Source organism: Streptomyces sp. NBC_00154, assembly GCF_026342835.1.
Classification (GTDB): domain Bacteria; phylum Actinomycetota; class Actinomycetes; order Streptomycetales; family Streptomycetaceae; genus Streptomyces.
Window position 1 is genome coordinate 1,293,959 of record NZ_JAPEMI010000001.1, and the last position, 57,671, is coordinate 1,351,629.

The 57,671-nt window shown below is 69.7% G+C and carries 51 protein-coding genes and 5 tRNA genes (2 of these 56 running past the window's edge); 20 read left to right on the forward strand and 36 right to left on the reverse strand.

All coding sequences use genetic code 11. The features are described from left to right. Together OHA03_RS05685 and OHA03_RS05690 are read right to left on the reverse strand one after the other, a co-directional pair. Window positions 1–713, reverse strand: the 5' portion of a protein-coding gene (locus OHA03_RS05685; RefSeq protein WP_267001380.1) for an ammonium transporter. 640 nt of this gene lie to the left of the window's left edge; the window shows 713 of its 1,353 coding nt (coding positions 1–713); it begins with the start codon at window positions 711–713; the stop codon falls past the left edge of the window. 369 nt (window positions 714–1,082) lie between these two features. Then, entirely contained in the window at window positions 1,083–2,558 is a 1,476-nt protein-coding gene (locus OHA03_RS05690) for a hypothetical protein (RefSeq protein WP_093778632.1), read from the reverse strand. 424 nt (window positions 2,559–2,982) lie between these two features. On the opposite strand from OHA03_RS05690, the gene OHA03_RS05695 reads away from it, so the two are divergent. Continuing rightward, window positions 2,983–3,684 (forward strand): bifunctional DNA primase/polymerase, encoded by a 702-nt coding sequence (locus tag OHA03_RS05695; protein WP_267001383.1) that lies wholly within the window; start codon window positions 2,983–2,985, stop codon window positions 3,682–3,684. Between the two features lie 36 nt (window positions 3,685–3,720). Here the strand turns inward: OHA03_RS05695 and ftsY are convergent, their stop codons facing one another. Beyond that, on the reverse strand, window positions 3,721–4,935 hold the full coding sequence (gene ftsY, locus OHA03_RS05700) for a signal recognition particle-docking protein FtsY (RefSeq protein WP_267001385.1): 1,215 nt from the start codon (window positions 4,933–4,935) through the stop codon (window positions 3,721–3,723). 109 nt (window positions 4,936–5,044) lie between these two features. Here ftsY and OHA03_RS05705 point away from each other — a divergent pair, with 109 nt between their 5' ends. Continuing rightward, on the forward strand, window positions 5,045–6,415 hold the full coding sequence (locus OHA03_RS05705) for a cytosine permease (RefSeq protein WP_267001387.1): 1,371 nt from the start codon (window positions 5,045–5,047) through the stop codon (window positions 6,413–6,415). Between the two features lie 82 nt (window positions 6,416–6,497). Further along, the gene (locus OHA03_RS05710) at window positions 6,498–7,457 is read left to right on the forward strand and encodes an LLM class flavin-dependent oxidoreductase (RefSeq protein ID WP_267001389.1); all 960 of its coding nucleotides are present in this window, start codon (window positions 6,498–6,500) and stop codon (window positions 7,455–7,457) included. A gap of 76 nt (window positions 7,458–7,533) precedes the next feature. On the opposite strand, the gene OHA03_RS05715 is transcribed toward OHA03_RS05710, so the two are convergent. The 4 genes from OHA03_RS05715 to OHA03_RS05730 form a co-directional block, all read right to left on the reverse strand. Beyond that, window positions 7,534–8,952 carry a sugar porter family MFS transporter gene (locus OHA03_RS05715; protein WP_267001390.1) on the reverse strand — a complete coding sequence of 473 codons (1,419 nt, stop codon included), beginning with the start codon at window positions 8,950–8,952 and terminating at the stop codon, window positions 7,534–7,536. A gap of 229 nt (window positions 8,953–9,181) precedes the next feature. Next, on the reverse strand, window positions 9,182–12,802 hold the full coding sequence (gene smc, locus OHA03_RS05720) for a chromosome segregation protein SMC (protein ID WP_267001392.1): 3,621 nt from the start codon (window positions 12,800–12,802) through the stop codon (window positions 9,182–9,184). Window positions 12,803–13,098: 296 nt separating this feature from the next. Further along, the gene (locus OHA03_RS05725; protein WP_018551753.1) at window positions 13,099–13,311 is read right to left on the reverse strand and encodes a hypothetical protein; all 213 of its coding nucleotides are present in this window, start codon (window positions 13,309–13,311) and stop codon (window positions 13,099–13,101) included. A gap of 439 nt (window positions 13,312–13,750) precedes the next feature. Continuing rightward, entirely contained in the window at window positions 13,751–14,032 is a 282-nt protein-coding gene (locus tag OHA03_RS05730) for an acylphosphatase (RefSeq protein ID WP_267001394.1), read from the reverse strand. Between the two features lie 145 nt (window positions 14,033–14,177). Here OHA03_RS05730 and OHA03_RS05735 point away from each other — a divergent pair, with 145 nt between their 5' ends. Next, complete coding sequence (locus OHA03_RS05735) at window positions 14,178–15,134, forward strand: CAP domain-containing protein (RefSeq protein WP_267001396.1); 957 nt, start codon at window positions 14,178–14,180, stop codon at window positions 15,132–15,134. Between the two features lie 1,014 nt (window positions 15,135–16,148). On the opposite strand, the gene OHA03_RS05740 is transcribed toward OHA03_RS05735, so the two are convergent. Beyond that, on the reverse strand, window positions 16,149–16,349 hold the full coding sequence (locus OHA03_RS05740; protein WP_267001398.1) for a hypothetical protein: 201 nt from the start codon (window positions 16,347–16,349) through the stop codon (window positions 16,149–16,151). Between the two features lie 119 nt (window positions 16,350–16,468). Here OHA03_RS05740 and OHA03_RS05745 point away from each other — a divergent pair, with 119 nt between their 5' ends. Continuing rightward, window positions 16,469–16,867: a helix-turn-helix domain-containing protein gene (locus tag OHA03_RS05745; RefSeq protein ID WP_267001400.1), complete on the forward strand. Its 399-nt coding sequence runs from the start codon at window positions 16,469–16,471 to the stop codon at window positions 16,865–16,867. Window positions 16,868–16,898: 31 nt separating this feature from the next. Here OHA03_RS05745 and mutM read toward each other — a convergent pair whose 3' ends face one another. The 8 genes from mutM to recG form a co-directional block, all read right to left on the reverse strand. Further along, window positions 16,899–17,753: a bifunctional DNA-formamidopyrimidine glycosylase/DNA-(apurinic or apyrimidinic site) lyase gene (gene mutM / locus OHA03_RS05750; RefSeq protein ID WP_267001402.1), complete on the reverse strand. Its 855-nt coding sequence runs from the start codon at window positions 17,751–17,753 to the stop codon at window positions 16,899–16,901. 101 nt (window positions 17,754–17,854) lie between these two features. After that, window positions 17,855–18,679: a ribonuclease III gene (gene rnc, locus OHA03_RS05755; RefSeq protein WP_030928644.1), complete on the reverse strand. Its 825-nt coding sequence runs from the start codon at window positions 18,677–18,679 to the stop codon at window positions 17,855–17,857. Between the two features lie 19 nt (window positions 18,680–18,698). Then, a complete protein-coding gene (gene rpmF, locus OHA03_RS05760) occupies window positions 18,699–18,872 on the reverse strand; it encodes a 50S ribosomal protein L32 (protein WP_003965982.1) in 174 nt (57 codons plus the stop codon). Between the two features lie 2 nt (window positions 18,873–18,874). Further along, window positions 18,875–19,543: a DUF177 domain-containing protein gene (locus OHA03_RS05765; RefSeq protein WP_030978751.1), complete on the reverse strand. Its 669-nt coding sequence runs from the start codon at window positions 19,541–19,543 to the stop codon at window positions 18,875–18,877. A gap of 154 nt (window positions 19,544–19,697) precedes the next feature. Further along, on the reverse strand, window positions 19,698–20,816 hold the full coding sequence (locus OHA03_RS05770; protein ID WP_267001407.1) for an ATP synthase F0 subunit B: 1,119 nt from the start codon (window positions 20,814–20,816) through the stop codon (window positions 19,698–19,700). Between the two features lie 98 nt (window positions 20,817–20,914). Further along, complete coding sequence (gene coaD, locus OHA03_RS05775) at window positions 20,915–21,394, reverse strand: pantetheine-phosphate adenylyltransferase (protein WP_267007937.1); 480 nt, start codon at window positions 21,392–21,394, stop codon at window positions 20,915–20,917. 26 nt (window positions 21,395–21,420) lie between these two features. Next, window positions 21,421–22,005, reverse strand: coding sequence for a 16S rRNA (guanine(966)-N(2))-methyltransferase RsmD (gene rsmD, locus OHA03_RS05780; protein WP_267001409.1), 585 nt, complete (start codon window positions 22,003–22,005; stop codon window positions 21,421–21,423). Between the two features lie 189 nt (window positions 22,006–22,194). Next, entirely contained in the window at window positions 22,195–24,405 is a 2,211-nt protein-coding gene (gene recG / locus OHA03_RS05785; protein ID WP_267001411.1) for an ATP-dependent DNA helicase RecG, read from the reverse strand. Window positions 24,406–24,566: 161 nt separating this feature from the next. Between recG and OHA03_RS05790 the strand changes: the two genes are divergently transcribed. After that, a complete protein-coding gene (locus OHA03_RS05790) occupies window positions 24,567–26,474 on the forward strand; it encodes an HSP90 family protein (protein ID WP_267001413.1) in 1,908 nt (635 codons plus the stop codon). Continuing rightward, window positions 26,471–29,419 carry a tetratricopeptide repeat protein gene (locus tag OHA03_RS05795; protein WP_267001415.1) on the forward strand — a complete coding sequence of 983 codons (2,949 nt, stop codon included), beginning with the start codon at window positions 26,471–26,473 and terminating at the stop codon, window positions 29,417–29,419. The genes OHA03_RS05790 and OHA03_RS05795 overlap by 4 nt, the downstream gene beginning before the upstream one ends. A gap of 139 nt (window positions 29,420–29,558) precedes the next feature. Here OHA03_RS05795 and OHA03_RS05800 read toward each other — a convergent pair whose 3' ends face one another. Next, window positions 29,559–31,196 (reverse strand): DAK2 domain-containing protein, encoded by a 1,638-nt coding sequence (locus OHA03_RS05800; RefSeq protein WP_267001417.1) that lies wholly within the window; start codon window positions 31,194–31,196, stop codon window positions 29,559–29,561. A gap of 259 nt (window positions 31,197–31,455) precedes the next feature. On the opposite strand from OHA03_RS05800, the gene rpmB reads away from it, so the two are divergent. Further along, on the forward strand, window positions 31,456–31,641 hold the full coding sequence (gene rpmB, locus OHA03_RS05805) for a 50S ribosomal protein L28 (RefSeq protein ID WP_030928661.1): 186 nt from the start codon (window positions 31,456–31,458) through the stop codon (window positions 31,639–31,641). 83 nt (window positions 31,642–31,724) lie between these two features. Here the strand turns inward: rpmB and thiD are convergent, their stop codons facing one another. Both thiD and OHA03_RS05815 read right to left on the reverse strand, forming a co-directional pair. Further along, window positions 31,725–32,537 (reverse strand): bifunctional hydroxymethylpyrimidine kinase/phosphomethylpyrimidine kinase, encoded by an 813-nt coding sequence (gene thiD / locus OHA03_RS05810; RefSeq protein ID WP_267001420.1) that lies wholly within the window; start codon window positions 32,535–32,537, stop codon window positions 31,725–31,727. Between the two features lie 42 nt (window positions 32,538–32,579). After that, entirely contained in the window at window positions 32,580–33,551 is a 972-nt protein-coding gene (locus tag OHA03_RS05815; RefSeq protein WP_093778662.1) for a thiamine-phosphate kinase, read from the reverse strand. A 318-nt stretch (window positions 33,552–33,869) separates the two neighbouring features. On the opposite strand from OHA03_RS05815, the gene OHA03_RS05820 reads away from it, so the two are divergent. Further along, window positions 33,870–34,103 (forward strand): Lrp/AsnC family transcriptional regulator, encoded by a 234-nt coding sequence (locus tag OHA03_RS05820; protein WP_030928667.1) that lies wholly within the window; start codon window positions 33,870–33,872, stop codon window positions 34,101–34,103. 20 nt (window positions 34,104–34,123) lie between these two features. Then, window positions 34,124–34,612 carry a DUF3515 domain-containing protein gene (locus OHA03_RS05825; protein WP_267001424.1) on the forward strand — a complete coding sequence of 163 codons (489 nt, stop codon included), beginning with the start codon at window positions 34,124–34,126 and terminating at the stop codon, window positions 34,610–34,612. Window positions 34,613–34,667: 55 nt separating this feature from the next. On the opposite strand, the gene OHA03_RS05830 is transcribed toward OHA03_RS05825, so the two are convergent. The 3 genes from OHA03_RS05830 to OHA03_RS05840 form a co-directional block, all read right to left on the reverse strand. Then, complete coding sequence (locus OHA03_RS05830) at window positions 34,668–35,825, reverse strand: D-alanine--D-alanine ligase family protein (RefSeq protein ID WP_267001426.1); 1,158 nt, start codon at window positions 35,823–35,825, stop codon at window positions 34,668–34,670. A 73-nt stretch (window positions 35,826–35,898) separates the two neighbouring features. Further along, window positions 35,899–36,909 carry an NAD(P)H-dependent glycerol-3-phosphate dehydrogenase gene (locus OHA03_RS05835; protein WP_267001428.1) on the reverse strand — a complete coding sequence of 337 codons (1,011 nt, stop codon included), beginning with the start codon at window positions 36,907–36,909 and terminating at the stop codon, window positions 35,899–35,901. Continuing rightward, window positions 36,906–37,658, reverse strand: coding sequence for a 1-acyl-sn-glycerol-3-phosphate acyltransferase (locus OHA03_RS05840; protein ID WP_267001430.1), 753 nt, complete (start codon window positions 37,656–37,658; stop codon window positions 36,906–36,908). The genes OHA03_RS05835 and OHA03_RS05840 overlap by 4 nt, the downstream gene beginning before the upstream one ends. 151 nt (window positions 37,659–37,809) lie before the next feature. Between OHA03_RS05840 and cofC the strand changes: the two genes are divergently transcribed. Next, complete coding sequence (cofC, locus tag OHA03_RS05845; RefSeq protein WP_267001432.1) at window positions 37,810–38,493, forward strand: 2-phospho-L-lactate guanylyltransferase; 684 nt, start codon at window positions 37,810–37,812, stop codon at window positions 38,491–38,493. A gap of 10 nt (window positions 38,494–38,503) precedes the next feature. Beyond that, a complete protein-coding gene (locus tag OHA03_RS05850; RefSeq protein WP_267001434.1) occupies window positions 38,504–38,707 on the forward strand; it encodes a hypothetical protein in 204 nt (67 codons plus the stop codon). 121 nt (window positions 38,708–38,828) lie between these two features. On the opposite strand, the gene OHA03_RS05855 is transcribed toward OHA03_RS05850, so the two are convergent. From OHA03_RS05855 to leuC, 4 genes are all read right to left on the reverse strand, one after another. After that, window positions 38,829–39,476, reverse strand: a complete 648-nt coding sequence (locus OHA03_RS05855; protein ID WP_267001436.1) for an HU family DNA-binding protein — start codon at window positions 39,474–39,476, stop codon at window positions 38,829–38,831. A gap of 143 nt (window positions 39,477–39,619) precedes the next feature. Further along, entirely contained in the window at window positions 39,620–39,847 is a 228-nt protein-coding gene (locus tag OHA03_RS05860; RefSeq protein WP_030978727.1) for a hypothetical protein, read from the reverse strand. Between the two features lie 104 nt (window positions 39,848–39,951). Further along, window positions 39,952–40,545 carry a 3-isopropylmalate dehydratase small subunit gene (gene leuD, locus OHA03_RS05865; RefSeq protein WP_267001439.1) on the reverse strand — a complete coding sequence of 198 codons (594 nt, stop codon included), beginning with the start codon at window positions 40,543–40,545 and terminating at the stop codon, window positions 39,952–39,954. 5 nt (window positions 40,546–40,550) lie between these two features. Next, on the reverse strand, window positions 40,551–41,975 hold the full coding sequence (leuC, locus tag OHA03_RS05870) for a 3-isopropylmalate dehydratase large subunit (protein ID WP_267001441.1): 1,425 nt from the start codon (window positions 41,973–41,975) through the stop codon (window positions 40,551–40,553). Window positions 41,976–42,149: 174 nt separating this feature from the next. Between leuC and ndgR the strand changes: the two genes are divergently transcribed. After that, complete coding sequence (gene ndgR, locus OHA03_RS05875; protein ID WP_030928691.1) at window positions 42,150–42,866, forward strand: IclR family transcriptional regulator NdgR; 717 nt, start codon at window positions 42,150–42,152, stop codon at window positions 42,864–42,866. 55 nt (window positions 42,867–42,921) lie between these two features. On the opposite strand, the gene OHA03_RS05880 is transcribed toward ndgR, so the two are convergent. Next, window positions 42,922–43,428, reverse strand: a complete 507-nt coding sequence (locus tag OHA03_RS05880; protein ID WP_267001444.1) for a DUF4188 domain-containing protein — start codon at window positions 43,426–43,428, stop codon at window positions 42,922–42,924. Between the two features lie 100 nt (window positions 43,429–43,528). Between OHA03_RS05880 and OHA03_RS05885 the strand changes: the two genes are divergently transcribed. Next, window positions 43,529–44,170 (forward strand): MerR family transcriptional regulator, encoded by a 642-nt coding sequence (locus tag OHA03_RS05885; protein WP_267001446.1) that lies wholly within the window; start codon window positions 43,529–43,531, stop codon window positions 44,168–44,170. A gap of 91 nt (window positions 44,171–44,261) precedes the next feature. Here the strand turns inward: OHA03_RS05885 and OHA03_RS05890 are convergent. From OHA03_RS05890 to OHA03_RS05930, 9 genes are all read right to left on the reverse strand, one after another. Continuing rightward, window positions 44,262–44,334, reverse strand: a tRNA-Glu gene (locus tag OHA03_RS05890). 18 nt (window positions 44,335–44,352) lie between these two features. Continuing rightward, window positions 44,353–44,424 (reverse strand) — tRNA-Gln (locus tag OHA03_RS05895). 12 nt (window positions 44,425–44,436) lie between these two features. Further along, window positions 44,437–44,509, reverse strand: a tRNA-Glu gene (locus OHA03_RS05900). A gap of 60 nt (window positions 44,510–44,569) precedes the next feature. Continuing rightward, window positions 44,570–44,642 (reverse strand) — tRNA-Glu (locus OHA03_RS05905). A gap of 24 nt (window positions 44,643–44,666) precedes the next feature. Beyond that, a tRNA-Gln gene (locus OHA03_RS05910) sits at window positions 44,667–44,738 on the reverse strand. A gap of 87 nt (window positions 44,739–44,825) precedes the next feature. After that, window positions 44,826–45,545, reverse strand: coding sequence for an HAD family hydrolase (locus OHA03_RS05915; RefSeq protein ID WP_267001448.1), 720 nt, complete (start codon window positions 45,543–45,545; stop codon window positions 44,826–44,828). A gap of 97 nt (window positions 45,546–45,642) precedes the next feature. Continuing rightward, window positions 45,643–47,154: a glutamate--tRNA ligase gene (gene gltX, locus OHA03_RS05920; protein WP_267001450.1), complete on the reverse strand. Its 1,512-nt coding sequence runs from the start codon at window positions 47,152–47,154 to the stop codon at window positions 45,643–45,645. Beyond that, window positions 47,147–47,932: a fumarylacetoacetate hydrolase family protein gene (locus OHA03_RS05925; RefSeq protein WP_030978713.1), complete on the reverse strand. Its 786-nt coding sequence runs from the start codon at window positions 47,930–47,932 to the stop codon at window positions 47,147–47,149. Before OHA03_RS05925 ends, gltX begins: the two co-directional genes overlap by 8 nt. Window positions 47,933–48,014: 82 nt before the next feature. Continuing rightward, window positions 48,015–48,203: a hypothetical protein gene (locus tag OHA03_RS05930; protein WP_267001453.1), complete on the reverse strand. Its 189-nt coding sequence runs from the start codon at window positions 48,201–48,203 to the stop codon at window positions 48,015–48,017. Between the two features lie 578 nt (window positions 48,204–48,781). On the opposite strand from OHA03_RS05930, the gene OHA03_RS05935 reads away from it, so the two are divergent. The 6 genes from OHA03_RS05935 to OHA03_RS05960 form a co-directional block, all read left to right on the forward strand. Next, a complete protein-coding gene (locus OHA03_RS05935; RefSeq protein ID WP_267001455.1) occupies window positions 48,782–52,495 on the forward strand; it encodes a nitrate- and nitrite sensing domain-containing protein in 3,714 nt (1,237 codons plus the stop codon). A 9-nt stretch (window positions 52,496–52,504) separates the two neighbouring features. Beyond that, window positions 52,505–52,918, forward strand: a complete 414-nt coding sequence (locus OHA03_RS05940; protein WP_024495006.1) for a roadblock/LC7 domain-containing protein — start codon at window positions 52,505–52,507, stop codon at window positions 52,916–52,918. A gap of 136 nt (window positions 52,919–53,054) precedes the next feature. Continuing rightward, window positions 53,055–53,462: a DUF742 domain-containing protein gene (locus tag OHA03_RS05945; RefSeq protein ID WP_030978706.1), complete on the forward strand. Its 408-nt coding sequence runs from the start codon at window positions 53,055–53,057 to the stop codon at window positions 53,460–53,462. Then, the gene (locus OHA03_RS05950; RefSeq protein ID WP_267001457.1) at window positions 53,443–54,024 is read left to right on the forward strand and encodes an ATP/GTP-binding protein; all 582 of its coding nucleotides are present in this window, start codon (window positions 53,443–53,445) and stop codon (window positions 54,022–54,024) included. Before OHA03_RS05945 ends, OHA03_RS05950 begins: the two co-directional genes overlap by 20 nt. 359 nt (window positions 54,025–54,383) lie before the next feature. Further along, complete coding sequence (locus tag OHA03_RS05955) at window positions 54,384–57,566, forward strand: nitrate- and nitrite sensing domain-containing protein (RefSeq protein ID WP_267001459.1); 3,183 nt, start codon at window positions 54,384–54,386, stop codon at window positions 57,564–57,566. Between the two features lie 10 nt (window positions 57,567–57,576). Further along, window positions 57,577–57,671, forward strand: partial view of a roadblock/LC7 domain-containing protein gene (locus OHA03_RS05960; RefSeq protein WP_267007938.1) — the 5' end (the start) only. The gene runs 319 nt beyond the window's last position; 95 of the gene's 414 nt are visible here — the first part of the coding sequence; it begins with the start codon at window positions 57,577–57,579; the stop codon falls past the right edge of the window.

Genomic DNA, 57,671 nt, shown 5'->3' on the forward strand with positions numbered 1-57,671 from the left:
TCGTTGCCGAGCCACGAGCCGGCGTTGAAGCCGAACCAGCCGAACCACAGGAGACCGGCGCCGAGCATGACGAGCGGCAGGCTGTGCGGCCGCATCGGGTCCCTCTTGAAGCCGACCCGCTTGCCGATGACGAGGATCACGCCGAGGGCTGCCGCGCCGGCGTTGATGTGGACGGCCGTACCACCGGCGAAGTCGATGACGCCGAGCTCGAAGAGCCAGCCGCCGGCGCCCCAGACCCAGTGCGCGACCGGGAAGTAGACGACGGTCACCCACAGGGTGACGAACAGCGCCCAGGAGGTGAACTTGACCCGGTCGGCGAGGGCACCGCTGATCAGGGCCGGAGTGATGATCGCGAACATCAGCTGGAAGACGGCGAAGACATAGACCGGGATCGTGTAGCCGTCCCAGAGCTGGGTGATACCGATCCCGCTGAGGCCTGCGAAGTCCGAGCTCCAGCCGATGAACGAGCCGATGTCGGTGCCGAAGGCGAGACTGAATCCGTACAGCACCCACAGGATCGTGACGATCCCGAGGCTGATGAAGCTCATCATCAGCATGTTGAGGGTGCTCTTGACGCGGACCATGCCTCCGTAGAAGAAGGCCAGACCCGGAGTCATGATCATCACCAGGGCCGAGCAGATGAGCATGAACCCGGTGTTGGCGGCAGACAGCGTCGGGGCGTCTGCGGCTAGCGTCGTGATGCCTGGGGGCATCGGCGTCTCCTCGTCGTCGGTGCGGCCGCGTGCGGGCAAAACCTGCGGGACCACTTGCGGGACCACTGTGGAAAAGGTGCGGGCCGGTTATGCGCCATGAGGTTCGCCCAGCGCGGTTTCCGCCGATGCCGCACGATGTTTCGCCGCAGTGACGAAGAGGTGTGTCGTGTTACGTCCCCATGAATCGTGAGTGGCGTATCCGGGGCCGGGCCTACCCTGCGGCCGGGGCCGCATACGGTGCGGTTACGACTCTGGAGTACGGGAACGGGAACGCGAACCGGCCACGCCGATCACCCACTGACCTGGCAAGGGGGAGCCGAAATCGGTCTGTGCGGGGTGCTCGTCGTGGCCGGAGTGCTGGGTGCCCGGTCAGATCGCCTCAGCGGTCTCGGGCAGCTGCTCGGTGAGCAGATCGGTGAGCCTGGCGACCTCGGGGATGTCTCCGAAGTCCCTGGCAGCGGTGTCGACGGTCTTGCGCAGCCGGGTGTTGACGCGCTCGGAGCGGACCTTCTTGGCGACCCGCAGGGCCTTTTCGGCCAGCAGGGTGGACTGTTCGGGTTCGCGCTTGAGGAGGTGCACCGTGGCGAGGCCGACCAGGTTCAGTGCGTACGACCGCTGGTGCTCGTCGTCCTCGCCGAAGAGCTCGACGGCCTTCTCCATGATCGGCTCGGCGAGCGAGGCGTACGTGGGGCTGCGGCCGGCGACATAGGCCAGGTCACGGTACGAGTGGGAATTCTCGCCGTTGAGTTCGGCCTCGGAGAAGAAGCGGATCCAGTCGGGCTCGGGCTCGCCGTCGATCCCGGCGTCGAGGAAGGTGTCCTCGGCCATCCGGACGGCTCGCTTGCACTTGCTGGGCTGGCCCATGTTGGCGTAGGCGCGGGCCTCCATCGCATACAGCATGGCCTGGGTGCGCGGGGTGGCGCAGTCCCGGCTGCCGTACTGGGCCAGATGGATGAGTTCGAGGGCGTCGTCGGGCCGTCCCAGGTGGATCATCTGGCGACTCATGCTGGACAGGACGTAACTGCCCAGCGGTTTGTCGCCGGCCTCCTTGGCGGCGTGCAGCGCGAGGACGAAGTACTTCTGGGCGGTGGGCTGGAGACCGACGTCATAGCTCATCCAGCCCGCCAGTTCGGCCAGTTCGGCCGCGCACCGGAAGAGCCGCTTGGCGGTGGCCGCGGGCTGTGGTTCCTGCAACAGGTCGGTGACCTCGTGGAGCTGGCCCACGACGGCCTTGCGTCGCAGGCCCCCGCCGCACTGGGCGTCCCACTGGCGGAACATCACAGTGGTGGACTCCAGCAGGTCGAGTTCGGGGCTCGAGAGGCGGGAGGGGCGCCGATCCGCCGCGGACGGCTCCGGATCCGCCGGGGCCGCGGCGGCGACCGGCACCAGCCACCGCTGCATGGGCTCGATGAGAGCCGGGCCCGCGGCGAGGGCGAGCGAGGTGCCGAGGAAGCCGCGGCGGGCGAGCATCAGGTCGCTGCGGGAGAACTCGCTGAGCAGCGCGACGGTCTGCGGGCCCGCCCAGGGCAGGTCGACACCGGCCACCGACGGTGACTGATGGGCGGAGCGCAGCCCGAGGTCCTCGACGGCGACGACGGTGCCGAAGCGCTCCGAGAACAGCTCGGAGAGGATGCGCGGAATCGGCTCACGCGGCTGTTCACCGTCGAGCCAGCGCCGGACCCGGGAGGTGTCCGTGCTGATGTGGTGGGCGCCCATCTGGCGCGCCCTGCGGTTCACCTGCCGTGCCAGCTCGCCCTTCGACCAGCCGCTGCGCACGAACCATGATCCCAATTGCCCGTTGGGGCGCTTACCGGCATTCGAATCGCCTGCGCCGCTGCCACTCACTGGAACGCCCCCATCCCGCTGAATACGTGTCGCGCGAACCACTATCAGAATGCCGTGGGCCGAAGCCGTCCGTACGGCGGTTTCGCACCATCGAACAGGAAATCGATTTGCCTCCGGCATACCCATCGGCGCACATACTTCCATGGTTCGTGTACCGACGGTAATCCTACGATCACCCGCTCGGCGACCGTGATTACAGAAACGCCACCATTCGCCACCCCATCGAATGAACGCGTTCACCGTCGGGCGCGATTCACTTGACAGACGGCGATCAGTAGCAGACGCAGTGACGCACACAGGGGCGCGCGGACCGTGTCGCACCACCTGGGGTTCGTGCGTGCGCCGCTCGGTCGACGGGGCGACGGAATGTAACGACCTCACTCCGCGTCGTAACCACCGGCGAGCCGGACCCGTTGGAGGGGGCATGGGCTTCACGATCGGCGGCATCCGTGAGATGCGATCCGGCTCACGGCGGCGAGGCCGTACGGCCGAGTGCACCGCGGTGGCCGAATACACAGGGCTGTGGGGCTGGGCCGTCGCGCCGGGAGCCCGGGCCGCGGCCGGCCGCTGCTCGTGCGGCGACAACAGCTGCGCCTCCCCCGGCGCGCATCCGCTGGACTTCGCCGACGAGGTGCCGGCCGGCGCCACGCTGGACATGGCGGCGAGCACGTGGGCGGAGGTGCCGGGCGCTTCGATGCTGCTGCCGGTGGGGCGCACGTTCGACGTCCTCGATGTCGCCGAACCGGCCGGGCGCCGGGCGCTGGTGCGGCTGGAGCGGATGGGGCTGCCGCTCGGCCCGGTGGCGGTGACACCGTCCGGACGGGCCCAGTTCTTCGTCGCGCCGGGCGCCGCCACCGAACTTCCGCAGCTGCTGTACCGGATGGGCTGGGACGACGCGGATCTGGATCTGCGGGCGCTGGGTCCCGGCTGCCACATCACCGCTCCGCCGTCCGACGAGGGCGGCCTCGGCCCGGTCCGCTGGCTGCGTCCGCCGGTGCTGGACACGTCGGGAAGGCCGCCGCAGGCGCGGCTGCTACTGGGCACGCTGGCGTACATCTGCCATCGCTCCAGGGGCGTGAAACCCAGTTGCCGGACGGGCTCGAAAGCGAGCCCGTCCGGCAACTGAGGACGAAACGGCGACCGGGCGGACCCGGCGGCGGCGTCAGTCGCCGATCAGCGCGTCGACGAACGCCTCCGGCTCGAACGGAGCCAGATCGTCCGGACCCTCGCCCAGCCCCACCAGCTTCACCGGTACGCCCAGCTCGCGCTGGACGGCGATGACGATGCCGCCCTTGGCGGTGCCGTCCAACTTGGTGAGGACGATGCCGGTGATGTCGACGACCTCGGCGAACACCCGGGCCTGAACCAGGCCGTTCTGCCCGGTCGTGGCGTCGAGGACGAGCAGGATCTCGTCGAGCGGGCCGTGCTTCTCGACGACACGCTTGACCTTGCCGAGCTCGTCCATGAGCCCGGTCTTGGTGTGCAGCCGGCCGGCGGTGTCGATGAGCACGACGTCGGCACCCTCGGCAATGCCTTCCTTCACCGCGTCGAAGGCGATCGACGCCGGGTCACCGCCCTCGGGTCCGCGGACGGTGCGGGCACCGACGCGCTCGCCCCAGGTCTGCAGCTGGTCGGCGGCGGCGGCACGGAACGTGTCGGCGGCGCCGAGCACGACACTGCGGCCGTCGGCGACGAGGACCCGGGCCAGCTTGCCCGTGGTGGTGGTCTTGCCGGTGCCGTTGACACCGACGACCATCACGACGCCGGGGGTGTCGACACCGCTCTCCGTCTTGACCGCACGGTCGAAGTCGGTGCCGAGCAGGGCGAGGAGCTCCTCGCGCAGCAGCGTGCGCAGCCCCTCGGGGGTACGGGTGCCGAGGACGCGGACGCGCTCGCGCAGCCGCTCCACCAGCTCCTGAGTGGGTGCGACGCCGACATCGGCGGTCAGCAGGGTGTCCTCGATCTCCTCCCAGGTGTCCTCGTCCAGATTGTCGCGGGACAGGAGCGTGAGGAGCCCCTTGCCAAGGGTGCTCTGTGAACGGGCGAGCCGGGCACGCAGCCGTACGAGACGGCCCGCGGTGGGCTCGGGGATCTCGAGCGCGGGGGCAGCGGGTGCCTCCGGCTCGGCGACTGCCGGGGCTTCCGCGACGGGAGCCTGGGCGTCGGGGGGACCGGCCTCCTCGATGGTGCGGCGCGGTTCCTCGCGCGGTGTCTCGGCTTCCTCGCCGACATGGGGTTCGGCGGGAGGAATGAGGGTCGGCGTGCTCGACGGTGCCGGGGGCAGCTGCTTCTTCTTACGGCCGCTGACCACGAGCCCGCTGACCAGGCCGGCCACGACCAGGGCGGCGATGACTACAGCAAGGATGACGAATTCCATAACCCACCCAGTATCAGTCACGTCCGCGTCCGCGGGCGGCACCGGAGGATCACCCCGGAATCCAACAGGGCGTTATGCACCCTTTGGCGGTAAAGGTACGATCCCGTTCGTGGAGACCCGCGGCCTGGAACCCGTCCCCGACAGCGAGCGCACCGGTCGGGTCCGCACCCTCTTCCCCACCTGGGCCGCCGCCAATATGACCGTCCTGCTGCTCACCGTGGGTGCGGGGCTCGTCGTCTTCAGCGGCCTGAACTTCTGGCAGGTGCTGGTCGTCGCCGCCACGGCACCCGTCGTCAGTTACGGACTGGTCGGCCTGGTCTCGGTCGCCGGGCAGCGGGGCGGCGCGCCAGGCATGGCCCTCTCCCGGGCCGTCTTCGGGCAGCGCGGCAATCTGCTGCCCGGTGCGCTGATCTGGATCGCCCGCTGGGGCTGGGAGACCGTGAACGCGGTCACCGGTGCGTACGCCCTGCTGGCCGTGCTCGATCTGCTGTTCTCCGTCCGCTCCACCACAGGCCTGGTCATGGCGGTGCTGGTGGCCTTCGTGGCGAGCAGCTTTCTGGTGTCCGGGCTCGGGGCGGGTGCACTGCGGGCGTGCTGCACCTGGTCGGCGTATCTCTTCGGCGGGTTCAGCGTCCTCGTGCTGATCCATCTGGGGGTCGGGACCGACTGGCGGGCCGTTCTGGACAGACCGGCCGGACCGACGGCGCTGATGATCGCCGGGATCGGCACCCTGGCGGCCGGTGGCATCAGCTGGGTGCCGTCCGGCCCGGACTTCACCCGCTATCTGCCGCGCACCACTCCCGGTAGGGCGGTGGTCGTGGCGACCGTGGGCGGTGCGGTGCTCGTCTCGCTGCCCTTGGTGCTGATGGGCGCGGTGATGGCGGTGGCCACTCCGGGCCTGGCCACCAGCAGCGATCCGGTCTCTTTCATCGGCACGCTGCTGCCGGACTGGATCTCGGTGCCGTATCTGCTGATTGCCGTGGTGGGAATGGTGCTGATCAACGCGATGTCGATGTATTCGGCCGGTTTCACCGCACAGACGCTGGGATTCATGATCCCGCGCACCTGGGCGGTCGGGGTGAATGCCACCATCAGTCTCCTACTCGGCGGATTGCTGATAATGGCGACGAGTGGCTTTATCGATCCGTTCGTCTCCTTTCTGACGTTGCTCGCGGTGACGTTCTCCGCCTGGATCGGCGTCTTCGGCGTGGATCTGCTGCGGGGGCGCACGTACGATGCGGCGGCGCTGCTGGACACCACTTCCGCCGGCGCCTACTGGTACACGGGCGGCTTCTCCGTGCCCGCCGTGGCCGCGTGGGGTTCGGGGCTGGTGGTCGGGCTGCTGCTGACCGCCGTGGAGTGGTTCACCGGCCCGCTCGCCACCACCTGGATCGGGCGCCACGGTCTGGGCTGGGCGGCCACCATCGCCGTCTCCGGCGCCCTGTACGCCCTGCTGCCGCGCCCGGCCGGGGCGCGGTGACGGCACACCTCTACACTTCTGACGCCATGTCAGCTACTCTCCCGGCGCGCCAAGCCCGCCCGGCGAAGAGGGGACACCCGTCATGGCCTTCACAGTGGTCCGGTTCAATCTCGTCGATCCCGCCGCCACCCCCGAGTCCCTCTCGGCCCGCTACCGAGCGGCGCTGGAGATGGCCGCGTACGCCGACGGGCACGGCGTCGACACCGTGCAGACCGAGGAACACCACGGAGCCGCCGACTCCTGGCTGCCCTCCCCCTTCGTCTTCGCAGGATCGGTCTTCGGCGCCACGAACCGGATCGCGGTCACGGTCTCGGCGATCATCGGCCCGCTGCACGACCCGCTGCGGCTCGCGGAGGACATCGCGGTCCTCGATCTGCTGAGCGGGGGCCGGCTGGTGACGGTCGCAGGCATCGGATACCGGCCCGAGGAGTACGAACAGGCGGGCGTCGAGTGGGGCAGGCGCGGCCGGCTCCAGGACGAGCTGCTGGAGACCCTGTTGCAGGCGTGGACCGGCGAACCGTTCCCGTATCGCGGCCGCACGGTCCAGGTCACTCCGCGCCCCTGTACCCAGCCGCATCCGCTGCTGCTGGTGGGGGGCAGCTCGCGGGCGGCGGCGCGGCGGGCGGCCCGGCTGGGGCTGCCGTTCTTCCCGAGCGCGCATCTGCCCGAACTGGAGGCGTACTACCACGAGCAGCGCGCGGTCCACGGCACGGAGGGGTTCTGCATGATGCCGGCGGCCGAGACGCCGTTGCTTCATGTCTCGGAGGATCCCGACCGGACCTGGGCCGAATACGGTCAGCACTTCCTGCACGAGGCACGGACGTACGCCTCCTGGCAGTCGAAGGACATCCGCTCGGCCGTACGCTCGGCGGCCACGACGGTGGCGCAGCTGCGGGACGAAGGGGTCTACCGGATCGTCACCCCGCAGCAGCTGGCCACACTGGAGGCGGACAGCCTGGTGCTGCATCCGCTGTGCGGTGGGATGCCGGTCGAGGAGGGATGGCGCAGCCTGCGGTTGTTCTGCGACGCACTCGCACGATGACGTAGGCGGGATGCGCGCGTCCCCGGCTCGCGGGCGCGGGCCGGGGACGCGTGGTCGAGGAGAGGGGCAGCGGGGATTAGCCCATCTCCTCCAACGCCTTGCCCTTGGTCTCCTTCACGAACTTGAGCACGAAGGGGATCGAGAGCACGGCGAAGCATGTGTAGATGATGTAGGTGCCCGACAGGTTCCAGTCGGCCAGGCTCGGGAAGCTCGCGGTGATCGCCCAGTTGGCGATCCACTGGGCGGAGGCGGCGACACCGAGTGCGGCGGCGCGGATCCTGTTCGGGAACATCTCGCCGAGGAAGACCCAGACCACGACACCCCACGACAGGGCGAAGAAGAGCACGAAGACATGGGCCGCGATGAGGGCGACGACGCCCTGGGCGGTCGGGAGTTTGCCGTTGACCAGATCGGCGGAGAAGGCCCAGGCCTCGAAGGCCAGCGCGATCGCCATACCGGCGGAGCCGGCCAGCGCGAGCGGTCTGCGGCCGATACGGTCGACCAGGACCATCGCGATCACCGTACCGATGATGTTGACGATCGATGTGGTGAACGACCAGAAGAACGAGTCGGTCGGGTCGATACCGACGGACTGCCACAGCGTCGCCGAGTAGTAGAACGCCACGTTGATGCCGACGAGCTGCTGGAAGACCGAGAGGCCGATACCGACCCAGACGATCGGCAGGAAGCCGAAGCGGCTGCCGAGCAGGTCCTTGAAGGTGGACTTGTGCTCGCGGTGCATGGCTGTCTCGATCTCCAGGACGCGGGCGTCCAGGTCGACGGTCTTGCCCTCGACCTCACGGAGGATCTCCCGGGCCCGCTCCTTCTTGCCGACCGAGATCAGGAAGCGCGGCGACTCGGGGATCGCGAAGGACAGCAGCCCGTACAGCAGCGCGGGAACGACCATCACACCGAGCATCCACTGCCAGGCTTCCAGGCCGCCGATCGTGCCGCGCTGCTTGCCGTCGGCCATCTGCAGGATGCCGAAGTTCACCAGCTGCGAGATGGCGATGCCGATGACGATCGCAGCCTGCTGGAAGGAGCCGAGCCTGCCACGGTAGGCGGCCGGCGAGACCTCGGCGATGTAGGCCGGGCCGATGACCGAGGCCATACCGATGGCGAAGCCGCCGATGATCCGCCAGAAGGCAAGATCCCAGAGGGCGAACGGGAGCGCCGAGCCGACTGCGCTGATGGTGAACAGCACCGAGGCGATCCGCATGCATCGGATGCGGCCGATCCGGTCGGCGATACGGCCCGCCGTGGCGGCGCCGATGGCGCAGCCGATCAGAGCGATGGCGATGACCTGGGCAAGCGTTCCGGAGCCGATGTCGTAGCGGTCCCGGATCGCCTCGACGGCGCCGTTGATCACGGCGCTGTCGTAGCCGAAGAGGAAGCCACCCATCGCAGCGGCTGCCGTGATGAAGATGACGTGGCCGAGGTGTTCCGGATGGGCTGCTCGGGCTCCGGATCCCGGTGTCTGCGATGTGCTGGTCACATGAACTCCTGGTGCCTGGCCGCGTCGTCAGGCGTGGGGGGCGAGTCGTCAGGCGTGGGGGCGAACTCTTCTCAAGTGGCACACAACTTTTCGTCCGCCACCACTTGAAGTTAAAAACGACGCTTCAGAGAGTATGTGTTCAAGTTTCGAAGTCAAAAATCCGCCATGGCCCACTTCTACCCAGGACCACTCAAAAGGTGCGTTGAAGACTTGAAGAATATGTAAAGCTTCAGCGCAGTCGCTGGCTGATGACCTTGGAGACCCCGTCACCCTGCATCGACACGCCGTACAGCGCGTCGGCGACCTCCATCGTCCGCTTCTGATGCGTGATCACGATGAGCTGCGAGCTCTCCTGGAGCTCCTCCATGATCCGGATCAGTCGCTGCAGATTGGTGTCGTCGAGCGCGGCCTCGACCTCGTCCATCACATAGAACGGGCTCGGCCTCGCCTTGAAGATCGAGACCAGCAACGCGACGGCCGTCAGCGACCGCTCACCGCCCGACAGCAGGGAGAGCCGCTTGACCTTCTTGCCCGGCGGGCGGGCCTCGACGTCGACACCGGTCGCCAGCATGTTGTCCGGATCAGTCAGGACGAGCCGGCCCTCGCCGCCCGGGAAGAGCCGTGAGAAGACGCCCTCGAACTCGCGGGCCGTGTCCCGGTATGCCTCCGTGAACACCTGCTCGACCCGCTCGTCGACCTCCTTGATCACCTGCATCAGATCGGCCCGGGTCTTCTTCAGGTCTTCGAGCTGCTCGGAGAGGAACTTGTGCCGCTCCTCCAACGCCGAGAACTCCTCGAGGGCGAGCGGATTCACCTTCCCGAGTTGCTGATACGCCCGTTCGGCGGACTTCAGCCGCTTCTCCTGCTCAGCCCTGACGAACGGCTTCGGCTGGTTGCGCGGGTGCTCCGGGTCCTCCGGCAACTCCTCGCCCTCCGCGGCCGGCGACGGCGGCACCAGCTGGTCGGGGCCGTACTCGCCGACCAGTCCGGCCGGCTCCACGCCCAGCTCCTCGAGGGCCTTCGCCTCCAGCTGCTCTATCCGCAGCCGCTTCTCGGCGCCCAGCACCTCGCCGCGGTGGACGGAGTCGGTCAGCTTGTCCAGCTCGCCCTTGAGCTCACGGCCGTGGCCGCGCTCGGCGGTCAGCTCCCGCTCGCGCTCCGCCTTCGCCGCCTCGGCCGCGACCCGCTCCTCCTCGGCCCGTACGACGGACACCTCGACGTGGGCGAGGAGCTGACGGGCGCCGGACGCGACGGCTGAGGCGACCGCGGCCTCGTGGCGCAACCGGGTGCGGCGCTGCTCGGCACGGGCGCGGGCCTCGCGTTCGGCACGGGCGCCACGGTCGAGGGAGTCGGCGCGGCCGGCGAGCCCCTTGACGCGTTCCTCGTGGGTACGCACCTGGAGGCGGGCCTCCATCTCGGTCTGGCGGGCATTGGCCCCGTCGGCGGCGAGCCGGTCGCGCACGGAATGGTCGGGCTCCTCCTCGACCGGCATCTCCTCGGCCACGAGCAGCCGCTCGGCCAGCTCCTCGGCCTCCTCGGTCGCCCGCTCCAGGGCGTCCTGGGCGCGGGCGGCGGAGGCGGCCGACCGCTCGGCCTCACCCGCGGCGCCGCGCGCCTGCCCCGCGAGCCGCCCGAGCTGCTGGGCCACCCCGGACTTCTCCCGCTCGGCGGCCCTGCGCCGCTCCGCCAGCTCCTCCACAAGTTCGGCGCAGGCGCTGCGCCGCTCCCCCGCGAGTCGCTGGGCCTCGGCCAACTCGGCACACCGAACGGCAAGTTCCGCCAGCTCGGCGGCGGCCTCGTCGACGGACGCCTGCACCTCGAGAAGACTGGGCGCGCCGGCGGACCCGCCGTGCGCGAAGTGGGCCCCCAGGACATCTCCTTCGCCGGTCACGGCGGTCAGCTCGGGATGCGCGGCAACGAGATCCTCGGCGTCCTCCAGCGTGGGGACGACCACCATGCCCCGCACGAGCCCGCGCACGGCGCCCATCAGCTCGGCGGGCCCCTGAACAAGATCGGCCACGGCCGGCGGGGCGTCCGGGCCCGCCGCACGAGGCACCGGGCCGGACGCCCCGGCGAGCCCGGCGACACCGTGGGCCGGGGCGCCCTGACCCGGTACGTGCCCCGCACCCGCCGCGCCACCCAGCAGCAACGCCGCCCGCCCCGCGTCCTGCTTGCGCAACAGGCGGATCGCGTTCGCTGCCGTGGCCGGATCCGTCACGGCCACCGCATCCGCCGCAGCGCCCAGTGCCGCCGCCACCGCCACCTCGTGGCCCGGGGCCACCGTCAGGAGTTCCGCGGCGGGGCCGAGCAGACCCGACAGGCTGTCCTTCGAGGCGAGCAGCACCCCCGTGCCGTCCTTGCGGCGCAGGCCCAGGGCCAGTGCCTCGTGCCGGGCCGCTACCGCCGCCCGCTTGCGCTCCGCACCGGTGGCGGCCTCCCGGGCGGCCGAGAGGGCCGCCTCCGCCTCCGCCAGCTCCCGTCTGGCGGCATCGTGGCGCTCGCCCAGCTCCTCGTCGCCCGCGTCCAGGCCCTCCACCTCGGCCTTGAGCTGCTCGTACTCCTCCTGCGCTGCGGCCGCCCGCTCCTGCGCCTCGTCGCGCGAGGCGGCCAGCCGGTCGATCTCCGCCTGCGCCGAACCGGCCCGGCTTCGGGCCGCATTGACCTGTCCGGTCAGCCGCGCCAGCCCTTCGCGACGGTCCGCGATGGCTCGGGCCGCGTCCTTGAGCCTGCGTTCTTCGGCAGCCAACTCCCTTTCCAGTTCGGCCCGGTGGGCGGCGGTGTCCTCCAGCGCGTGTTCCGCCGCCTCCAGCGCGGCCTCCAGCTCCGCCTCCTGCTCACGGATCCGGGCGGCCTCGCGCTCCATGTCCTCCGGGTCGCGACCGCGCCGCTCCTCCTCCGGTGCGGTGGTGGCGCTCTTCACCCGGGCGTCGGCGAGCGAGATCGTGCCGCGTACCCGTTCGGCCAGCTGCGAGAGCTCGTACCAGGTCTGCTGGGCGCGCTGCAGCCGCGGCGCCAGCCGCCGTACCTCGTCCTCCAGCTCCGCCTCACGTGCCAGAGCCGCCTTGAGCTCTGCCTCAGCCGCTTCCCGGCGCTGCTTCAGCGCAGCTTCGTCGGCGATCTCGCTGCGCAGCGCGTTGCGCAGCCGCATCAGGTCGTCGGCGAGCAGCCGCAGGCGGGCGTCGCGCAGATCGGCCTGGATGACGGCGGCCCGCCGGGCCACGGCCGCCTGCCGGCCCAACGGTTTCAGCTGCCGCCGCAGTTCGTCCGTCAGATCCTGGACGCGGGCCAGGTTGGCCCCCATCGCGTCCAGTTTCCGCAGCGCCTTCTCCTTCCGCTTGCGGTGCTTCAGCACGCCTGCGGCTTCCTCGATGAACGCGCGCCGCCCCATCGGATCGGCATGGAGTACGGAGTCCAGCTGGCCCTGCCCCACGATGACGTGCATCTCCCGGCCGATACCGGAGTCCGAGAGCAGTTCCTGGATGTCGAGGAGCCGGCAGGTGTCGCCGTTGATCTGGTACTCGCTGCCGCCGTTGCGGAACATGATCCGAGTGATCGTCACTTCGGCGTATTCGATGGGCAGCGCACCATCCGCATTGTCGATGGTCAGCGATACTTCGGCGCGTCCGAGCGGCGGCCGACCGGTGGTGCCGGCGAAGATCACGTCTTCCATCTTGCCGCCGCGCAGGGATTTGGCTCCCTGCTCACCCATGACCCAGGAGAGCGCATCCACCACATTGGACTTGCCGGAACCGTTGGGACCGACGACACAGGTGATCCCCGGTTCGAACCGCAGGGTCGTGGCGGAGGCGAACGATTTGAAACCACGCAGGGTCAGGGCCTTGAGATGCACGCCGCCGGACTCTACCTTTCGCTCTCGGTTTCGCTGATGAAGGTGCAGGGCACATCAGACGGTAAGGGAAGGGGTGTACGTCCGGGGGCGGTCCGGCGCAGGTCCGCGAGATAAAGAAAGAAGGGACGCCGAGGCGCCCCTTTAAATCTTGCTGCTGTGCTGCGTGACGGATCAAGAACGCGGCGGATCAATAACGCGACAGATCAGATCGATGATCTTCAGTGACCCGGTGACGATCCGGTGATGAACTCAGACGGCTGACGCAAGCAGCCCGACCGGCCCCTGTGGGCCTTCGGTCAGGTCAGCGCCGGCTCCGCCTGGGGTACGTCAATGTCGATGCTGTCGAGCAGCGACTCTTGGTGCTGGGCGGCGGCGTTGAGCGCGTCGTTCTCGTCCTGAATCCGTACGAGCTCGGATTCAAGATCCTGGACGCGCTGCTGGAGCCGTCGCATCTCGGCGAGGAGTCGCGGGTCGGAACCGCCGACGTAACCGAGAAGCGCCTTTGCCATGATGGATGGTCCTCCACACTGAGTGACCGACCGATGCGGTGTGGGTCGTGAGGGAATCGCACCCGCGGTGCTCGGCAGCGCTCTGTCATCACTGCGGTTCTGCTGCCAACCAGCTCTGCCAAACAGCTAAGGTGCGCGGGGTTTTCAGCGTCTCACCAAAAAGTTTGACGGTCAACACGATCACACCCAGTAAAGGCGGGCGTCCCCGGGGCGCGCGGCTTGACGATCACGCGGCGCGACTCTCCTGCGGGGTCCTGAAGGGCGTGGAGATCATCCCTACTGCCGCAGCCTGGCATGCCGACCGATTCTTGGCAACCACCCGGTCCTTTCGCAGGTCATTTCATGTGTACGCGGATCAGCGGCGTACACCGTCACGCCGCGCCGCCCGTCGAACACGGTCCGAACACGGCCCCGAATTCGATCGGCATTCGGATCACGGTCAGCGGACGGCGAACCCCTCGTAACCACCGCGCGGGGTGTCCCAGATCTCAGTGACTCCGTCCACGCGGCCGGGTGTGTCGTCGGACCGCAGCCACTCCAGCAGACGGTGGCAATTCTCACGTTGCCCTTCGGCGACAACCTGCACCCGACCGTCGTCGAGATTGAGGGCGAATCCGGTGAGCCCTCCGATCTCCAAAGCATTTGCCCTGGTGAACCAGCGGAACCCTACTTGCTGTACTCGGCCGCGCACCCAAGCAGTGAGCCGCACATCTTCGTCCATGCCAGAACGCTAACCGGCCAATTGCTCAACGAGCACTTCGGCCCCATAGGCCATGGCGTACAGTCCGGTCGCAATAGCCTCACCTGATCGGGTGAGGCATGTTGACGCCGGGAATGGCGTCCAGATCGCCAGAAGGGGACAGCAGATGGGCCGCCATCGACGCTCCGCCGCAGGTCCCGAAGCAGGTCCGGCCGGCGATGCGTACCCGACCGCGAACACCCGCCGCCACCGGGGCGCACGCCGCAGGAAGCGGTCCGCCATGCAACTGCGCACCGGACTGGTCGGCGTCTCCGCGGCCATGGCCGTCGGAGCCGTGGCCGTGGCCTCCGGACTGCTGCCGGGCGGCGCCGGCTACCACGTGAGCGGCGGCACGGCCGCCGACCAGGTCCGCGCGAAGGGGGTGCCGGACCTGCTGACGCAGGGCGGTTCCACCACGGCGCCGGCCGACCGCGGCATGTCGTCGGCCTCGGCCAGCCGCGGTACGGGGCGTTCCCAGGGGCCCGAGGGGTCGCGCTCCCCCAGTTCCTCCGCAACGCCGTCCGCCTCGCCTTCGAAGAAGACCGAGCAGACGAAGCAGGCGGAGAGGACGGAAGAGAGCGCTGCGCCCTCGGCGGCCGACAGGACCGGCGCCGCCCCGGCGACGGCGACCCCGACGGCCAAGGCCTCGGCGCCCCCGAAGACGTCGGCCGCCGCTCCGACCCGCCAGGCCTCGCCCTCGGCTGCCGACACCTCCGCACAGGCGGCCGTGCTCGCGCTGGTCAACGAGGAGCGCGCGAAGGTCGGCTGCAGCCCGGTGACGGCCAGCGCCTCGCTCGCCTCGCTGGCCCAGGACTTCAGTGACGACATGGCGGCCCGCGGCTTCTTCAGCCACACCGACCCGGACGGCCAGACCCCCTGGGACCGTGCCACCAAGGCCGGCGTGAAGGGGCTCGGCGGCGAGAACATCGCCCGCGGCCAGGCCGACGCACAGGCCGTGATGGCCTCCTGGATGAACAGCGAAGGCCACCGAGCAAACATTCTCAACTGCGACTACAAGACGCTCGGTGTCGGAGTGCACTACGGCTCCGGCGGCCCCTGGTGGACGCAGGACTTCGGCTTCTGAGATTTTCGCAGGTCGGCGACCTGCCAGCTTTCCTGGGCCGTCTCGGGGCCGTTATCGGCAACCGAGGCGGCCCGAACTGTGTCTCGGCCGCCCGCGTACTCCGCCCTCTCTGCTCATGGTCAGCCGTGAGCTTGCGGCCATCATCAATCCCGGCTGCGCCACGGAGACGGCAGGCCGCGAGTACCTGGATCACCTGAACACACTCACTCGCGCCGAGGGGCGTGTCGCCGTGAGGCTCCGTCCGGGCGGGCGGGGAGCGGCCCCGTAGGCTCCCCGCCGTAGACTTGACAGGGAGCTTGAGCCTTGTCAGACGTCCAGTTCAGGCGGGTTCCACCCGGCAAGGGCAGCGGGATTGGAGTTTCCCACGGCTCCGGCCACCGCGGGCTCTCTCCAATGAGCGGAAGCCTCTGCCTCGCTTTGTGAGCGGTGGAATCCCCTCAGGAAGGACGTGGGGCAGATGAGCCACCATGTGAGCCAGGTGCCCATCCGTGACATCACAGTGGCCGCTTCGACTGTGCGCTGGATTTTCCCCCATGTGGCCGCGTCGGCTGTGCGCTGGATTTTCCCCGTCGTCATAGCAGTGGTCGTGGTCGCTGTTCTGATTGGCCTCGTCCGGCGGGACTCGCGCCGTCGGTCTCGAGCACGACATCAGGGACCACGGGCCGAGCGTTCCTCCCGAAGCCGGCGGCTGAGGGATGCAGACGATCTCGGGGAAGGTCTCAGCCCATATGAGCTCAACCGGCCGTCTTCGCCAAGGGACACACACAAGGATGACAACGGTGGGGCTTTTGGCAGTGGCGGACCCAGCGGCTGAGGGCTCGGCGACGTGGCGGCACGTGTCGAGATCGTCGCGCCTCGCCTGCCCAGAGACGTAACAAAGCCCTGCTGGAGCTTGTCACGACCTTCCCCCCGGACAGAGCCGAACAGTCGCGGCCCAGGGCGTCAAGGTCGTTCGTTCAGTGGTGGGTTGAGGACAGTACGTAAGCAGCGCTCGGAGCTGGTTGGGCACGGATATCAGGATTGGCAGCAGTCGAGGACCGGTCCCGGTCCTGCTCGTGAGTTCGCCATGTCCGACAGTGGAATGCTCTCGACGGCGTTGTTGTGCCGGGCTCGTTCGGCGGCCAGTACGGTCAGGTGGCTGGTGAGGGATTCGTGCGGGCCGGACATCACCAGGCCGGGGTCTCCGGTGGCAATGGCGGCGACGAAGGCATCCATCAGTCCGGCGTCGCCGCCTCCGTGGCCGCCGGCGGCATGTGAATTCGGTCCCGGCCTCACCGCTTACGCCCGCACAGCGCACTCCAGAAGTGAGCACTGTGCGGGCGTAAGCTGTTTTCGTGGACGAGAGCACCTGGCGGGACGGCGCCGACAGCCTGCCCTTCGACGTGTTCTCCCGGCAGTGCCCCTCGCGCGGCACGCTGGAACATGTCACCGGACGCTGGGGCAGCCTGACGCTGACCGCGCTCCACGATTCCGGTGCCCGCTTCAACGAGCTCCGGCGCAGGGTCGACGGGGTGAGCGAGAAGATGCTCTCCCAGACGCTTCACGCACTGGAGCGGGACGGCCTCGTCCACCGGGAGGCGCAGCCCACCAACCCGCCGCGTGTCGACTACGAGCTGACCCCGCTGGGACGCGAGGTCGCCGGCCGGCTGCGGGGGCTGATCCAGCTCGTCGAGGGCCGGATGCCCGAGGTGCTGGAAGCCCAGAACCGTTACGACGAGGCCCGCGAGAGCTGAGCGCTCTTCGGCCTGATCGGCAGGACGTCGCTCAGGGCCGCGGCGGCCGCTGACAGCGCGGGCAGAAGTAGCTGGAGCGGTTCATCCACGGGCGGCGGCGCATCGGCGTACCGCAGCGGTGGCAGGGCTCGCCCTCGCGCCCGTAGGCGTCGAGCGACCGGTCGAAGTAGCCCGACTCACCGTTCACATTGACGTAGAGGCTGTCGAAGCTGGTGCCGCCCTGGTCGAGCGCCGCGTTCATCACGTCGCGGACATGACCGAGCAGCTCGGCCGACCTGGGCCGGGTCAGCGTCGCCGTGGGCCGGTCGTAGTGCAGCTTCGTGCGCCAGAGCGCCTCGTCCGCGTAGATGTTGCCGACGCCGCTGATGAGCGACTGGTCGAGCAGGGCGCGCTTGACCGTCGTACGGCGCAGCCGCAGCGCGGTGTGGAACGCGGCGTCGTCGAACGCCGGGTCCAGGGGGTCGCGGGCGATGTGCGCGATGGTGTCGGGCAGTCCGTCGGGTGTGTTCTCGTGGAGCGAGAGCCCGCCGAAGGTCCGCTGATCGACGAAGCGCAGCTCGGTGCCGAGGGTGTCGTCGAAGCGGATCCGGATCCGCAGGTGCTTCTCGTCGGGAGCCTCCTGCGGCTGCACGAGCAGCTGGCCGCTCATGCCGAGGTGACCGAGGAGCGAGGAGGACACCTCGTCCAGCGGTACCCAGAGGTACTTGCCGCGGCGCATGGCCCTGCCGAAGCGGCTGCCGCTGAGCCGGGCCGCGAAGTCCGTGGAGCCCGCGATATGGCGGCGGACCGCGCGCGGGTGCAGGACCTCGACGTCGGCGACCGTGCGGCCGGTGATCCAGCGGTCGAGACCTCGCCGTACGACTTCGACCTCGGGCAACTCGGGCACGGTGCAGCTCCTTCAGTTCCTTCGGAACAAGGTTACGTACCTGTCTTTGATTCCGGACACGGCAAACCCCCCGGTGCACAAGGCACCGAGGGGTCGACGCGTCAGGCCGGAGCGACGTCCGTGGACGGCGACGGGTCGGCAGGGGTGTCGGCGGCCCCTCCGTCGGCGGCGGCCTTGGCCGCAGCTTCCCGTTCCTCCGCGGCGGCGCTTATCTCGCGCCAGGCGGACTCGGCCGCCTGCTGCTCCGCTTCCTTCTTGCTACGGCCGGTGCCGGTGCCGTACGAGACACCACCGACGCGAGCAGCAGCAGTAAAGGTCTTCTCGTGGTCCGGGCCGGTCTCCGTGACGAGGTACTCGGGGACTCCGAGGCTCTCGCTCGCGGTGAGTTCCTGGAGGCTGGTCTTCCAGTCCAGGCCGGCGCCGAGGTTGGAGGACCTGTCGATCAGCGGGTCGAAGAGCCGGTGGACCAGCTCCGAGGCCGCACTGAGGCCCTGGTCGAGATAGACCGCGCCGATCACCGCTTCAAGGGTGTCGGCGAGGATGGACGCCTTGTCCCTGCCGCCCGTGCCCTCTTCGCCCCGGCCGAGCCGGATGAAGGAGCCGAGTTCGAGGCCGCGGCCCACTTCAGCAAGTGCACGCGAGTTGACCACCGCGGCCCGCAACTTGGCCAGCTGGCCTTCGGGCAGGTCGGGGTGGGTGCGGTACAGCGTGTCCGTGACCACCAGACCGAGCACCGAATCCCCGAGGAATTCGAGCCGCTCGTTGGTGGGCAGACCGCCGTTCTCGTATGCGTACGAGCGGTGGGTCAGCGCACGTACCAGAAGGGCGGACTCGAGGTGATACCCGAGCCGCCCTTCCAGAAGCGTGTGGGACGAGGCTGTGTTGACGTTGTCTGCCTGCTTCTTGGCGTGGGACAACTCAGACATCGGGCCTCTCACCAGCCGCTCAGACCTCGAGGACCTGGCGCTTGTTGTACGTGCCGCAGCTCGGGCACGCGATGTGCTGCAGCTTCGGCTCCTGGCAACGCTCGCACGAAACCAGAGTGGGGACCGCAGCCTTCCACTGCGACCGGCGGTGGCGCGTGTTGCTGCGCGACATCTTCCGCTTCGGAACAGCCACGGCTACTTCTCCTGCTTCTCGTCGACGCCCGCTTCGGCGCCGCCCATGTTGTCCTTCTCGCCGTCCGAAACGGTCTCGGCGAGTCCTTGCAATGCCGCCCAACGAATGTCGACGGCATCGTGGTGGTGACCGGGGTTCTCGTCCAGCCTGATTCCGCATTCGGAACACAGACCGGCACAGGACTCCCGGCACACCGGCTGCATCGGCAGTGCGAGCACCACCGCATCGCGCAGCACTGGCTCGAGGTCGAACAGGCCGTCCTCGATGAAGAGCCTGTCCTCGTCGTCCTCGGCGTCGTCGGCCGGTTCCGCTTTGATGCGGCCCCGGTCATCGGCGTCAGGGTACGAGAACATCTCCTGGAAGTCCGCCGCAACCTCTTGGCGCAGCGGCTCCAGACACCTTACGCACTCCCCCTCGGCCGACGCACGGGCGGTGCCTGTGACAAGCACCCCTTCCATGACCGATTCGAGGCGGAGGTCCAGCTCCACGGGTGCACCTTCCGGCACACCGATGACCCCGTCGATACCGAGGTCCTTGGGGGCGTCCACCGAGCGGGTCAGCCGCAGGAGGGCACCGGGACGCCGACCCAACTCGTGCGTATCGAACACGAGAGGGTTTCGGTGGTCGAGGTGGCCGTTCAGGGCTTTTCCTGCTTTCGAAATCGTATGCATGGCGCATCGCGCACCGTGGGAGGGGCCGACCGGTTCGGAGTCGAAGCGGGCAGCCGGGATCGCAGTCCTACTCGCGACCGAACAGCCAGGATACTGGACGCGTCACCCTGCTCCCAACCGGGTCCGATTCCGGACCCGAACCGACCGGAATCGGTCAGCGCTCCTGCTCGTACCGGCGGAGCTGATCGACGTCGATCATGCTGGTGTCGAACAGGCTGGTCTCGTCGAGGGCGCTCTCGCCCTGCTGGTGGAGACCCTGCTGCGGGAGGGGCTGGTGCTGCCAGCTGTCGTACCCCTGCGCCTGGCCCTGGTCGTAGCCCTGCAGCTGCACCTGGCCCTGGTCGTAGCCCTGCTGCTGCACCTGGCCCTGGTCGTAGCCCTGCTGCTGATAAGCGGCGTACGGGTCGGGCTGCTGCTGGTAGCCGTACATGTCCTGCTGGGGCTGCTCCTGGTACGCGTACGTCTCCGCGTAGCTCGGCTGGGCCTGTGCCGGGAAGTGCGGCTGGACCTGTTGGGGCACCGGTTGCGGCTCCGGGGTGGCGAGCTCGGCGAGACCGGCCCAGTGGTCCTCGTCGCTGGTGTGTCCCTGGCTGCCCGCGGCGTCCTGGGCGGCCATGTGCGCGCCGAGTTCGTCGGTGGCGACCCGGCCGTGCAGCTTCTGCCGGCCGCGGCCGACCGCCTCCAGGGTCTTGGCCAGCACAGCCTCGAAGGCGCCGAGCTTGGTGTCGACGTATTCGTCGGCGCGGCGCTGCAGCGTGGCGGGGTCGGTGCTGCGCTCCGGGGCCTCCGCGAAGTCCGGGTCCTCGTACCCCTGCTCGTCGAAGGCCTGGCCGCGGCCGAGCAGCTTCTCGCGGCCCCGGTCGACGGAGCCGATGGTCTTGGTGAGGACGACCTCGAAGTTGGCGAGCTTGCTGTCGACGTACTCGTCGGCCTCGGCGCGGACCTCGTCGGCCTCCCGGCGGGCCTCGTCGAGGATGCGGTCGGCCTCGGACTGGGACTGCCGGGCGATCTCGGTGTCGGAGACCAGTGAGCCACGCTGGGCGTGGGCGGACTCGATGATCCGCTCGGCCTCCTGGCGGGCCTGCTCGACCATCTGCTCCCGGCCGCCGAGGAGCTCCTGGGCGTGGGCGAGCGAGCCGGGGAGGGCCTCACGTACCTCTTCGAGCATCGCGAGCAGCTCGGCGCGGTTGACCACGCACGACGCCGACATGGGCATGGACCGGGCGTTCCCGACCGCTTCGACGATCTCGTCGAGCTTCTTCTGCACGTCCACCGTGTGCTCGCCACTCTCTACTGCTGATTGGAGACGGACGGGACGACTGTACGGCCAGTCGGCGCCCGTCCGACACCTGGTGACGGGCTGTCAGTGGGTCACTGCTGGGCGAGCCGGTCCACGAGGGCCCGGTGGACCAGCGGCGGCAGCAGGTGCGAGACATCGCCGCCCCAGGTCGCGACCTCCTTGACCAGGGAGGACGACAGGAAGCTGTACGTGGGGTTGGTCGGCACGAAGAGCGTTTCGACGCCGGAGAGGCCGTTGTTCATCTGGGCCATCTGCAGCTCGTAGTCGAAGTCACTGACGGCCCGCAGGCCCTTCACGATGGCCGGGATGTCGCGCTGCTTGCAGAAGTCGACCAGGAGGCCGTGGAAGGACTCGACCTGGACGTTGCCGAAGTCGGCGGTGACCTGGCGGATCAGTTCGATCCGCTCTTCGACCGTGAACAGGCCCTTCTTGGACTGATTGATCATCACCGCGACATGTACGACGTCGTACAGCTTCGAGGCGCGGCCAATGATGTCGAGGTGTCCATTGGTGATGGGGTCGAACGACCCCGGACAGACGGCGCGGCGCAACTTGAGTCCCTCGCTCTCCGGTGCGGTCATCGTGCGTCTTCGCACGTAGAGGCGGCGCGACCGTACCAAAGCGTTCCCTCGCCGTAGCGACGGGCCCGCAGTGGCTCGAATCCCTTGGGCCAGTTGAATTCTCCGCCTCTGGTGCTCCGTTCCACCGTGACGAGCGCATCGTCCGTGAGCCAGCCCTGGGCACGGAGTGTGAGCAGTATCTCGCCAAGATCGTCGTCGGTGACGGCGTACGGCGGGTCCAGGAAGACCACGTCGTACGGGTCCGCGGGCGCCGGTCCTGTCACGATCTGTTCCGCTTTGCCGGTACGGACTTCGGCGCCGGGCAGGCCGAGCGTACGGACGTTGTCCCGGACCGTGCGGACGGCCCTGGTGTCTGCCTCGACGAGGAGGGCGTGGACGGCGCCGCGGGAGAGTGCTTCGAGTCCGACAGCGCCGGAACCCGCGTACAGATCCGCGATACGGATGCCCTCCAGGGTGCCGAGGAGCGCCTCCCAGGTGGAGAAGAGGCCCTCGCGTGCGCGGTCGGAGGTGGGGCGGGTGCCGGTGCCGGGCGGGACGGCCAGGCGGCGTCCGCCGGCCGAGCCGGCGATCACGCGGGTCATGGGTGTCTGATCCTCGGGTCGGTGTGGCCCGCCGGGGTGGGGCGGGCGCCGTGCGTCCCACGATATGGCTTCGGACCCGTTCGGGCCCGGGGGCCCCGGCGGTCACGTGGGTCTCGCCTCCCCCCGCCCTCAGCCGTTGTCGTCCGTCCTGTGCCCGGCTGTCGTCTCCCCCGGTGTTCAGCCCTTGTGCTAGCCCTTGTCGAGGTACTCCTCGCGCTCCTTGTCGAGCAGTGCGTCCAGGGCGGTGCGCAGCTCGGGCAGGTGTGTCAGCTCCGGGTCGGCGACGACGACGGCGACGGCCTCCTCGCGGGCGGCGGCGATGACCTCCTCGTCATCGATGACGGTGAGCATCCGCAGGGAGGAGCGGACACCGGACTGGGCCTGGCCGAGGACATCGCCCTCACGGCGCTGTTCGAGGTCGATCCGGGACAGTTCGAAGCCGTCGAGGGTGGCGGCGACGGCGGACAGCCGGGCCCGGGCGGGGCTCGCCTCGTGCGCCTCGCTGACCAGCAGGCAGAGGCCGGCGGCGGAGCCACGGCCGACGCGGCCGCGCAGCTGGTGGAGCTGGGAGACGCCGAACCGGTCGGCGTCCATGATCACCATCGCGGTGGCGTTGGGGACGTTCACCCCGACCTCGATGACGGTCGTCGCGACGAGGACGTCGACCTGGCCCGCGGCGAAGCGGCGCATCACGTCGTCCTTGTCGTCGGGGTTCATCCTGCCGTGCAGCACCGCGATCCGCAGACCGGCGAGGGCGCCCTTGGTGAGCTGCTCGGCGATCTCCAGCACGGCGAGCGGCGGGCGCTTGTCGCCGTCGTCCTCGGGCGGCTGCTTCTTGCCCTTCTTCTTCTCGGTCTCGTCGTCGGCGTCGTCACCGATCCGGGGACATACGACATACGCCTGATGGCCGTTCTCGACCTCCTCGCGGACCCGCTCCCAGGCGCGGGTGAGGAAGTGCGGCTTGTCCTTGGCGGGGACGACATGGCTGGCGATCGGCGAGCGGCCGGCCGGCAGCTGGTCCAGGACGGACGTCTCCAGGTCACCGAAGACGGTCATGGCGACGGTACGGGGAATGGGTGTGGCGGTCATGACCAGCAGGTGCGGCGGCTGCTTGCCCTTGGACCGCAGGGCGTCGCGCTGCTCGACACCGAAGCGGTGCTGCTCGTCGACGACGACCAGCCCCAGGTCGTGGAACTGCACCTTGTCCTCGATCAGCGCATGCGTGCCGATCACGATCCCGGCCTCGCCGGTGACCAGGTCCAGCAGCGCCTGACGGCGGGTCGCCATCCCCATGGAGCCGGTGAGCAGCACCACCTTCGTACCGAGGTCGGAGCCGCCCAGCATCCCTCCCTCGGCCAGCTCGCCCATCATTTCCGTGATGGACCGGTGATGCTGCTGGGCCAGCACCTCGGTGGGGGCGAGCATCGCGGCCTGTCCGCCCGCGTCGACGACGGCGAGCATGGCGCGCAGCGCGACCAGCGTCTTCCCGGAACCGACCTCGCCCTGCAGCAGCCGGTGCATCGGGTGCTGGGTCGCCAGGTCGTCGAAGATCTCCTTGGAGACCTTCTCCTGGCCCTCGGTGAGGGTGAACGGCAGCTTGGCGTCGAACGTGTCGAGCAGTCCGCCGTGGGCAGGGATCCGCGCCACCGCCGGAAGCTGGGTGTCCGCGTACCGTCGGCGGGCGAGCGCGACCTGGAGGACGAACGCCTCGTCCCATTTCAGCCGGTCCCTGGCGTCGGCGATGTCCGCCTTGGTCTGCGGGCGGTGGATCTTCAGCAGCGCCTCGGGCAGCGGGGTGAAGCCACGCCCCTCGCGCAGCGACGGCGGCAGCGGGTCGACGGCCTCCCGGGCGCTGGGCAGCACGGTGTCGACGGCCTTGGCGATCCGCCAGGAGTCGAGCTGCTTGCAGGCCGGATAGATGGGCAGCAGCCGCCCGGCGAAGGCGTCCACCGCCTCCGTGGCCTCGTCGGCGTCCGTGGCGTCGAGCAGCTGGTACGTGGGGTGGGCGAGCTGCATCTTCCGGTTGAAGACGGAGACCTTGCCCGCGAACATCGCCCGGCGTCCGGGCAGCAGTTCCTTGTGCGGCTTGTGCACGCCGTGGCCGAAGAAGACCAGCTGGAGCCGGCCGCTGCCGTCGGTGAGGGTCACCTCCAGGCGTTTGCCCCTGCCGTTGTTGAACATCATGATCCGGGCGTCGGCGACCTGGGCGACGACGGTCACATGCTCGTCCAGCGGGAGGTCGGCCAGCGCGGTCAGCTTGCCGCGCTCCTCGTACCGCCGCGGGTAGTGGTGCAGCAGATCACCGACCGTGTGCAGGTCGAGATGTTCGGCCATCACCTTCGCGGTGGCACCGCCGAGCAGCTTCTTGAGAGGTTCGTCGAACGCAGACACGCGATCCATTGCACACCACACCACTGACAGAAGTCGCCCGCACCACCGGAAACCCCTGGTCACAAACGTCTTCGCGCCCCTAGGATCGGTCCCCCGCTCCTTGCTCGCGATCACCGCCACGGGATCGCCCGACCCGCGCCGTCGCCCGTCCCCCCACCGGCGCTGCGACGATGACATCTGAGAACTCAGCGAACTCCGCGTCCCCCGATCCGTCCTCCGGATCCTCCTCCGAGTCCTCCTCGGACCGGTCGCCGCACACCTTCCAGGTGGATCTGCGCGGACTGGTCGATCTCCTCTCCCATCACCTCTACTCCTCGCCCCGTGTCTATCTCCGCGAGTTGCTGCAGAACGCCGTCGACGCGATCACGGCCCGGCGCGCCGAGCAGCCGGACGCGCCCGCCCTGGTGAGGCTGTACGCCTCCGGAGGGCGACTGCGGATCGAGGACAGCGGGATCGGTCTGACCGAGGCCGATGTGCACAGTCTGCTCGCGACGATCGGCCGCAGTTCCAAACGCGACGGTGCCCAGGGGCTGGCCTCGGCGCGCGCCGAGTTCCTCGGCCAGTTCGGCATCGGGCTGCTGGCGTGTTTCGTCGTCGCGGCCGAGATCAGGGTCGTGAGCCGGTCGGCCCGCACGCCCGGGGCGCCACCCGTCGAGTGGTGCGCCCGCGACGACGGTTCGTACACCGTCCGCACGCTCCCGGACAGCGCCCGCGCCGAGCCGGGCACCACCGTGCATCTGGTCGCCCGTCCCGGCAGCGCGGACTGGCTCGACGAGGAGCGGGTCCTCGCGCTCGCCCGCGACTTCGGTTCACTCCTGCCGTACGACGTGCGGGTCGGTGACGCCGCGGTCACCGCGCTTCCGGCGCCGTGGGACCGTCCGTATCCGAGCCCGGCGGGGCGGCGGGTGGCGCTCGCCCGTCACTGCCATGAGCAGTTCGGGTTCTCGCCGCTCGACGCGATCGATCTGGATCTGCCGCTCGCCGGGATCCGCGGTGTCGCGTACGTCCTGCCGTCGGCCGTGAGTCCGGCGCAGCGTGCGGGCCACCGCGTGCATCTGAAGGGGATGCTGCTGACCGACCGGGCCGATGAACTGCTGCCCGACTGGGCGTTCTTCGTGCGGTGCGTCATCGACACGGACAGTCTGCGGCCCACCGCGTCGCGGGAGGCGCTGTACGCGGACGAGACCCTTGCCGCCGTGAGGGAGGCGCTCGGCGAACGGATCAGTCAGTGGCTGACCGGGCTTGCCGCGGGTGATCCGGAGCGGCTGGCGGAGTTCCTGTCCGTGCACCACCTGGGAGTGAAGTCCCTGGCCCGGCACGACAGCGCCATGCTGCGGACGATGCTGCCGTGGCTGCCGTTCGAGACGACGGACGGCCGGTTGTCGCTGGAGGAGTTCGCCCGGCGCCATCCGGTGGTGCACTTCACCCGGACCGTGGAGGAGTACCGGCAGGTCGCACCGATCGCGTCCGCGCAGGGCATCGGGGTGGTCAACGGCGGCTATACGTACGACACCGAGCTGGTCGAACAGTTGCCGTCGGTCCGGCCGGGAACGGCGGTCGCGGAGCTGGACGCCGATACCGTCACCGCGCATCTGGACACGGTTGATCCGGCCCAGGAGCTGGCGCTCGGCGGCTTCCTGGCCGCTGCCCGCGCCAGGCTCGACCCGCTGGGCTGCGATGTGGCGCTGCGCGCCTTCCATCCGATGACCGTGCCCGCACTGCATCTCGACGACCGTTCGGTCCGCCATGAGCAGGCCCGCGCCGATGCGGAGGAGCAGGCGGACGACCTGTGGGCGGGGATCCTCGGGTCGCTGCGCGGGAGTGCGCCGCGCGCCCGGCTCGTACTGAACCACCTCAATCCGCTGATCCGCCGGATCGGTTCGCTGGACACCCCGGAGCTGGCGGCCACCGCCACCGAGGCGCTGTACGGGCAGGCGCTGCTGATGGCGCAGCGGCCGCTGCGGCCCGCCGATTCGGCGCTGCTGAACCGGGCGTTCATCGGGCTGCTGGAGTGGGCCACGCACCCGGCCCCGGAGCAGGCTCAGAGCCCCGACCGTCCGCAGGAGGAAGGCCGATGAGCCTCGACATCGCGACGATCCGGCAGGCCCTGCGGGACAACTACGAGGAGCCGGAGGGGCCGGCCCGCAACGCCCGTGCGGAGCGGCTGCTGACCGAGGCCGAAGGGACCGGGGACGCGCCGCTCCTCGTCGAGGCGCTCGCCAACCAGCTGCAGGCGTACAACTACAGCTCGGAGAAGGACAAGATGTTCGTCCCCTTCGCGCGCCTGCTGCGCATGTGGGACGAGCAGCCCGGAAGCTTCGACCAGGTCATGACCCACCACCTCTTCTGGATGTTCAAGTGGGTCTCCAGTTCCATGATCAATCAGCCGCACATACCGCTCACCTCCATCGAGAAGTGGCAGGGCGAGATGGCGCACCGCTACCGGCTCGCCGGGCATTCCGAACGGGCCGTGCGCCAGGGCGAGCTGCAGATCGCCCGCCATCTCGGCGATCTGGAGCGGGCCGAACGGGCGTACACCGCGTGGCAGGCGGCCGACCGGGACCGGATGGCCAACTGTCACGCCTGCGAACTGCACAGCCAGGGCGCCTGGCAGGTGCACCGTGGGCAGGACGAGGAGGCGCTTCGCACCTGGCGGCCGGTCCTCGACGGGGAGCACACCTGCGCCCATGAGCCCCATGCCGTGCTGGCGGCCTCGCTGCTTCCGCTGCTGCGCACCGGCCGCACCGAGCAGGCCCGCGGTCACCACCTGCGCGGCTACCGGATGATCCGCCCGATGGAGTCCATGCGGGACGCCGTGGCGCTGCACATCGAGTTCTGCGCGCTGACCGGCAATGAGGCGCGGGCCCTGGAGATCCTCGCCGAGCGCCCCGCGTACTTCACCGCCACCGGTAACCCCGACTCCCTGATGGACTTCCTGGCCGTCACCGCTCTGCTGATGGACCGGCTGACCGCGCTGGGTCACGACGACCAGTCCGTGCCCGGGCCCGCCGGCACGGACTGGACCGCGCGCTCGCTGGCCGGTCACGCCCGCGAGCAGGCGCTCGCACTCGCCGCCCGTTTCGACGAGCGCAACGGCAATACGCAGGTCAGCGACGTGGTGCGGGAGCGTCTGGCCCAGCAGCCGCTGCTGGACCGGCTGCCGCTCGGCCTACGGGCTCCGCGGCCGGCCGCGGCGGCCCGGAAGCCGGCCGCGGAGCCGGGGACCGCCGTGGAGGCGCCGCTCGACCTTGCCGGGCTGCTCGCCGAGGCCCGCCGGCTCTCCGACGCCCAGCACCCGGACGCCGGGCCCGCCTGGCAGGCCGCCGCCCGCGCGGCCGAAGGCTCGACGGGACTCTCGGACCACGACCGGGCCTGCATCGACGACCACCGGGCGAGGGACGGAGCCCTTCCGCCGGCCGTGGCGCGGGGACTGTTCCTGTCCGCGGCCGAGCTGTACGGGGCGGCGGGTGTCCCGGGCGAGGCCGTTGCCGCGGCGGCCCGGGGCGCGTACGTCCGCTCGCTGGAGGCCGAGCACGCGGCCGAGGCCCTCGCCGAGGCAGCGGTCCTGGTGGACCGCGCCCTCGCCCTGCACGCGGCGGGCCGGGCCACCGGCCGCCAGGTCGGCGGCGTGCTGGTCTGCCGGGCCCGGATCCTCAATCAGCTGGTGCTCGGCGCCCCGGACGAGTCGTCTGTCGAGACCGCGGTCGACGCTCTCGAGCAGGGGGTACGGGAGCTGCTCGCCTTCACCGAACCGCTGGGCGCGCAGGCCGGGGTGGCCACCGGGACCGCGGAGGCGTTGGGGTTCCTCGGCGACATCGCGGCGTACCGGGGCGACGGGCCGGGAGCGGGCGAGCTGTATGCGCGGGCCGCCGCCGAGACCGACGCGGCCGGACTGCCCTGGTACTCCGTCGCGTACGAGACCAAGGCCGCACGGATCGCGGTCGAACTGCGGGACCACGCCACGGCCGAGCGCGCCGCCCGCGCGGCCCTGGCACACGGGGCGTTCGTACCCGCGCCGGGCCGCGCACGACTTCATCTACAGCTCGCCGAAGTCCTCGGCGGCATCGGGGAGTTCGCCGAGGCGTCCGAGCAGGCGCTCGATGCCGCGCACTGGGCGGACGAGGCCGGCGAGAGCGACGGCCTAGGGGTCCACGCCCGGCATCTGCTCGGCGGCTGGCTGCTTCAGCTGGGGCGGGCGGGGGAAGCGGCAGCCGTACTGGAGGCCGTGCTGCCCGACATCACGGCCGAGGACCACGGCGACGGCATGCTCGTCCAGACGCTCTGGTGGCTCGGTGACGCACTGACCGCGCTCGGCGAGCCGCGGGAGGCGGCCGGACACTGGCTGAAGGCGGCGGACATCGCGAGGACCTGGCCCGAACAGCACGATCACGCGATGCTCGCCAACCTCGCCGGCCAGGCGCTGTACCAGGCAGAGCTCAACTCCCAGGCAGAAAAGGCGTATGCGCGGGCCGGGGAGCTGTGGCGACAGCTGGGCGACGTCCATGCGCTGGTGAGGACGCTGCGGGTACGGGCCTGGATCGCGGTCCGTGAGGGGCAGCCGGGGCCGGCTGCGGCGCGGGCGTTCATGTCCGCGGCGGAGCGCGAGTGCGAGGCGGCGCTGGCGGCTGCGGAGCCGGGACAGGTGCCCGGGCTGCGGGCGGAACTCGCCGACACCCACCGCCAGACCGGCGAACTGATCGCCAACGCGTGCCAGGGCGAGCCGGACGAGGACGACGACGGAAGCGCGCGTTCGGCCTACGAGGAAGCGCTCGCCCAGGTCGACCGGGCCGTCACCGGCTTCACCGAGGCCGGTCCGGACTTCCTGGACCGGCGGACGGCGGCGGAACTGGTGGCCGCCTGGCTGGAGGCGGATCTGGGCCGCCGCGACGGTGCACGGGCGCGGGCGTGGGGGGTGCTTGCGGTGTACGAGGGGACCGGGTCGGAGGCGGGCGACACGGTGCATGCGCGGCGGGCGGAGGCGGAATCGGTACTCGGGTACGTGGACCGGGCGCCGCACAAGTAGGGACGGGGCCTGCCCGGTGGCCGTTCTCGCCGCAATCGGCGGACGGGCCGGATTTCATCCCGGCGGACAGTTGGCCGGCCCTTCAAGCCCGTCCGGCGATCGGGACAACGCCTCACGGGCGGCGCCCGCCGTGCGCGCCCTACTCCACGCCGATCAGCAGCGGCGTTCCCCGTCCGCCGCCCCGGTACACCAACGTGTCCACCGCCAGATAGCCCTCCCGCACATGCTCCTCCAGGGCGTCGGCCAAGGCGTCCGGTACGTCCTCGCCCAGTACCAGCGTGACGAGTTCGCCGCCCGCCGCCAGCATCCGGTCGATCACCGCCCGGGCCGTGCCGGGGACGTCCTCGCCGATGACCGCCACATCGCCTTCGATCAGGCCCAGGATGTCGCCGGCCTGGCAGATGCCCGCCATGGTCCAGGACTGCCTTTCGGCGACGGCCAGTTCGCCGTAGCGGGTGGCACCGGCCGCCGCGGTCATCGCCACCACGTCCTCGTCGAAGCTGCGGTCCGGTTCGTGGACGGCGAGCGCGGCGATGCCCTGGACGGCGGCCCGGGTCGGGATGAGGGCGACCCGGATGCCCTCGGTGCGGGCCTGTTCGGCGGCGGCAGCCGCCGTGTGGCGCAGCTCGGCGTCGTTCGGCAGGAGAACCACCTCACGGGCGTGCGCGCGGCGGATCGCGTCGACCAGTTCGCCGCTGGCCGGCGGCTCCCCGGGCCGGGCGAGCACGGTGGTCGCACCGGCCTCCGAGCAGAGGCCGGAGAGCCCCGGGCCGGGGACCACGACGACGACACCGCGCTGCGCGGGTTCGCCGTGGTGCTGGTGGACCCGGTCGGCGCCGAAGTGGGTGATCCGGATCCGGTACGGCCGGCCGGCCTCGACCGCGGCCTCCACCGCCGCACCCGCGTCGTCGACATGGACGTGGACGTTCCACAGCCCGTCCCCGCCGACCACGACGAGCGAGTCACCGAGCCCGTCGAGCCGGGTCCGCAGCCGGTCGACCGCGTCGTCCCCGGCCTCCAGCAGATAGATCACCTCGAAGGCGGGGCCGTCCTGCGGTCCGCCCGCCGCGCAGTCGTCGGCCGCGGCAGTGGTCACGGGGGCGATGTCGGGGGTCACCCAGGTGCCGTGTTCGGGCGCCTCCCCGGAGACCGCTTCGACGAGCGCCTCGAGGACGGTCACCAGGCCCCGTCCTCCGGCGTCCACGACGCCCGCCCGACCGAGGACGGCCAGCTGCCCTGGGGTCGCGTCCAGCGCCGTGCGCGCCCCCTCGTACGCCGCCTGCACGACCGCCCGCGCACTCGAGTCGCCCGCCGTGCGCCCGGCGGCCTCGGCGGCGGCGGTGGCCACCGTCAGCACGGTGCCCTCGACGGGGTGGGCGACGGCCTGCCTGGCTGCCGTCGCGGCCCTGGTCAGCGCGAGCCGCAGATGGTCGGCGTCCTGCCCGTCGGCCAGCACCCCCGCCATGCCGCGCAGCAGCTGCGCCAGGATCGTGCCGGAGTTTCCGCGGGCGCCGATCAGCGCCCCGTGCGCCATGGCCCGTACGGCATCGGCGAGGGCGGGCACGGACGCGCCGGTCTCGTGCCCGGCGAAGACCGCTTCGACGGCTCCTGCCGCCGACTCCACCGTCAGATAGAGGTTGGTCCCGGTGTCCCCGTCCGCGACGGGATACACATTGATCGCGTCGATCGCCGCACGCTCCCGGCCCAGTGCCTCCAGGGCGAGCGAGCACCAGGTACGCACCGCGACGGCGTCCATGTCGTCGGCGGTCTGCGGCACGTGGTGTTCCTCCTGGAGAGCGGGCCGTGGGCGGCTGGCTGAACCGCAGAGTAGTCCGGCCCGGTGGGCCCGGCAGGGACAGGGGCGGGGCGGACTGCGGCGAAACCCATGGTAGTTTCGTTCTACCGACGCAGCCGTTGTATGCTGCTTCGGTTGCCCGATGAGAGTCGGGCCATTCCTCCGGTACCGCCACTTCAGTCAAATGATTCCGGCGCGCCGGAATTCACTGTAAGTGCACCTGAAGTCTTTGGAGTGACCCGTGGCTGCCAACTGCGACGTCTGCGGCAAGGGGCCGGGCTTCGGCAACAACATTTCGCACTCGCACCGCCGTACGTCCCGTCGCTGGAATCCCAACATCCAGCGCGTGCGTGCCGTGGTCGGTCGGACGCCGAAGCGGCTCAACGTCTGCACCTCGTGCATCAAGGCCGGCAAGGTCGCGCGCTGACGTTCCCGTCGTAGCGCAGCCTTCCGGTTGCCCAAAAAGCCGGTCCACCTCGGTGGACCGGCTTTTTGCTGTGCGTCGAGCTCCTACAGCCGCCACCCGTGGTCGACGGGGCCGATCCCGGCGCCCAGCGGGAAGCCTGCCGCGATCGCCCCGGTGACGTACTCCTTCGCGGCCCGTACCGCCGTCGGTACGTCCTGCCCCCGGGCCAGCCCGCAGGCGATCGCGGAGGCCAGGGTGCAACCCGTGCCGTGGGTGTGCCGGTTGTCGTGCCGGGGGGCACGCAGCCAGTGCTCCTCGGTGCCGTCCGTGAGCAGGTCGACCGGTTCGCCGGGCAGATGCCCGCCCTTGATGACGACCCAGCGCGGTCCGTATCCGAGGATCTCCCCGGCGGCCCGCCGCATTCCGGGCTGATCCGTGACGGTCACTCCGGTGAGCTGTGCCACCTCGTCCAGGTTGGGGGTCGCCACCGTCGCGACCGGCAGGAGCTTCTGCCGTACGGAATCGAGGGCCTCGGCGGCCAGCAGCGGATCGCCGTGCTTGGAGACCCCGACCGGGTCGACGACGACCGGGGCGTCGGTCGCCGCGAGGAGTGCGGCGACGGTCTCCACGAGTGCGGCCGAGGCCAGCATGCCGGTCTTCACCGCCTGGACCCCGATGTCGTCGACGACGCTGCGGTACTGGGCCCGGACAGCCTCCACGGGCAGCTCCCACGCGCCCTGGACACCCAGCGAATTCTGCGCCGTCACCGCGGTGATCACGCTCATGCCGTGCACGCCGTGCGCCAGCATCGTCTTGAGATCGGCCTGAATGCCCGCACCGCCGCCGGAATCGGATCCGGCGACGGTGAGTACACGGGGCGGTACGAGTGGTGCGGCGGGGGATGCAGATATGGGCATACCCCGAAATCTACTCCGGGCGCCGGAGCTGCCGGGCGCCCCCTAGTGGGCGTCCTCGATGCCACCGAAGTGGTCCCAGCCGCCCTTACTGGTCCAGGGCGCCCCGTCGACCGTCACCTGGGGCAGCGCCGACGGATTGAGGACCTCGCCGATCACCTTCCAGCGGGCGGGCAGCTTCACGTCCGCCGGGAACGTGGCGACGATCGCGTGGTCCTCTCCCCCGGTGAGCACCCACTGCAGCGGATCCACGCCGACCGCCTGGCCGATGTCGGACATCTGCGAGGGGATGTCGATGAGACCGGAGCGCAGATCGATCCGGACCTTGCTGGCCTCGGCGATGTGCCCGAGGTCGGCGACCAGCCCGTCGCTGACGTCCGTCATGGCGGTGGCGCCGAGCCCGGCGGCCGCGGGGCCCGCGTGGTACGGCGGTTCGGGGCGCCGGTGCGCCTCGACGAAGGCGCGCGGCGAGCGGAAACCGCGGGAGAGCACCGCGTACCCGGCGGCGGACCAGCCGAGCCAGCCGGTGACGGCGACGACATCGCCGGGGCGGGCGCCGGCCCGGGTGACCGGTTCGTGGTTGCGCAGATCGCCGAGTGCGGTGATCGCGACGGTGATGGTCTCCCCGCCGACCACGTCACCGCCGACCACGGCCGCCCCCGCGACCTGGCATTCGTCACGGATGCCGTCCATCAGCTCGCCCGCCCACGTGACCGGGAGTTCGGCGGGCACGACCAGGCCGAGCAGCAGCGCGGTGGGCACGGCGCCCATGGCGGCGATGTCGGCGAGATTCTGCGCGGCGGCCTTGCGTCCGACGTCGTACGCCGTCGACCAGTCGCGGCGGAAGTGCCGTCCCTCCAAAAGGATGTCGGTACTGGCCACGACCCTACGGTCGGGAGCGGCCACGACCGCGGCGTCGTCGCCGGGTCCGAGCCGTACCGCCGGAGTGGTGGTGAGGCGGGAAGTGAGCTCCCTGATGAGCCCGAACTCCCCCAACTCGCCCACGGTTCCCTTCACCGAGTCTCACCTCTCATCTATCGCGCCGGACGGGCGTCCGGCCTGGATCGGCGGCCGGGGGCCGGGACCGTGGCCCAGCCGTCGGAAGCAGTCTGCTCCGGTTGTCGCCGGCATGCCTGTCCCCCATCCGGACCGCTGCACTTGCGGTCGCGAGCCGTCACTGCTGTCGGTACTGTCAAGAGATACGTCAACCGCTGCCATCCGTACGCCACGCGGTGGGACGTCATCCGGTCCGCAGGTCTCCCCGCGGCCCGCGGCAACGCGATACCGTGGCGTCTCTTTCCCCCACATGATCCTCGTGGCCGCCCTGGAGGTTCCGTGGTACAGGCGTACATCCTTATCCAGACCGAGGTGGGCAAGGCGTCGACCGTCGCCGAGACCATCACGAAAATCCCGGGAGTGATCCAGGCAGAGGACGTCACCGGCCCCTACGACGTGATTGTGCGCGCGCAGGCCGACACAGTCGATGAACTCGGACGCATGGTGGTCGCCAAGGTCCAGCAGGTGGAGGGCATCACCAGAACCTTGACCTGCCCGGTCGTTCATCTGTAGCCCCCTTATACGCTGGGCCGGTGACGTCCTTCCGCCGCCGGCTTCGCCGCCCCGTGTTCCTCGGCCCGTCCGCTGCCGTTCTGCTGCTGGCCGCGGCGGGCTGCTCGTCCATGGACACCCATGCGTCGATCACGGTTCCCACCCCGACGCCGGAAGCCGCAGCCTACTGCCGTGCACTGCACAAGGAGCTGCCGAAGACCGTCGCCGGACAGAAACGCAACGACCCAGGACCGAGGTCGGAGCTGACCGCCGGCTGGGGGGACGGGGCGATCGTACTGCGCTGCGGGGTCGACCGGCCCGCAAAGATGGACGATCCGATGGCGAAGGGGGCCGAGGCGGACGGCGTCAACTGGCTGCTGGAGCAGCCGGAGGACGCCGGTCCGCGCTTCACCACCACCTATCGCAAGGCGTATGTCGAGGTGTCGCTCTCGACGGCGTACGCACATGACATGAGCCCGCTGGCGGCGTTCGCCGCTGCCGTCAAGAAGACGGTCCCCAGCAGCGTCTAGCGAGTGTCCGCGCAGTCCGGCCCGGCGCCTGTGCGCACATCCGGCCCGGTGTTTCTCAGCGCAGGCCGGTCGGGCGGGTCAACGCCGCCTGGATCAGCCGGTCCACCAGCTCCTGGTAGCTCACGCCGCTCTCCTGCCACATCCGCGGGTACATGGAGATCGGGGTGAAGCCCGGCAGCGTATTGATCTCGTTGATCACGAAGCCGCCGTCCTCGGTGAGGAAGAAGTCGGCGCGCACCAGGCCCTCGCAGGACGCCGCCTCGAAGGCTTCGACCGCGAGCCGCTGGACCTCGGCCGTCTGCTCCCCGGTCAGCGGGGCGGGCACGATCCCGGACGCCGAGTCGATGTACTTGGCCTCGAAGTCGTAGAAGTCGTGCGCGGTGACCGGCGGGATCTCGGCGGGCACGCTGGCACGCGGTCCGTCCTCGAACTCCAGCACCCCGCACTCGATCTCGCGGCCCCGCAGCAGCGACTCGACCAGGAACTTGGGGTCGTGGCGGCGGGCCTCCTCGATCGCCTCGTCGAGGCCGGAGAGGTCGTCGACCTTGGTGATGCCGATGGACGAACCTGCCCGGGCGGGCTTGATGAAGAGCGGCCAGCCGTGCTCACCGGCGAAGTCCACGATGCGCTTGCGGGCACCGGAGCGGTCGTTGTCCCACTCACGGGGGCGGATCACGACGTACGGGCCGACGGGCAGCCCGAAAGAGGTGAACACCCGCTTCATGTACTCCTTGTCCTGGCCGACCGCCGAGGCGAGCACACCGGCGCCCACGTACGGCACCCCGGACAGCTCCAGGAGCCCCTGGAGGGTGCCGTCCTCACCGTACGGGCCGTGCAGGACCGGGAAGACGACATCGACCTCGCCGAGCGCCTTCGGGACCGAGCCGGGCTCGCTGTAGACCACCTCACGGCTGCCGGGGTCGACGGAGAGCACCACGCCGCCCTCGCTGGACTCGGCCAGTTGTGCCACGTCCGGCATCTTCCGGTCGGTGATGGCCATCCGCTCGGGCTCGTCGGCGGTGAGCGCCCAGCGGCCGTCCGTCGTGATGCCGATCGGCAGGACGTCGTACTTCGTCCGGTCGATGGCGTTCAGGACGGCACCCGCGGTGACGACCGAAATGCCGTGTTCGGAGCTGCGGCCGCCGAACACGACGGCCACACGCGGCTTGCGGAGCTGCTGCTCCGGGCTCTGGGGGAGGTTCTCGCTGCTCATATCGCGTTGAGCGTACCTGCTGGTACGAGTCACGTCAGCGTCCCCGGGGCCGACCCGCGTACGGAGCAGCCGCTCAGTGGCGCTCCGCCTTCGCGCTGCGCGACATCAGCTCGCCCAGTGCGACCATCGGCGGCTTGCCCTCGTGGACGATGGAGACGACCGTCTCCGTGATGGGCATGTCGATCCCGTGCCGGCGTGCCAGATCGAGCACCGATTCACAGGACTTGACGCCTTCGGCGGTCTGCTTGGTGACGGCGATGGTCTCTTCCAGCGTCATACCGCGGCCGAGGTTGGTGCCGAAGGTGTGGTTGCGCGACAGCGGCGAGGAGCAGGTCGCCACCAGGTCGCCGAGGCCCGCGAGTCCGGAGAACGTCAGCGGGTCGGCGCCCATGGCGAGGCCGAGGCGGGTGGTCTCGGCGAGGCCGCGGGTGATGAGCGAGCCCTTGGCGTTGTCGCCGAGGCCCATCCCGTCGGCGATGCCCACGGCGAGACCGATGACGTTCTTGACCGCGCCGCCGAGTTCGGCGCCGACCACATCGGTGATGGTGTACGGGCGGAAGTACGAGGTGTGGCAGGTGGCCTGGAGGCGACGGGCCACCGACTCGTCCCGGCAGGCGACGACGGCCGCGGCAGGGCGGCGTTCGGCGATCTCCTTGGCCAGGTTGGGGCCGGTGACGACGGCGATGCGGTCCGCGGGGACCTTGGTGACGTCCTCGATGACCTCGCTCATCCGCTCGGCGGTGCCGAGTTCGACGCCCTTCATCAGCGAGACGAGAACGGTGTCCGGACGCAGGTGCGGGGCCCAGTCGGCGAGGTTGGCGCGCAGCGTCTGCGACGGCACGGCGAGCACCGCGAAGTCGGCGCCGCGCAGCGCCTCTGCGGCGTCGGTGGTGGCCCTGATGGAATCGGGTAGTTCAATTCCCGGCAGATAGTCGGGGTTGGTACGGGTCGTGTTGATCGCCTCGACGAGCTCGGCGCGACGGCCCCAGAGAGTGACCTCGCTACCGGCGTCGGCGAGCACCATGCCGAAGGCCGTACCCCAGGAGCCGGTTCCGAAGACGGCTGCTTTGACGGGGTGCGTCACTTGGGTCCCTTCCCTTCGGCCTTGCGCCGCTGTTCGGCACGTGCCTTGCGGTGGTCGTAGAGCTCGGTGGGGGCCTTCTCGCCGCGTACGACTTCGAGCTGGGCGGTGACCGCGGCCATGATGACCTCGGTCGCCTCACGCAGGACGTCGGGCGTCGGCTCCATGCCGTAGAACCGGGAGAGGTCGACGGGCGGTCCGGCCTGCACCTGGAGTGTCTTGCGGGGGAAGAGCCGGAGCTTGTTCTCCTTGGCGTACGGCGGCATCGCCAGGTTGGCGCCCCACTGCGCGACGGGGATGACCGGGGCCTTCGTCATCAACGCGACGCGGGCGGCACCGGTCTTGCCGGCCATCGGCCACATGTCGGGGTCGCGGGTGAGGGTGCCCTCCGGGTAGAAGGCGACACATTCACCGCGCTCGATGGCGTCGACGGCGGCCCGGAAAGCGTCCAGCGCATTGGTCGTCTCGCGGTACACCGGGATCTGCCCGGTGCCGCGCAGGATCATTCCGACAAAGGGGGTCTTGAAGAGGCCCGCCTTGGCGAGAAGCCGCGGCACCCGGCCGGTGTTGTACTGGAAGTGACCGTAGGAAAGCGGGTCCAGATACGAGTTGTGGTTGACCGCAGTGATGAATCCGCCGTCGGCCGGGATGTGTTCCATTCCCCGCCAGTCACGCTTGAACAGAACCACCAGCGGTGGTTTTGCGATGGCCGCCGCCAGGCGGTACCAGAAGCCGATTCTGCGGCGGGACACTCGGACACCTTCCTCTACGGACCTGACGAGCTGCCTGGCCCATGGGCGGCCAATTCTGGCCCCAGGCCCCTGCTCTGTCGAGAACACCGTACGCCTCGCCTCCGGGACCGAACCTCCGGGTTGTCACACCGGCAGGCGAGAATGAGCGGCGATGCGCATCGAGGGGGAGATCGCCACGAACACCGACCCGACCGGCCTGTGGTCCCTGGTCGTCCCGTTGAAGCCGCTGGCACAGGGCAAGAGCAGGCTCACGGGGGCGGCCGGCGTCATGCTGCGCCCCCGGCTCGCCCTGGCCTTCGCCCAGGACACCGTGGTCGCCGCGCTGTCCTGCCGGGCCGTACGGGATGTGGTGGTCGTCACGGACGACCCGGTGGCCGCGGCGGCGCTCGCGGCGCTCGGGGCGCGCACCGTTCCCGACGAACCGGCCGCCGGGCTCAACGCCGCACTCGTCCACGGCGAGCGGGCGGTACGCGACCGGCGGCCCGCCGCGGCGGTCGCGGCGCTCAACGCGGACCTGCCCGCACTGCGCCCCACGGAATTGGCCCGCGTCCTCGATTTCGCCGCCGAATTTCCTCGCGCATTTGTCACGGATGCGACGGGAATCGGCACGACATTTCTTTCGGCTTCATCCGGGGTGGAATTGCGTCCGGCTTTCGGTGGCCCGTCCAGGGCCCGGCATCTTTCCTCCGGCGCGGTGGAAATCACGTCGGCCGGTATCGATTCGGTCCGCCAGGACGTGGACACCGGCGACGATCTGCGGGCCGCCGTGCGCCTCGGGGTGGGCCCGCACACGGCGGACCGCTGGGCCGCGGGCGTGCCAGTGCGGGACCGATAGGCTGCCGTTCATGCAGGCGACCTCGTACACGTACGACCCCGAGACCCGCACCGGCAGTGTGCTGCTCGACGACGGCACCCCGGTGGAATTCGACGCCCCGGCCTTCGACGCGGGCGGCCTGCGGCTGCTGCGCCCCGGGCAGCGGGTGCGGATCGAGGTCACGGGCGAGGGTGCCGACCGGCGGATCACCCTGGTGACGCTGCAGACGTTCTGAAGGGCGGCCTCGGACCACCGGGCCCCCTCCGGCAGCGGGCCGGGCCCCGAACAGCCCGCGGGCCGGGCTCCCCGTGGGGAGCCCGGCCCGGCGCGTGTGAGTAGCCCTGCGCTGCTCGGTCTCACTTCTTCCGCGCGACGGCCTTCTTGGCCGTGGTCTTGCGCGCCGTGGTCTTCTTCGCGGGCGCCTTCTTCGCCGTGGCCTTCTTGGCGGGCGCGGTCTTGCTGGTGACGGTCTTCTTCGCCGCCGCGGCCGTGGTCTTCTTGGCCGCCGTGGTCTTCTTGGCCGCCGCGGTGGTCTTCTTCGCGGTGGTCTTCTTGGCGGCGGTGGTCTTCGCCGCGGTCACGGCCTTCTTGGCGGTGACCTTCTTCGCCGTGGCCTTCTTGGCGGTGGCCTTCTTGGCCGCGGCCTTCGTGGTCGCACGGGTGGGAGCACCGCCCGAGAGGCTGCCCTTGGGCGCCTTCTTCACGGCCACATCGTGCTTGGGGAGCTTCTTCGAGCCGCTCACCAGGTCCTTGAAGCCCTGTCCCGCGCGGAAGCGGGGCACCGAGGTCTTCTTGACCCGTACGCGCTCACCCGTCTGCGGGTTGCGGGCGTAGCGAGCCGGGCGGTCGACCTTCTCGAACGAGCCGAAGCCGGTGACCGAGACACGGTCCCCGGCGACAACGGCACGGACGATCGCGTCGAGTACCGCGTCGACAGCGTCTGCGGCCTGCTGGCGGCCGCCGACCTTGTCGGCAATCGCTTCTACGAGCTGCGCCTTGTTCACGTCTTCCCCTTCGGAGACATTGCCAGAACGAAAGTGTTCAAGCGTTTTCGCACGTTAGGCAGATATATACCGCAAATCAAACACGAAACGGGCTAATCACCCTAGTGCCGCAACGAAGTCGACCGCTGCGCAGTTCCGCAGAGTCAGTCACCTTCGGGGAATCGGCCCTCATCGAGGTCCTTCATCAACCGGTCCAGACGCCTTGCCGCATCCGGTAGATCGTGCTTCGCCGCGGCCGTGACGACCAGCAGCTTCCGGGACAGCGCCATCCTTACGCCCTCCGGGACTTGCAGTGCGCGCACTCTTGCGTGCGCTTCCTTCAATTGGTCGGCGACTTGGCCGTAAAGCTTGAGTTGGCTGTCGCGTTCCATGCACCGATTGTGCCATCTGGGGCGAGTTGTCGCCCGACGGGGTCTCAACAAGCGACTGCGCCCTCTACCAGAAGGCAGAGGGCGCAGTACTGGAAACGCGCTGCTCAGGCGTTAATTGTACGCGGCTTGAAGGTCGGCCTTGCCGCCTCATAAGTCGCGATGTCCGCTTCGTTCTGAAGGGTGAGGCTGATGTCGTCCAGCCCGTTCAGCAGTCGCCAGCGAGCGTTCTCGTCGAGCTCGAAGTCGGCGGTGATGCCCTCGGCGCGGACCTGGCGCGCCTCCAGGTCAACGGTGATCTCGGCCTTCGGGTCGGCCTCGGTCAGCTCCCAGAGCGCGTCGACCACCTTCTGGTCGAGCAGGACGGTCAGCAGGCCGTTCTTCAGCGAGTTGCCGCGGAAGATGTCGGCGAACCGGGAGGAGATGACGGCCTTGAAGCCGTAGTTCTGCAGGGCCCAGACGGCGTGTTCGCGGGACGAGCCGGTACCGAAGTCGGGACCCGCCACCAGGACCGTGGCGCCGTCCCGCTCGGGGCGGTTGAGGACGAAGTTCTCGTCCTTGCGCCAGGCCTCGAAGAGTCCGTCCTCGAAGCCGTCGCGGGTGACCTTCTTCAGCCAGTGGGCGGGGATGATCTGGTCGGTGTCGACGTTGCTGCGGCGCAGCGGGACGGCCCGGCCGGTGTGTGCGGTGAAAGCTTCCATGATTCTCAGACTCCGGCGGACGTACGGGCGTCGGACAGGTCGGCGGGCGAGGCCAGGTGGCCCAGCACGGCGGTGGCGGCGGCGACCTGCGGGGAGACCAGGTGAGTACGGCCGCCCTTGCCCTGCCGGCCCTCGAAGTTACGGTTCGAGGTCGAGGCGGAGCGCTCGCCGGGGGCCAGCTGGTCGGGGTTCATACCGAGGCACATCGAGCAACCCGCGTGCCGCCATTCGGCGCCGGCCGCGGTGAAGACCTTGTCCAGGCCCTCCTCGACGGCCTGCAGGGCGACCCGGACCGAGCCGGGGACGACCAGCATCCGTACGCCGTCGGCGACTTTGCGACCGTCCAGGATCGAGGCCGCGTTACGCAGGTCCTCGATGCGGCCGTTGGTGCAGGAGCCTACGAAGACGGTGTCGACGTCGATCTCGCGCAGCGGCTGCCCGGCAGTCAACCCCATGTATTCCAGGGCCTTTTCGGCGGCGTTCCGCTCCGACGCGTCCTCGTACGAAGCGGGGTCGGGGACGTTCGCCGACAGGGGCGCACCCTGCCCGGGGTTGGTGCCCCAGGTGACGAACGGGGCCAGTTCCGCGGCGTCGATGACGACCTCGGCGTCGAAGACCGCGTCCTCGTCCGTGCGCAGCGTCTTCCAGTACGCGACGGCGGCGTCCCAGTCCTCGCCCTGCGGGGCGTGGTCGCGGCCCTTCAGGTAGTCGAACGTGGTCTCGTCCGGGGCGATCATGCCGGCCCGGGCGCCCGCCTCGATCGACATGTTGCAGATGGTCATCCGGGCTTCCATCGAGAGCTTCTCGATGGCGGAGCCGCGGTATTCGAGGATGTAGCCCTGGCCGCCGCCGGTGCCGATCCGGGCGATGATCGCGAGGATCAGGTCCTTGGCCGTCACGTCGTCGGGCAGTTCGCCGTCGATCGTGATCGCCATCGTCTTCGGACGGGCCAGCGGCAGCGTCTGGGTGGCCAGCACGTGCTCGACCTGGCTGGTGCCGATGCCGAATGCCAGCGCGCCGAACGCGCCGTGCGTGGAGGTGTGGGAGTCGCCGCAGACGACCGTGGTGCCGGGCTGGGTCAGCCCCAGCTGCGGGCCGACCACGTGCACGACGCCCTGCTCGACGTCACCCAACGGGTGCAGCCGTACGCCGAAGTCCGCGCAGTTCTTGCGCAGCGTCTCCAACTGGGCGCGGGAGACCGGATCGGCGATGGGCTTGTCGATGTCGAGGGTCGGGGTGTTGTGATCCTCGGTGGCGATGGTGAGGTCGAGGCGCCGCACCCGGCGTCCGGCCTGACGGAGGCCGTCGAAGGCCTGGGGGCTGGTCACCTCGTGCAGCAGGTGCAGATCGATGAAGAGGAGGTCGGGCTCACCTTCGGCGCGCCGGACGACATGGTCGTCCCAGACCTTCTCCGCGAGTGTCCTACCCATCGCTTTCCCTCCGGCCGGCGTCTTCGCCGGCCCAACTAGAGATTCGGTGCGCCGCCGTCCGGACCCCCGTGCGGGGCGGTGGCTTCGGGCCGTTGTGTGGCCGCCCCTACAGGTTCGCAACTTCTGCGGAAAATTGAACTTGCGTTTCACAGAGTGAGACGCGAGTATCGTCGTATGGACAACTCTAGCGGCGTCGGCGTTCTCGACAAGGCAGCTCTGGTATTGAGCGCCCTGGAGTCCGGTCCGGCCACCCTCGCCGGGCTGGTCGCGGCGACCGGGCTCGCACGACCCACGGCCCATCGACTGGCCGTGGCACTGGAACACCACCGGATGGTGGCGAGGGACATGCAGGGCCGTTTCATCCTCGGCCCGCGGCTGGCGGAGCTCGCGGCCGCGGCCGGCGAGGACCGCCTGCTGGCGACGGCCGGCCCGGTGCTCACACACCTGCGTGACATCACCGGCGAGAGCGCGCAGCTCTACCGCCGGCAGGGAGACATGCGGATCTGCGTGGCGGCTGCGGAGCGGCTGTCCGGACTGCGGGACACCGTTCCGGTCGGCTCCACGCTCACCATGAAGGCCGGCTCGTCGGCCCAGATCCTGATGGCCTGGGAGGAGCCGGAGCGCCTGCACCGCGGCCTCCAGGGCGCCCGCTTCACGGCGACGGCGCTCTCCGGCGTCCGGCGGCGCGGCTGGGCCCAGTCGATCGGCGAGCGGGAGCCGGGCGTCGCCTCGGTCTCGGCGCCGGTGCGCGGTCCGTCGAACCGGGTGGTCGCCGCCGTCTCGGTCTCCGGACCGATCGAGCGGCTGACCCGTCACCCGGGCCGGATGCACGCCCAGGCGGTCATCGACTCGGCCGCGCGGCTGAGCGAGGCCCTGCGCCGCAACGGCTGACGTACTCGTTCTCCCCCTGATCCGAAAGGCCGCCCCAGCGTCGTGGCGGCCCTGCTCAGCCCTTCCGCTCCGTGACCGAGCGATGCGCGAGACGATCCGCCGCGCGACGGCCGCGCCCCTCGACGGGCAGCACACCGGTCACCGCAGCCAGTCCGTACGGCGGCATGTCGGCGTAGATCGATTCGTACGACCCCTCCGGTGCGATGTACGTCTCGTGCCACAGCCCCACGTGCTGCCTGGACTTCTTCTCCTTGCGGTTCATCATCGCCCAGGCCTTGCGGTGGAACATGTCGGGAGCGCTCGCGTACGCGTACAGCTTCTCCTTCGACTCCCAGTACTGGACGACGTAATACGTCCTCGGCGACCCGGTGAGCAGTGTGTAGCCGAGCAGTCCGCGACTGCTGTCCCGGCTCAACTCCCGCAGCATGCGCGGCATTGCGGCGAGGACCGGCAGCCAGTGGTGCACGCCCCAGAAGTGGTTGATGCGCATCCCGATGAGCAGCACGACCACCTCCCCCTCAGCAGCCGCGGTCGTCCGCCCAGGTATCGGCTTCGCAAACATGCAGTGCCCCCTGTCTCGTGGCCGATCATTGGAGAGCGTCACTATCCAATGATTGGATAGTGGCACTGCCCAAGGGGTGGCGCAAGGGAAGGCACCGAACATGCGACTGTCGGAACTGAGCAAGCAGAGCGGCGTCACGACCGCGACGATCAAGTACTACTTGCGTGAGGGGCTGCTGCCGCCCGGTGAACGCGTCAGCGCGACCCAGGCCGAGTACGACGAGAGCCATCTGCGCCGGCTCCGTCTGGTGCGGGCACTGATCCAGGTCGGCCGCCTTCCGGTGGCAACGGCCCGCGAAGTACTGGCACATGTCGATGACGAGTCCCTCGGCCGGACGATCCGCCTCGGCGCGGCGCTGTGGTCCCTGCCGCACGGCCCCGAGCCGGACGAGGACGCCCCGGAGACGGCCGTGGCACGCCACGAGGTCGACCGGCTTCTCGACCGGCTCGGCTGGGCGTTCGTGCAGGATCTCGGCTCACTGGACCCCGTACATCGCGCACTGGTCGCGTCGATGGCCACCCTCATCCGGCTCGGATACCCCTGCGACATCGAGTACTTGGCGGAGCAGGCCCGCCTCATGGAGCAAGTGGCCGTCCACGACCTGGACATGATGGAGTCCTATCCGGCGGGCGCGGAGCAGGTGGAGATGGCGGTCGCCTCGGTGGTGCTCTACGAGCCGCTGCTGCTGGCGCTGCGCAGGCTGGCCCAGGAGGAGGAGTCGGCCCGACGGTACGGCCTCTGACCACAGCGGGTTCCCCGCGCACAACAGGCCCCGGACATACGACCAAGGGCCCTTCACCGAAGTGAAGGGCCCTTGGTTTTCTGCTCTGTTGTACCCCCGACCGGATTCGAACCGGCGCTACTGCCGTGAGAGGGCAGCGTGCTAGGCCGCTACACAACGGGGGCGTGATACTGCATCTTGCGCTGGGCTACCAGGACTCGAACCTAGAATGACGGTACCAGAAACCGTAGTGTTGCCAATTACACCATAGCCCATGGTGTTACAAGTACCCCCGACCGGATTCGAACCGGCGCTACTGCCGTGAGAGGGCAGCGTGCTAGGCCGCTACACAACGGGGGCCCTAGCGATCCTGCATCGAAATCGTGGGTGCGACCCAAATGATCTCGCGGGAAGGATCTGTACCCCCGACCGGATTCGAACCGGCGCTACTGCCGTGAGAGGGCAGCGTGCTAGGCCGCTACACAACGGGGGCGTGTTTTACAGATGAAGGTCTGCGCTGGGCTACCAGGACTCGAACCTAGAATGACGGTACCAGAAACCGTAGTGTTGCCAATTACACCATAGCCCACCAAAACTCAACCCCCAGAGGGGGTTTTGTTCGGCTTGCGCTTCCCGGCCGGATCTTTCGGCCCGCTCGGGCGGCGCAGGAAGAACATTACCCGAAGGTGTCCGACGCTCCAAAACGGGTATTGCCCGCCAACAGTCCGGGGAGCTGATCAAGGCCGGTGATCCGGACCAGATCGGGGCGTCCGCCACGCCCGTCCCTGTCCAGCCAGACCCCCTTCAGTCCGGCCGCCACCGCCCCACGGGCGTCGATGTCCGGGTGGTCGCCGACGTACACGGCGTCCTGCGGCGCCAGCCCGAGCGTGTCGCAGGCGGCGTGGAACGCCCCGGCCTCGGGCTTGGAGACGCCGAGCTCCACCGCGCACACCACGGCCTCGAAGCGGTCCCGCACGCCGAGGGTGCGCAGTTTGCGGTCCTGGTTGATGATGCTGGAATTCGACAGGACGGCATGCCGGTAGCGGCCGGCCAATAGGTCCAGGGCCGGCACGGCGTCCGGGAAGAGCGCCCACGCGGCCTCGTAGTGGACGACGTGCCGGCCGAACCATTCGTCGGCCTCCGCGTCCGTCAGCGGCCGCCCGAGGAACGCACGGACCCGCTCCCGGCGCTGCCCCTGGAAGTCGGTCTCCCCCGCGGCGAGACGCGCCCACTGGACGTCGGTGATGGCCCGCCACGCCTCGAGGGCCTGCTCGACGGACGCGTATCCGCCGGGCAGGCCCTCGCTCGCCAGATGTTTGCGCATACCGGTACGGTCGGCGCCCGTGTAGTCGAAGATCGTGTCGTCGATGTCCCAGATCACGGCTCGGATCGGCATGAAGCCACGCTACCGCTCAGCCGGGGCTCAGCCACATGGAAGGGGGCGGCCACCGGAACGAACCGGTGGCCGCCCCCTTCGGGCGTGCAGGAGCCGCTTACGCGGCCAGCTTGGCCAGTGCCGCGTCGATCCGGGCCAGCGTCTTCTCGCGGCCCAGGATTTCCAGGGACTCGAAGAGCGGCAGGCCGATCGTGCGGCCGGTGACGGCGACGCGGACCGGGGCCTGGGCCTTGCCGAGCTTCAGGCCGTGCTCCTCACCGGCGGCGAGGATGGCGTCCTTCAGGGCCTCGGCGTTCCACTCGGCGTCGACCAGCTTCGCGCGGGCGGTGACGAGCAGGGCGTCGGAGCCCTCCTTCATGGCCTTGGCCCAGGACGCCTCGTCCTCCACCGGCTCGTCGAGGAAGAGGAAGTCGACGTTGGCCGTGATGTCCGAGAGGACGGTGACGCGGGTCTGGGCGTAGGGGGCGATGGCCTCGAACCGGGCGGCATCGAAGGCCTCCGGGGCCCAGGGGGCGAACGGGGCCTTCAGCCAGGGGCCGCACGCCTCGGTGAAGGTCTTCACGTCGAGCATGCGGATGTGCTCGGCGTTGATGTGCTCGCACTTCTTCAGGTCGAAGCGCGCCGGGTTGGCGTTGACGTCCTTGATGTCGAACGCCGCCACCATCTCCTCGATGGAGAAGATGTCGCGGTCCTCGGCGATCGACCAGCCCAGCAGGGAAAGGTAGTTGAGCAGTCCCTGAGGGAGGAAGCCGCGCTCGCGGTAGAGGTTGAGCGAGGCCTGCGGGTCACGCTTGGAGAGCTTCTTGTTGCCCTCGCCCATGACGTACGGAAGGTGCCCGAAGACGGGGGTGTCCTTGGCGATGCCGAGCTCGATCAGCGCCTTGTAGAGGGCGAGCTGGCGCGGGGTGGAGGAGAGCAGGTCCTCGCCGCGCAGGACGTGGGTGATCTCCATCAGCGCGTCGTCGACCGGGTTGACCAGCGTGTAGAGCGGGGCTCCGTTGGCCCGGACGATGCCGTAGTCCGGCACGTTCTCCGGCTGGAAGGTCAGCTCGCCGCGGACCAGGTCCGTGAAGGTGAGCGGCTCGTCGGGCATCCGGAAGCGGACGATGGACGTCCGGCCCTCGGCCTCGTACGCGGCGGTCTGCTCGGCGGTCAGGTCGCGGCAGTGGCCGTCGTAGCCGGACGGCTTGCCGGCGGCGCGGGCGGCGTCGCGGCGGGTGTCGAGCTCCTCGGTGGTGCAGTAGCAGTGGTACGCGTACCCGCCGGCGAGAAGCTTCGCGGCGACGTCCTTGTAGATGTCCATGCGCTGCGACTGCCGGTACGGGGCGTGCGGGCCGCCGACCTCGGGGCCCTCGTCCCAGTCGAAACCGAGCCAGCGCATCGAGTCGAGCAGCTGGTCGTACGACTCCTCGGAGTCGCGGGCCGCGTCGGTGTCCTCGATACGGAAGACCAGGCTGCCACCGTGGTGCCGGGCGAAGGCCCAGTTGAAGAGGGCGGTGCGGACCAGGCCCACGTGGGGGTTGCCGGTCGGGGAGGGACAGAAACGTACGCGGGGGGGTACCCCCTGCTCGAGCGAAGCCGAGAGCTTGGGGGAGTTGGTGTTAGCCACGCTTGATCACCTTGTTGGTGAGAGTGCCGATGCCTTCGATGGAGACGGCGACCTCGTCGCCGACATGCAGGGGTCCGACCCCTGCCGGAGTGCCGGTGAGGATCACATCGCCCGGGAGCAGCGTCATGGCCTCCGTGATGTGGACGACCAGATCCTCGATGGAGCGGATCATTTCGCTCGTACGGCCCAGTTGACGTTGCTCGCCGTTGACCGTGGCCTGAATGGCGAGGTCGCTGGGGTCGAGGTCGGTCTCCACCCAGGGGCCGAGCGGGCAGGACGTGTCGAAGCCCTTGGCCCGGGCCCACTGCTTCTCGCGCTTCTGGGCATCGCGGGCGGTGACGTCATTGGCGCAGGTGTAGCCGAAGATGACGTCCTTGACGCGCTCACGCGGCACTTCGCGGCACATCCGGCCGATGACCACGGCCAGCTCGGCCTCGTAGTGCACTTCGTTGGAGAAGGAGGGGTACTCGATGGCGTCCCCGGAGCCGATCACCGACGTGGTGGGCTTGAAGAAGGCCACCGGTACGTCCGGGACCTCGTTGCCGAGTTCCGCGGCGTGCTCCGCGTAGTTGCGGCCGATGGCCACGACCTTGTTGGGGAGCACGGGCGGCAGCAGTCGGACCTTGCTCAGCGGGACCTTGGTTCCGGAGAGCTCGAAGTCGGCGTACGGGATGCCCTTGATGATGTCGAGGACGAGGTCACCGGAGTCGACGGTGCCGTCGCCCTCAACCGCGCCGAAGGCGACATTGCCGTCGATGGAGAACCTGGCGATGCGCACGGGATGCTGTCGCCCCTCACTTGCTGGCTGGCTGAAGACTGACGCCCCAGGCTAACGCGGGTGAGGGGGACAATCGCGCGCATTACTCGGCGGTGGCGGCCATGGCCGGGGCTTCCATCAGGATGGTGCGACGCGGGTTGGCCGTCTGCGTCGGAAGGTCGACGGCATGCTCCGGCTGGTCCGGCGTCTGCAGCGCTTCGGCGTCCTTGAGGTGCGCCAGCGTGGTGCGCCGGGGGTTGGCAATGTTGCGGAACATCATCGTCGTCTTCATCTGCCGTCAGGACCCTGTCGGTACGGGCGCCGCCCGGAGGGGCGCCGGTTGTCGGATTTGCCATCCCTGTAAAGCGTCAGGCTAAACATCCAATTCCCTCCGGATCCCCGGAAGAGACGACGATCATCATGTGAGTTTGCTCACGAAGCAGTCGACAATTGCCCCATTCCGGGCGCTCAATCTTGATCGAAGAAACGGACATTGCATCACTGAATGAACCATTCCGCTGCTGATCATGTCGACTGGGACACCCCTCACCCCCACCGCATCCGCCCACCATCAACCGGTTTGCCCCTAAACACTCTCTACGACTTGTCACCCAGCCATCACAACGAGTCACTACGGTCACAGCGTGACGCGGGGGCCTTGTTGGAGATCCGGCACTGTGCTGGAATTCCACGCACCGCCGCGGGTTTCAGGCCGGCGCGCAGGGGCGCAACGCAGCGCCGAGTGGCGGCGGGAAGGGGAAGAGCGCCGGTCACTCACGACCACCATGGGGCGGGAAAAACGCCCCACGACGCCGACACCGTCCCGCCCGTCTACGCGGGGGGACGCCTGGTCCAGAGGTTGCGACGCTAGTGCAGGGACGTTTCAAGAGGGATGGCAGCGCTGCGGCGGAACAGGAGCCGCACGGCGGGACCGACCGCGGTTCCTCGCCCCAGCACGCCCAGAAGCCCGGACCGGCCGCGGCCGGCGACGCCGGCGAGCGCTCCCCGCGCTCGGCCGTCACGGCGAGCAGCGGCGCCGATCCGATCACTCCACGCAAGCCCCGGGGCGCCGTCAGCACCGGCTCACGAATCGCTCTTCGCAACTGGCGCATCAGTACGCGCCTGGTCTCGCTGCTCGCCCTTCCTGTAGTCGCCGCGACCACCCTGGGTGGTCTTCGCATCAACGACTCCATGAACGACATCCAGCAGCTGGACCACATGCAGCTGCTCACCGAGATGACCAAGCAGGCGACCACGCTCGCCCAGGCGCTCCAGGAGGAGCGCGACCGGTCGGCCGGTCCGCTGGCCAACGGGGTCAAGGCCACCGACTTCAAGGTCACCGAGCCGCGCAAGAGGACCGACCGGGCGAAGGCCGCGTTCTTCGACGCCACGTCCGAGATCAGCAACACCGACGGCGACGAGGCTCTCGAGGGCATCTACTCGAGCGTCTCGCAGATCGCCGGCCAGCTCGGACAGATCCGTGACATACGCAAGGAGGCGTATGCGAAGGGCAGCCCGAGCCTTCAGACTGTCGACGCGTACAGCCAGCTGATCACCTCGCTGCTGAGCCTCTCGCAGGACATGGCGCAGGCGACCAGCAACCCCGAGATGATCAAGCGGACCCGTAGCCTGGCGGCCTTCTCCTCCGCCAAGGAGTACGCCTCGGTGCAGCGGGCGATCATCGCTGCCGCCCTGCCGAACAGCGACAAAAAGGACGCGCACCTCGACCAGAACGACCGGCAGTTCGGCCGCGCCGCCCTCCACAAGGAGACGCTGGCGCTGAGATCGTTCGACGTGACCTACACGGCCTCGGGAGAGAGCGCCGAGGAACTGACGTCGACGCTGGAGAGCGCCAACAACCCGGAGAGCAAGGCTGCCGACGCCTACGCGCAGAAGGTGCTCGACAGCCCCACGGGTATGACGGGCGTGGCGCGGCGTTCGTACATGGACTGGTACGACCAGAGCTCCACCAAGATCCAGGCGATGAAGACCATCGAGGCGACCCTCCTCAGCCGCATGGAGAGCAAGGCCCGCGAGCTCCGCGACGAGTCGAAGCGCGAAGCCATCATCAGCGGTGCGCTCATCCTGCTGGTGCTCGGTGTCTCCCTCGTCGGCGCCTTCGTCGTCGCCCGGTCCATGATCCGCTCGCTGCGACGGCTGCAGGACACCGCGACCCGGGTCGCCCAGGACCGTCTGCCGGAGCTCGTCAAGCAGCTCTCCGAGGCGGACCCGCAGGACGTCGACACCTCGGTCGAGTCGGTCGGTGTGCACTCCCGTGACGAGATCGGCCAGGTGGCCGCGGCCTTCGACGACGTGCACCGCGAGGCCGTCCGCCTCGCCGCCGAACAGGCGCTGCTGCGAGGCAACGTCAACGCGATGTTCACCAACCTCTCGCGGCGTTCGCAGGGTCTCATCCAGCGTCAGCTCTCGCTCATCTCCGAACTGGAGTCGCGCGAGGCCGACCCGGACCAGCTGTCGTCCCTCTTCAAGCTCGACCACCTCGCGACCCGTATGCGCCGTAACGGCGAAAACCTCCTCGTCCTCGCGGGCGAGGAGCCGGGCCGCCGTTGGACCCGTCCCGTGCCGCTGGTCGACGTTCTCCGCGCCGCCGCCTCCGAGGTGGAGCAGTACGAGCGCATCGAACTGGCCGCGGTGCCCGCCACCGAGGTCGCCGGCCGCGTGGTCAACGACCTCGTGCACCTGCTCGCCGAGCTGCTGGAGAACGCAACGTCGTTCTCCTCTCCGCAGACGAAGGTCCGGGTCACCGGTCACGCACTGCCCGACGGCCGGGTGCTCGTGGAGATCCACGACACCGGTATCGGCCTCTCCCCCGAGGACCTCGCGGCGATCAACGAGCGGCTCGCTTCGCCGCCCACCGTGGATGTCTCGGTCTCGCGCCGCATGGGTCTGTTCGTGGTCGGCCGGCTGTCCCTGCGTCACGGCATCCGGATCCAGCTGCGGCCGTCCGACTCCGGTGGCACGACCGCGCTGGTCATGCTCCCCGTCGATGTCGCGCACGGCGGCAAGCAGCCGGCACCCAAGCCGGCCGCGGGTCAGCAGCGCGCCGGTGGCAACGGCGCCGTTGCCGGCAACGGAAACGGCAACCGGCCGGGCCTCGGCGCGGCTGCCGGTGCGCAGCGTGGACAGGTCGGTGCGGGCTCCGGTCCGCGGGCCGCACTGCCGGCGCGTGACGGCGGCGGTCCTCGCCAGCCGCAGAACCAGCAGGGCCAGCCGAATCAGCAGGGCCAGCAGCCTCAGCCGAACTCCGGGTTCCAGAGTGCTGGACTCTCCGGCACCGGCCCGCAGGACTTCGCGCGGCAGGAACCGCCGCGTCAGGGCGGCGGGCTCTCCGGCGCCTTCGGCGGCGGCGCACGGCCCGGTGCACCGGGCGGCCAGGGCGATCCCGGTCGTACGGAGCACGGTCAGTCCAACCTGTTCGGTCAGAGCCGGCCGGGGCAGTACGACCAGCCCGGTCAGCCCGGCCACCAGAACGGTCCGGCCGGACGGCAGGCGCCGCAGCCGCAGCAGGCCCGGCACAACGCCCCCGACAACCAGGGCGGCTTCCAGCAGTCCGGCGGCCCGGGCAACCCCGGCCGTCAGCTGCCGCCCGTCGGCGGTCCCCGTGCCGAACTGCCCGGTGGCAACCCGCAGCCGCAGCGCCCGCAGGCCACCAGCTGGGGCACGGAGAACCCGTCGGTGCCACGGCGCAGTCCGCTCGACGCCCCGCGCGGTCACGAGGAGCCCGAGTCCACCGGCCAGTTCCAGCGGCCGATGAACCCGGCCATGGGCCAGCGTCCCCCGCTGGACGACCGGCAGGGCCCCGGCTCCACCGCCGAGTTCGCCCGCCCGGACTTCTCGGCACCGGCCCCGCAGGCCCACCTCTCTCAGCACCAGGACCCGGCGGGCACCGCGCAGTTCGCCCGTCCGGACTTCGGCCGTCCGCAGGCGTCGCAGGACCAGGGGCTGCCGGCTCCGCGTCCTCGCGGCGGGGACAACGAGGACTTCCGTGCCCCGCGTCCGGCCACCGCTCCCGCGGGTGAGGCGCAGTACCGTCCGGTCCTGCCGCCGCAGCCGCAGCCCGAGGCGCTGCCTCCGGCGGGCCCCGGGGACGGTCGTACGCCGCTGTACGACACCCTGGAGACGAACTGGTTCCACGGCCCGCAGCAGGGCGGTCAGCAGCCGCCCGCCGGGCCGCAGGCACCGTCCGTCCCGCAGCAGACCCCGCAGGACCGTCCCGCTGCCCCGATGCCGCGTCGCGGTGCGGGTGACGCGGGCGCCACCACCAGTACCTGGCGTACCTCGCCGAACGACGAACTCGTCCGGCAGGCAGAGCGGGCCAAGAAGCCCGCAGCAGGCGGAATCACCACTTCCGGTCTGCCTCGCCGGGTGCCGCGTGCCAATCTGGTGCCGGGCACCGCCCAGCAGCAGAGTCACCAGTCGGGACCTCAGGTTTCGCGTGCGCCCGATGATGTGCGCGGGCGACTGACCAATCTCCGCCGGGGTATCCAGCAGGGTCGGCAGGCCAACAACGGCTCGTCGACCGGCAGTTTCCCACTCGGCCCCACTCACCAGCAGGAGCGTTAGTTGAGCCCGATGAGTCAGGCCGCACAGAATCTGAACTGGTTGATCACCAACTTCGTGGACAACACCCCCGGGGTGTCGCACACGGTGGTGGTGTCAGCCGACGGACTCCTGCTGGCCATGTCCGAAGGATTCCCGCGGGACCGTGCCGACCAGTTGGCGGCCGTCGCTTCCGGGCTCACCTCGCTGACCGCGGGCGCCTCCCGGATCTTCGAGGGCGGCGCCGTCAGCCAGACAGTGGTGGAGATGGAGCGCGGGTTCCTCTTCCTGATGTCCGTCTCGGACGGCTCCTCGCTGGCCGTGCTCGCCCACCCGGACGCCGACATCGGTCTGGTCGGGTACGAGATGGCCCTGCTGGTCGACCGCGCGGGAACAGTCCTGACCCCCGATCTCCGCGCCGAGCTCCAGGGCAGCCTGCTCCACTGAGGCGGCCATGAACCGGTGACCGACGCGATCCCCCCAGGTACCGCACTCCCACCCCCTCGACCGTCCGGCCGCTTCCTCCCCCCACCGGCCCCTTCAGACGGCAAGCCGACACCAAGCTGTCACGCCCGGAGGATTCATGACCCCGCCACCCGCCTCACCCGATCCGTACGGCGCACTGCACCACGCGTCGTACGAAGGTGAAGGCGACCAGCCGCTGGTCCGTCCGTATGCCATGACCGGCGGCCGGACCCGGCCGCGCTACCAGCTCGCCATAGAGGCGCTGGTATCGACCACGGCCGACCCGGCGCACCTGGGGACTCTGCTCCCGGAGCACCAGCGGATCTGCCACCTCTGCCGTGAGGTCAAGTCGGTGGCCGAGGTGTCGGCGCTGTTGTCGATGCCGCTCGGTGTGGCCCGGATCCTTGTCGCGGATCTGGCGGAAGCCGGCATGGTGGCCATCCACCAGCCGGGCAACGGAGAGGCCGGCGGCGCGCCGGATGTGACACTGCTCGAAAGGGTGCTCAGTGGACTTCGCAAGCTCTAGCGGCGGTGCGGCCCGGGCCACCACCTCGGCAAAGATCGTGGTGGCGGGTGGCTTCGGCGTGGGTAAGACCACGTTCGTCGGTGCCGTTTCGGAGATCAACCCGCTGCGCACCGAAGCCGTGATGACGTCCGCGTCGGCGGGCATCGACGATCTGACGCACACAGGTGGCAAGACCACCACGACGGTGGCCATGGACTTCGGCCGTATCACCCTGGACCAGGACCTGATCCTGTACCTCTTCGGTACGCCCGGTCAGGACCGTTTCTGGTTCATGTGGGACGACCTGGTCCGCGGCGCCATCGGCGCCGTCGTCCTCGTCGACACCCGGCGTCTCGCCGACTGCTTCCCGGCCGTCGACTACTTCGAGAACAGCGGACTGCCGTTCGTCATCGCCCTCAACGGCTTCGACGGACACCAGCCGTACACCCCCGAGGAGGTGCGCGAGGCCCTGCAGATCGGCCCCGACGCCCCCATCATCACGACGGACGCCCGCCACCGCGGCGATGCGAAGAGCGGCCTGATCACGCTGGTCGAGCACGCGCTGATGGCTCGGCTCAAGTAGCCGTGGACTCACCGCAAGTCGGAATGCGGATACGGAAGTTGCTGTAGTCGCACGGGGGTGGACTGTGTCCTTCGACACGATCCGCCCCCGTGTTCATAACGTTTCGACAGAGAATTACTCCGGCTTCAGCACCCGATGCATTCGCCTGGTGTCGCTGTGCTCACATGAGCCCCGCCTTTTGACGGGGCTCGCTCTTTATGCCCGTTTTATCTGAGGCTTGGACCACTCGGAATGGCTGATTCCGACTGTTTGGAACGCGGCCGGTCCCCGTGCTGCAATTCGACGAAACTCCCGAGTAGTACGGCCCTGAACGAAAAACGGCACAGCGTAGGTGCCGACGCCGAGAGGTTGTTGGTCGAGTGAGGCGTAGCAACGAGGGCTCCGCGGCGCAGCAGGAGCGGGGCAACTTCACCCCGCCGCCGCGCAGCGCGGCGCCACCCGCCGAAGTGTCCGAAGAGGCACCGGCCGGCGGCAGTACGAGTCGGCTGTCCCCGCGCAACTGGCGGGTGCCCACCCGGCTGAACGCGATCCTTCTGATCCCTGTGCTGGTCGGCCTGGTCATGGGCGGCTTCCAGGTGAAGGGGTCGATCGACACCTGGAGAGAGGCACAGGACGCCGAGAAGACTGCGCTGATCGTGCGCGCGGCCTCGGAGTACGGACAGGCACTGCTCAACGAGCGTGACCTCTCCGCCCAGCCCCTGCTGTCGAACAAGCGCGACGCAGCCGCCGTCGACCAGGTGTACGCCACCACGGACGCGGCCGCCGCCAAGTTCGACGAGGCCGTGCAGGGCATGCCGAAGAAGGAGGGCCTGCAGCGCCGTCTCCAGCTGTTCAAGCAGGAGGAGCCCAAGCTCCCGGAGCTGCGCAAAGCCGCCTACGCCGAGGCCATGGACCCGGTGAAGACGGAAGAGGGCTACGTCAAGGTCCAGCACTCCCTGATGGAGTTCTGCAACGAGCTCGGCCTGGGCACCGGCAACATCACCAGCTACGGCCGCACGGTCTACGCGATCGAACTGGCCAAGGCCGCAGAATCGCTTCAGCGCTCCATCGGTATGCACCTGCTCGTGCGTCCGAGCCAGGAGAACGCCAAGTTCGGCGCCCAGGTCAAGGCCTTCGGCTCGTACAACTACCTGGAGCAGATCGCACTCGGCGAGTACGTCTCCGGTGGTACGGAGGCCGACTCGGTCCGCCTGAAGCAGGTCATGACCGCCAAGGCGGCCGAGGGCGCCAAGAAACTGAAGGCCGCCAAGGCGCAGGCGGACGCGGCAGGTGTGCCGTTCGTCGCGCCGCCCAGCATCGACGGCTCGGTCTTCGACGGAATGGCCCAGCAGATCGGCCTCGGCAAGTCGCCCGAGGAACTGGCGGCGAAGGGCATCACGCCCGCGACCTGGATGGCCGCCTCCACCGCCAAGTTCGACGGCTACACCACGGTCGAGGAAGAGCTCGTCGACAAGGCGGTGACCGAGGCCGCGAACATCTCGTCCAGCGCCAAGACCGACGCCATCGTCAACGCCGCCATCGTGCTGGTCGCGCTGCTGGCCGCCTTCGTCCTGGCCGGCCTCGTGGCCCGCCAGATGAGCCGCTCGATGCGTCAGCTGCGTACCGCCGCCTTCTCGATCGCCGAGCAGCGGCTGCCGATGCTCGTCGACCAGCTGTCGCGGACCGAGCCGGGCCGGGTCGACACCCGTGTACAGCCGATCCCGATCACCACCCGGGACGAGATCGGCGAGGTCGCCCGCGCCTTCGACCAGGTGCACCGCGAGGCGGTTCGGCTCGCTGCCGAGCAGGCCATGCTGCGAGGCAACGTCAACGCGATCTTCACGAACCTGTCGCGCCGCAACCAGTCGCTGATCGAGGGCCAGCTGACCCTCATCACCGACCTGGAGAACAACGAGGCCGACCCGGACCAGCTGGAGAGCCTCTTCCGGCTGGACCACCTGGCCACCCGTATGCGCCGCAACGGCGAGAACCTCCTCGTCCTCGCCGGCGAGGAGCCGGGCCGCCGCTGGAACCAGCCGGTTCCGCTGGTCGACGTCCTGCGGGCCGCCTCCTCCGAGGTGGAGTCGTACGAGCGCATCGAGCTCTCCGGCGTTCCGGAGACCGAGATCCACGGCCAGGCCGTCACCGACCTCGTGCACCTGCTGGCCGAGCTGCTGGAGAACGCCACCACGTTCTCCTCGCCGCAGACCAAGGTCCGCGTCACCGCGACCCGACTGCCGGACAGCCGCGTGATGGTCGAGATCCACGACAAGGGCATCGGCCTCACGGCCGAGGACTTCGCGGACATCAACCACAAGCTGGCCAACCCGCCGACGGTGGACGCCGCGGTGTCCCAGCGGATGGGTCTCTTCGTGGTCGGCCGGCTCGCCGACCGGCACGGCATCCGGGTCCAGCTGCGCCCCTCGGGCGAGCAGGCCGGAACCACCTCGCTGGTCATGCTGCCGGACGCGATCACGCACGGCGGCGGCGGCGAGCTCGAACCGATCGCGGCCCAGGACGACTTCACGGTCTCCTCGATCATCCCGCGGCAGCAGGCCTTCGAACCGATTCCGCACCAGCCCCAGATGCGTACGGCGGCGGAGCTCGGCTTCGACGACTCGCGTTACGAGGACCCGGCGGTCGACCCCGCACAGCTGGACCCGGTGGGCCGCTCGCTGATGCGTGAGGAGCGCCGCGCCGCGCTGGAGGCCCAGACGGGCGGCGAACGCCCGCAGTTCCAGGAGGACGCGTTCCAGGGCAATGCGTACCAGGACGCCTCCTACGCCGAGGACACGTACGCACAGGACCCGCAGCAGGAGCAGTACCCGCAGGCGGCGTACGACAGTTCCTACAACACGTACAGCGGCGACAGCGGCTACGCCGAGCAGTCCGACTACCCGTCGCAGGGCGGCTATACGGAAGCGGCATATGCCGCTGCCGAGAGCACTCAGCGAGGCTACGAGGACCAGTTCGCCGCCCAGCCCCACCAGGGAGAGTGGGCAGATCAGGGCACGTACCAGGGTGCGTACGAGCCCATATCGCAGGCCGAACCGGAATCTGTCCCGAGCGCTCCCGCCGAGCCGCAGGAGCGCGTAGGCTTCGACCGTTCGGGTCCCACCCCGAACGTCGGCAGCGAGATGACCGATGCCGGTCTGCCGCGCCGGGGCGGTCAGCAGCACTGGCAGCCCACGGGCCGCGGAAACGACCAGTCCGTCGCAGCACAGCAGCAGCCGCAGCAGCAGGAACTGCCGCAGCGGCCGTCGCCCGCGCCGCAGGACGGGAACGGCTCCGACGACTGGCGCTCGACGAACGACGAGCGCTGGGAGCGGGCCGACAAGCTCCGGGAGCCGAAGGCGGGTGGGGTCACCCCGTCCGGACTTCCCCGGCGAGTGCCCAAGGCCAATCTGGTCGAGGGCACGGCGGAGCAGACCCAGCAGGGCGGCCCTCAGGTCTCCCGCGCCCCTGAGGACGTCCGGGGCAGGTTGAGCAACCTGCGAAGGGGCATTCAGCGGGGTCGTAACGCTGGTTCGGACACAAGTAATACCTACAACCAGGAGCGTTAGTGTGAGCCCGATGAGCCAGGCGGCGCAGAATCTCAACTGGTTGATCACCAACTTCGTGGACAACACCCCCGGGGTGTCGCACACGGTGGTGGTCTCCGCCGACGG

Coding starts and splice junctions, on each gene's coding strand:
- OHA03_RS05695 (WP_267001383.1), top strand. CDS start 2,983: ATGGGCTTCACGATCGGCGGCATCCGTGAGATGCGATCCGGCTCACGG.
- ftsY (WP_267001385.1), bottom strand. CDS start 4,935: ATGGAATTCGTCATCCTTGCTGTAGTCATCGCCGCCCTGGTCGTGGCC.
- OHA03_RS05710 (WP_267001389.1), top strand. CDS start 6,498: ATGGCCTTCACAGTGGTCCGGTTCAATCTCGTCGATCCCGCCGCCACC.
- OHA03_RS05725 (WP_018551753.1), bottom strand. CDS start 13,311: ATGGCAAAGGCGCTTCTCGGTTACGTCGGCGGTTCCGACCCGCGACTC.
- OHA03_RS05730 (WP_267001394.1), bottom strand. CDS start 14,032: ATGGACGAAGATGTGCGGCTCACTGCTTGGGTGCGCGGCCGAGTACAG.
- OHA03_RS05735 (WP_267001396.1), top strand. CDS start 14,178: ATGGGCCGCCATCGACGCTCCGCCGCAGGTCCCGAAGCAGGTCCGGCC.
- OHA03_RS05740 (WP_267001398.1), bottom strand. CDS start 16,349: ATGGATGCCTTCGTCGCCGCCATTGCCACCGGAGACCCCGGCCTGGTG.
- rnc (WP_030928644.1), bottom strand. CDS start 18,679: ATGTCTGAGTTGTCCCACGCCAAGAAGCAGGCAGACAACGTCAACACA.
- OHA03_RS05765 (WP_030978751.1), bottom strand. CDS start 19,543: ATGCATACGATTTCGAAAGCAGGAAAAGCCCTGAACGGCCACCTCGAC.
- rsmD (WP_267001409.1), bottom strand. CDS start 22,005: ATGACCCGCGTGATCGCCGGCTCGGCCGGCGGACGCCGCCTGGCCGTC.
- recG (WP_267001411.1), bottom strand. CDS start 24,405: ATGGATCGCGTGTCTGCGTTCGACGAACCTCTCAAGAAGCTGCTCGGC.
- OHA03_RS05790 (WP_267001413.1), top strand. CDS start 24,567: ATGACATCTGAGAACTCAGCGAACTCCGCGTCCCCCGATCCGTCCTCC.
- OHA03_RS05795 (WP_267001415.1), top strand. CDS start 26,471: ATGAGCCTCGACATCGCGACGATCCGGCAGGCCCTGCGGGACAACTAC.
- thiD (WP_267001420.1), bottom strand. CDS start 32,537: ATGCCCATATCTGCATCCCCCGCCGCACCACTCGTACCGCCCCGTGTA.
- OHA03_RS05830 (WP_267001426.1), bottom strand. CDS start 35,825: ATGAGCAGCGAGAACCTCCCCCAGAGCCCGGAGCAGCAGCTCCGCAAG.
- cofC (WP_267001432.1), top strand. CDS start 37,810: ATGCGCATCGAGGGGGAGATCGCCACGAACACCGACCCGACCGGCCTG.
- OHA03_RS05850 (WP_267001434.1), top strand. CDS start 38,504: ATGCAGGCGACCTCGTACACGTACGACCCCGAGACCCGCACCGGCAGT.
- OHA03_RS05860 (WP_030978727.1), bottom strand. CDS start 39,847: ATGGAACGCGACAGCCAACTCAAGCTTTACGGCCAAGTCGCCGACCAA.
- leuD (WP_267001439.1), bottom strand. CDS start 40,545: ATGGAAGCTTTCACCGCACACACCGGCCGGGCCGTCCCGCTGCGCCGC.
- leuC (WP_267001441.1), bottom strand. CDS start 41,975: ATGGGTAGGACACTCGCGGAGAAGGTCTGGGACGACCATGTCGTCCGG.
- ndgR (WP_030928691.1), top strand. CDS start 42,150: ATGGACAACTCTAGCGGCGTCGGCGTTCTCGACAAGGCAGCTCTGGTA.
- OHA03_RS05880 (WP_267001444.1), bottom strand. CDS start 43,428: ATGTTTGCGAAGCCGATACCTGGGCGGACGACCGCGGCTGCTGAGGGG.
- OHA03_RS05885 (WP_267001446.1), top strand. CDS start 43,529: ATGCGACTGTCGGAACTGAGCAAGCAGAGCGGCGTCACGACCGCGACG.
- OHA03_RS05915 (WP_267001448.1), bottom strand. CDS start 45,545: ATGCCGATCCGAGCCGTGATCTGGGACATCGACGACACGATCTTCGAC.
- OHA03_RS05930 (WP_267001453.1), bottom strand. CDS start 48,203: ATGAAGACGACGATGATGTTCCGCAACATTGCCAACCCCCGGCGCACC.
- OHA03_RS05940 (WP_024495006.1), top strand. CDS start 52,505: ATGAGTCAGGCCGCACAGAATCTGAACTGGTTGATCACCAACTTCGTG.
- OHA03_RS05945 (WP_030978706.1), top strand. CDS start 53,055: ATGACCCCGCCACCCGCCTCACCCGATCCGTACGGCGCACTGCACCAC.